General features: G+C 59.6%; 55 protein-coding genes and 1 tRNA gene (2 of these 56 only partly in view). 27 read left to right on the top strand and 29 right to left on the bottom strand.

What is annotated here, in order from left to right; genetic code table 11:
- Window positions 1-534, bottom strand: the start of a protein-coding gene (locus tag K290_RS0119220) for a pyridoxal phosphate-dependent aminotransferase (protein WP_028753450.1). It extends 579 nt beyond the left edge of the window; only the first 534 of its 1113 coding nucleotides appear in the window; its start codon is at window positions 532-534; the stop codon falls past the left edge of the window.
- A gap of 91 nt (window positions 535-625) precedes the next feature.
- Entirely contained in the window at window positions 626-1018 is a 393-nt protein-coding gene (locus K290_RS0119215) for a hypothetical protein (RefSeq protein WP_028753449.1), read from the bottom strand.
- A 225-nt stretch (window positions 1019-1243) separates the two neighbouring features.
- Between K290_RS0119215 and K290_RS0119210 the strand changes: the two genes are divergently transcribed.
- The 3 genes from K290_RS0119210 (at window position 1244) to K290_RS0119190 (ending at window position 3819) form a co-directional block, all read left to right on the top strand.
- Complete coding sequence (locus K290_RS0119210; protein ID WP_028753448.1) at window positions 1244-1690, top strand: baeRF12 domain-containing protein; 447 nt, start codon at window positions 1244-1246, stop codon at window positions 1688-1690.
- Window positions 1691-1946: 256 nt separating this feature from the next.
- On the top strand, window positions 1947-2384 hold the full coding sequence (locus K290_RS0119195; protein WP_028753447.1) for a glyoxalase superfamily protein: 438 nt from the start codon (window positions 1947-1949) through the stop codon (window positions 2382-2384).
- A gap of 67 nt (window positions 2385-2451) precedes the next feature.
- A complete protein-coding gene (locus tag K290_RS0119190) occupies window positions 2452-3819 on the top strand; it encodes an MATE family efflux transporter (RefSeq protein WP_028753446.1) in 1368 nt (455 codons plus the stop codon).
- 49 nt (window positions 3820-3868) lie between these two features.
- On the opposite strand, the gene iolB is transcribed toward K290_RS0119190, so the two are convergent.
- From iolB to K290_RS0119160, 5 genes are all read right to left on the bottom strand, one after another.
- Complete coding sequence (gene iolB, locus K290_RS0119185; RefSeq protein ID WP_028753445.1) at window positions 3869-4666, bottom strand: 5-deoxy-glucuronate isomerase; 798 nt, start codon at window positions 4664-4666, stop codon at window positions 3869-3871.
- A 75-nt stretch (window positions 4667-4741) separates the two neighbouring features.
- On the bottom strand, window positions 4742-5659 hold the full coding sequence (iolE, locus tag K290_RS0119180; protein ID WP_028753444.1) for a myo-inosose-2 dehydratase: 918 nt from the start codon (window positions 5657-5659) through the stop codon (window positions 4742-4744).
- A 67-nt stretch (window positions 5660-5726) separates the two neighbouring features.
- Window positions 5727-7577, bottom strand: coding sequence for a 3D-(3,5/4)-trihydroxycyclohexane-1,2-dione acylhydrolase (decyclizing) (gene iolD / locus K290_RS0119175; protein ID WP_028753443.1), 1851 nt, complete (start codon window positions 7575-7577; stop codon window positions 5727-5729).
- An 88-nt stretch (window positions 7578-7665) separates the two neighbouring features.
- The gene (locus K290_RS0119170; protein WP_028753442.1) at window positions 7666-9603 is read right to left on the bottom strand and encodes a bifunctional 5-dehydro-2-deoxygluconokinase/5-dehydro-2-deoxyphosphogluconate aldolase; all 1938 of its coding nucleotides are present in this window, start codon (window positions 9601-9603) and stop codon (window positions 7666-7668) included.
- Window positions 9604-9791: 188 nt separating this feature from the next.
- Window positions 9792-10667, bottom strand: coding sequence for a MurR/RpiR family transcriptional regulator (locus K290_RS0119160; protein WP_028753441.1), 876 nt, complete (start codon window positions 10665-10667; stop codon window positions 9792-9794).
- A 233-nt stretch (window positions 10668-10900) separates the two neighbouring features.
- Between K290_RS0119160 and K290_RS0119155 the strand changes: the two genes are divergently transcribed.
- From K290_RS0119155 to K290_RS0119135, 5 genes are all read left to right on the top strand, one after another.
- A complete protein-coding gene (locus K290_RS0119155; RefSeq protein ID WP_028753440.1) occupies window positions 10901-12019 on the top strand; it encodes a Gfo/Idh/MocA family protein in 1119 nt (372 codons plus the stop codon).
- Window positions 12020-12166: 147 nt separating this feature from the next.
- Complete coding sequence (locus K290_RS0119150) at window positions 12167-13384, top strand: NAD(P)/FAD-dependent oxidoreductase (protein WP_028753439.1); 1218 nt, start codon at window positions 12167-12169, stop codon at window positions 13382-13384.
- Window positions 13385-13510: 126 nt separating this feature from the next.
- Window positions 13511-13601 (top strand) — tRNA-Ser (locus K290_RS0119145).
- An 864-nt stretch (window positions 13602-14465) separates the two neighbouring features.
- On the top strand, window positions 14466-15527 hold the full coding sequence (locus K290_RS0119140) for a porin (protein ID WP_028753438.1): 1062 nt from the start codon (window positions 14466-14468) through the stop codon (window positions 15525-15527).
- A gap of 474 nt (window positions 15528-16001) precedes the next feature.
- A complete protein-coding gene (locus K290_RS0119135) occupies window positions 16002-17096 on the top strand; it encodes a porin (RefSeq protein WP_028753437.1) in 1095 nt (364 codons plus the stop codon).
- Window positions 17097-17227: 131 nt separating this feature from the next.
- On the opposite strand, the gene K290_RS0119130 is transcribed toward K290_RS0119135, so the two are convergent.
- Both K290_RS0119130 and K290_RS0119125 read right to left on the bottom strand, forming a co-directional pair.
- Window positions 17228-18115 carry an alpha/beta fold hydrolase gene (locus tag K290_RS0119130; protein ID WP_028753436.1) on the bottom strand — a complete coding sequence of 296 codons (888 nt, stop codon included), beginning with the start codon at window positions 18113-18115 and terminating at the stop codon, window positions 17228-17230.
- An 84-nt stretch (window positions 18116-18199) separates the two neighbouring features.
- Window positions 18200-20254, bottom strand: a complete 2055-nt coding sequence (locus tag K290_RS0119125) for a lytic transglycosylase domain-containing protein (protein WP_028753435.1) — start codon at window positions 20252-20254, stop codon at window positions 18200-18202.
- Window positions 20255-20472: 218 nt separating this feature from the next.
- Between K290_RS0119125 and dapA the strand changes: the two genes are divergently transcribed.
- Together dapA and smpB are read left to right on the top strand one after the other, a co-directional pair.
- The gene (gene dapA, locus K290_RS0119120) at window positions 20473-21357 is read left to right on the top strand and encodes a 4-hydroxy-tetrahydrodipicolinate synthase (RefSeq protein WP_028753434.1); all 885 of its coding nucleotides are present in this window, start codon (window positions 20473-20475) and stop codon (window positions 21355-21357) included.
- Between the two features lie 141 nt (window positions 21358-21498).
- The gene (smpB, locus tag K290_RS0119115) at window positions 21499-21978 is read left to right on the top strand and encodes an SsrA-binding protein SmpB (protein WP_028753433.1); all 480 of its coding nucleotides are present in this window, start codon (window positions 21499-21501) and stop codon (window positions 21976-21978) included.
- A gap of 63 nt (window positions 21979-22041) precedes the next feature.
- Here smpB and K290_RS0119110 read toward each other — a convergent pair whose 3' ends face one another.
- Window positions 22042-22623 (bottom strand): LabA-like NYN domain-containing protein, encoded by a 582-nt coding sequence (locus tag K290_RS0119110; RefSeq protein ID WP_028753432.1) that lies wholly within the window; start codon window positions 22621-22623, stop codon window positions 22042-22044.
- A 311-nt stretch (window positions 22624-22934) separates the two neighbouring features.
- On the opposite strand from K290_RS0119110, the gene rpoZ reads away from it, so the two are divergent.
- From rpoZ to recO, 11 genes are all read left to right on the top strand, one after another.
- Entirely contained in the window at window positions 22935-23339 is a 405-nt protein-coding gene (gene rpoZ, locus K290_RS0119105) for a DNA-directed RNA polymerase subunit omega (RefSeq protein ID WP_028753431.1), read from the top strand.
- A 98-nt stretch (window positions 23340-23437) separates the two neighbouring features.
- A complete protein-coding gene (locus K290_RS0119100) occupies window positions 23438-25663 on the top strand; it encodes a RelA/SpoT family protein (RefSeq protein ID WP_028753430.1) in 2226 nt (741 codons plus the stop codon).
- A 177-nt stretch (window positions 25664-25840) separates the two neighbouring features.
- Window positions 25841-25990 (top strand): DUF3563 family protein, encoded by a 150-nt coding sequence (locus K290_RS36300; protein ID WP_065091588.1) that lies wholly within the window; start codon window positions 25841-25843, stop codon window positions 25988-25990.
- A gap of 228 nt (window positions 25991-26218) precedes the next feature.
- Complete coding sequence (locus K290_RS0119090; protein WP_028753429.1) at window positions 26219-26806, top strand: DUF2062 domain-containing protein; 588 nt, start codon at window positions 26219-26221, stop codon at window positions 26804-26806.
- 39 nt (window positions 26807-26845) lie between these two features.
- Window positions 26846-27250 (top strand): holo-ACP synthase, encoded by a 405-nt coding sequence (acpS, locus tag K290_RS0119085; RefSeq protein WP_028753428.1) that lies wholly within the window; start codon window positions 26846-26848, stop codon window positions 27248-27250.
- A 115-nt stretch (window positions 27251-27365) separates the two neighbouring features.
- On the top strand, window positions 27366-28112 hold the full coding sequence (lepB, locus tag K290_RS0119080; RefSeq protein ID WP_028753427.1) for a signal peptidase I: 747 nt from the start codon (window positions 27366-27368) through the stop codon (window positions 28110-28112).
- Complete coding sequence (gene rnc / locus K290_RS0119075) at window positions 28109-28828, top strand: ribonuclease III (RefSeq protein ID WP_028753426.1); 720 nt, start codon at window positions 28109-28111, stop codon at window positions 28826-28828. Before lepB ends, rnc begins: the two co-directional genes overlap by 4 nt.
- Window positions 28829-28856: 28 nt before the next feature.
- Window positions 28857-29798 carry a GTPase Era gene (gene era / locus K290_RS0119070; RefSeq protein ID WP_028753425.1) on the top strand — a complete coding sequence of 314 codons (942 nt, stop codon included), beginning with the start codon at window positions 28857-28859 and terminating at the stop codon, window positions 29796-29798.
- Between the two features lie 82 nt (window positions 29799-29880).
- On the top strand, window positions 29881-30633 hold the full coding sequence (locus K290_RS0119065; protein ID WP_028753424.1) for a Crp/Fnr family transcriptional regulator: 753 nt from the start codon (window positions 29881-29883) through the stop codon (window positions 30631-30633).
- A 200-nt stretch (window positions 30634-30833) separates the two neighbouring features.
- The gene (locus tag K290_RS34515; protein ID WP_245276584.1) at window positions 30834-31373 is read left to right on the top strand and encodes a response regulator; all 540 of its coding nucleotides are present in this window, start codon (window positions 30834-30836) and stop codon (window positions 31371-31373) included.
- A gap of 158 nt (window positions 31374-31531) precedes the next feature.
- Window positions 31532-32308 carry a DNA repair protein RecO gene (gene recO / locus K290_RS0119050; RefSeq protein ID WP_028753423.1) on the top strand — a complete coding sequence of 259 codons (777 nt, stop codon included), beginning with the start codon at window positions 31532-31534 and terminating at the stop codon, window positions 32306-32308.
- Between the two features lie 72 nt (window positions 32309-32380).
- Here recO and K290_RS0119045 read toward each other — a convergent pair whose 3' ends face one another.
- The 5 genes from K290_RS0119045 to K290_RS0119025 all read right to left on the bottom strand — a co-directional run bounded on the left by K290_RS0119045 (window position 32381) and on the right by K290_RS0119025 (window position 40824).
- A complete protein-coding gene (locus tag K290_RS0119045) occupies window positions 32381-33061 on the bottom strand; it encodes a peroxiredoxin-like family protein (RefSeq protein WP_028753422.1) in 681 nt (226 codons plus the stop codon).
- Between the two features lie 56 nt (window positions 33062-33117).
- Window positions 33118-36363, bottom strand: coding sequence for an adenylate/guanylate cyclase domain-containing protein (locus tag K290_RS0119040; protein ID WP_028753421.1), 3246 nt, complete (start codon window positions 36361-36363; stop codon window positions 33118-33120).
- A 124-nt stretch (window positions 36364-36487) separates the two neighbouring features.
- Complete coding sequence (locus tag K290_RS0119035; protein ID WP_028753420.1) at window positions 36488-37336, bottom strand: MOSC domain-containing protein; 849 nt, start codon at window positions 37334-37336, stop codon at window positions 36488-36490.
- A 9-nt stretch (window positions 37337-37345) separates the two neighbouring features.
- Entirely contained in the window at window positions 37346-37999 is a 654-nt protein-coding gene (locus tag K290_RS0119030; RefSeq protein ID WP_028753419.1) for an HD domain-containing protein, read from the bottom strand.
- Between the two features lie 74 nt (window positions 38000-38073).
- The gene (locus K290_RS0119025) at window positions 38074-40824 is read right to left on the bottom strand and encodes a DUF2339 domain-containing protein (RefSeq protein WP_028753418.1); all 2751 of its coding nucleotides are present in this window, start codon (window positions 40822-40824) and stop codon (window positions 38074-38076) included.
- Between the two features lie 301 nt (window positions 40825-41125).
- Between K290_RS0119025 and K290_RS0119020 the strand changes: the two genes are divergently transcribed.
- From K290_RS0119020 to K290_RS0119010, 3 genes are all read left to right on the top strand, one after another.
- Window positions 41126-41455 carry a hypothetical protein gene (locus K290_RS0119020; protein WP_028753417.1) on the top strand — a complete coding sequence of 110 codons (330 nt, stop codon included), beginning with the start codon at window positions 41126-41128 and terminating at the stop codon, window positions 41453-41455.
- Window positions 41456-41599: 144 nt separating this feature from the next.
- On the top strand, window positions 41600-42106 hold the full coding sequence (locus K290_RS0119015) for a superoxide dismutase family protein (RefSeq protein ID WP_028753416.1): 507 nt from the start codon (window positions 41600-41602) through the stop codon (window positions 42104-42106).
- A gap of 97 nt (window positions 42107-42203) precedes the next feature.
- Entirely contained in the window at window positions 42204-42494 is a 291-nt protein-coding gene (locus K290_RS0119010; RefSeq protein WP_028753415.1) for a hypothetical protein, read from the top strand.
- A 58-nt stretch (window positions 42495-42552) separates the two neighbouring features.
- Here the strand turns inward: K290_RS0119010 and K290_RS0119005 are convergent, their stop codons facing one another.
- From K290_RS0119005 to K290_RS0118975, 7 genes are all read right to left on the bottom strand, one after another.
- The gene (locus K290_RS0119005) at window positions 42553-43086 is read right to left on the bottom strand and encodes a tyrosine phosphatase family protein (protein ID WP_028753414.1); all 534 of its coding nucleotides are present in this window, start codon (window positions 43084-43086) and stop codon (window positions 42553-42555) included.
- A complete protein-coding gene (locus tag K290_RS0119000; protein ID WP_028753413.1) occupies window positions 43083-43700 on the bottom strand; it encodes a YfbR-like 5'-deoxynucleotidase in 618 nt (205 codons plus the stop codon). Before K290_RS0119000 ends, K290_RS0119005 begins: the two co-directional genes overlap by 4 nt.
- A complete protein-coding gene (gene ygfZ, locus K290_RS0118995; RefSeq protein WP_028753412.1) occupies window positions 43697-44536 on the bottom strand; it encodes a CAF17-like 4Fe-4S cluster assembly/insertion protein YgfZ in 840 nt (279 codons plus the stop codon). Before ygfZ ends, K290_RS0119000 begins: the two co-directional genes overlap by 4 nt.
- A 173-nt stretch (window positions 44537-44709) precedes the next feature.
- Window positions 44710-45474 carry a hypothetical protein gene (locus K290_RS0118990; protein WP_028753411.1) on the bottom strand — a complete coding sequence of 255 codons (765 nt, stop codon included), beginning with the start codon at window positions 45472-45474 and terminating at the stop codon, window positions 44710-44712.
- 15 nt (window positions 45475-45489) lie between these two features.
- The gene (locus K290_RS0118985) at window positions 45490-45747 is read right to left on the bottom strand and encodes a hypothetical protein (RefSeq protein ID WP_028753410.1); all 258 of its coding nucleotides are present in this window, start codon (window positions 45745-45747) and stop codon (window positions 45490-45492) included.
- A gap of 104 nt (window positions 45748-45851) precedes the next feature.
- Window positions 45852-46289, bottom strand: a complete 438-nt coding sequence (locus K290_RS0118980) for a TIGR02301 family protein (RefSeq protein WP_028753409.1) — start codon at window positions 46287-46289, stop codon at window positions 45852-45854.
- 99 nt (window positions 46290-46388) lie between these two features.
- The gene (locus K290_RS0118975) at window positions 46389-46811 is read right to left on the bottom strand and encodes an NUDIX hydrolase (protein WP_028753408.1); all 423 of its coding nucleotides are present in this window, start codon (window positions 46809-46811) and stop codon (window positions 46389-46391) included.
- 163 nt (window positions 46812-46974) lie between these two features.
- On the opposite strand from K290_RS0118975, the gene K290_RS0118970 reads away from it, so the two are divergent.
- Window positions 46975-47295 (top strand): YnfA family protein, encoded by a 321-nt coding sequence (locus tag K290_RS0118970; RefSeq protein WP_028753407.1) that lies wholly within the window; start codon window positions 46975-46977, stop codon window positions 47293-47295.
- Window positions 47296-47338: 43 nt separating this feature from the next.
- Complete coding sequence (locus K290_RS0118965; protein WP_028753406.1) at window positions 47339-48103, top strand: SOS response-associated peptidase; 765 nt, start codon at window positions 47339-47341, stop codon at window positions 48101-48103.
- Between the two features lie 75 nt (window positions 48104-48178).
- Here the strand turns inward: K290_RS0118965 and K290_RS37960 are convergent, their stop codons facing one another.
- From K290_RS37960 to K290_RS0118935, 6 genes are all read right to left on the bottom strand, one after another.
- The gene (locus K290_RS37960; RefSeq protein ID WP_172831040.1) at window positions 48179-48319 is read right to left on the bottom strand and encodes a hypothetical protein; all 141 of its coding nucleotides are present in this window, start codon (window positions 48317-48319) and stop codon (window positions 48179-48181) included.
- Window positions 48320-48636: 317 nt separating this feature from the next.
- Window positions 48637-49497, bottom strand: coding sequence for a CDP-diacylglycerol--serine O-phosphatidyltransferase (gene pssA, locus K290_RS0118955; RefSeq protein WP_028753405.1), 861 nt, complete (start codon window positions 49495-49497; stop codon window positions 48637-48639).
- A gap of 20 nt (window positions 49498-49517) precedes the next feature.
- A complete protein-coding gene (locus K290_RS0118950; protein WP_028753404.1) occupies window positions 49518-50216 on the bottom strand; it encodes a phosphatidylserine decarboxylase in 699 nt (232 codons plus the stop codon).
- Between the two features lie 311 nt (window positions 50217-50527).
- A complete protein-coding gene (locus K290_RS0118945) occupies window positions 50528-51226 on the bottom strand; it encodes an acid phosphatase (protein ID WP_028753403.1) in 699 nt (232 codons plus the stop codon).
- A 129-nt stretch (window positions 51227-51355) separates the two neighbouring features.
- On the bottom strand, window positions 51356-53242 hold the full coding sequence (locus K290_RS0118940) for an ABCB family ABC transporter ATP-binding protein/permease (RefSeq protein WP_028753402.1): 1887 nt from the start codon (window positions 53240-53242) through the stop codon (window positions 51356-51358).
- 188 nt (window positions 53243-53430) lie between these two features.
- Entirely contained in the window at window positions 53431-55491 is a 2061-nt protein-coding gene (locus tag K290_RS0118935; protein WP_028753401.1) for a LysM peptidoglycan-binding domain-containing protein, read from the bottom strand.
- A gap of 155 nt (window positions 55492-55646) precedes the next feature.
- Between K290_RS0118935 and K290_RS0118930 the strand changes: the two genes are divergently transcribed.
- Entirely contained in the window at window positions 55647-56270 is a 624-nt protein-coding gene (locus K290_RS0118930; protein WP_028753400.1) for an LOG family protein, read from the top strand.
- Between the two features lie 130 nt (window positions 56271-56400).
- Here the strand turns inward: K290_RS0118930 and rarD are convergent, their stop codons facing one another.
- Window positions 56401-56807, bottom strand: the 3' end of a protein-coding gene (rarD, locus tag K290_RS0118925) for an EamA family transporter RarD (protein ID WP_028753399.1). 505 nt of this gene lie beyond the right edge of the window; 407 of the gene's 912 nt are visible here — the last part of the coding sequence; its start codon lies beyond the right edge, outside the window — the gene reads right to left on this strand; it ends in the stop codon at window positions 56401-56403.

Below are 56807 nucleotides of genomic sequence, written 5' to 3'. Positions count from 1 at the left end.
GATCTTCTCGGCATCCCACCAGCTTCCCATCGGGTTGTCGGGGTTGGCGAAATAGACGAGCGGCGCGTTTTCGCGCTTTACCGCCGCAAGCAGGCCGTCGAGATCCTCGCGATCGTCGACATAGGGCACCGTCACCAGACGGCCGCCGAAGCCGGCCACATGGAAATTGAAGGTCGGATAGCCGCCGAGCGAGGTTACGACGGGCGCCCCCGGCTCGACCACCATGCGCACGATGAGACCGAGCAGACTGTCGATGCCCTCGCCGACGGCGATATTTGCGGGCTGGACGCCGAGGTGGGTAGCGAGCGCTCCTTTCAGGGCGAAATTTTCCGGATCATTGTATTTCCAGATATCGCCGGCCTGCTCTCGCATGGCCTCTATGACGGAAAGGGCGGGGCCGAAGCCATTTTCATTGGCGCCGATGCGTGCCTGGACGGTCAGGCCGCGCTGACGTTCGAGGGCTTCCGGGCCGACGAAAGGCACGGTGGAGGGAAGGGCGCTGATCAGCGGGGTAAAGCGCGAAAAGGCGGACATTCTGGCTCATTTTCCCGAATTCTGTTGCAAGGCGCAGCACCATAGGCGCTTGGTGAGCCGTTGCAAGAGCGGAAAAGCCCGATCCTTATGCCTATTGCCGCCGGCCTCGCGCGGCCATCGCTTCGGCATTGCCGATCATGAAATCGGCGCGCACGACGCGTCTCAAGGTTTCCGGCTCGATGAGGTTGATGAAGCGAACGTTGACGCGATTGTCCATGCGGTTGATTTCGGCGCAGCCGATGCGATAAGCGAGGCCGAGTATGTTCAGATAATAGTGTGTTGGCAGGCCAACGGTGGTGCCGACGATGAAGCTGGCGCCGCCTTGTGAAATGTCGATGATCTCGGCGCTGCGGATCGAAATGCCCGTCAGACATGGGCGCACGGCAATGATGCGGGCCGGTCGCTGAACGAAGAAGCGTTCCCACCTGTGCTCGTAGACTTCGGATTTGACTTTCGCCAGATGCGTTGCGCGAAGCATTGTCATTCCCCGTTGGAGGCTGCCGAATTCATCTCGGTTATCGCATCAACCTTGCACGGAGATTTTGCCTAAGCGTCAACCGAGCCAATCGAATTTTAACGAATCGGCGGTTTTTGAGCCAGTTAGGCGATATCGCCAGCCCTACGGGTGTTTTTTGAACCCTTCGCGTCATGAGACGTTCTTTTTCGTCAGCGGTTTTTTGACCGCACCATGAACTTGAGGACAGGCGTGATGGTCGATATCAAAATTTCCCGAGGAACATGGGTTGTCGTTTGCGACGGTGCCAAGGCGCTGATTCTGAAGAGTTCGGATAGCGGCCCGCATCCGGATTTGCGAACATGCGAAACCATGCAGCAGCCGCATGCGCCCGATCGGGAAATCGGCGCAGACAAACCGGGCCGCACGCACCAGGCGGAAGGGTTCGGAGGCAGCGCCGTCGAAGAAACGGATTGGCACGAGCAGGCGGCCGCAGAATTTTTGAAAAGTGTCGCAGCCAAGGTCGATGCGCTCGTGCAGAAAAAAGGCATCAATCGTCTCATTCTCGTTGCGCCGCCGCGCGCACTTGGCGTCCTGCGGCCCCATCTCGGGCCTCATTCGCAAGCAGTGATCGTGGCCGAGGTCGCCAAGGACCTGACGAATTTTCCCATCGATCAGATCGAGCATCATCTCGTCGCTTGAAGATGGAAGGGGGCGCAATATCGCCCTCTCTCACCGACCGCCTGAACAGCGTCGTCTCTGTAGCAATGCCTCATCTTGACATCTGCATCCGCTTCGATCATACGAAAATCCGGTTCGAGGCGCCGGCCGCTCGCGGATGAAAATCCATGGTGAAGCCCTCGCGAATATGGTCACAGCCATCTGGCGCATGCTGACTGGCGGTAATGCGAGCTCCGATCTGCAGTCGTAAACGCATGCCTTCCGAAAGGCTGACTCCGTGACGACGATCTATCCATCCATCGATGAATTGAAAGCGCAGGCCAAACGTCTGCGCCAAGCCATGGCCGAGCGCGGTGGCGAAATGGCCCACAGCGCGGCCCTTGAATTGGTCGCCAGGCAATATGGGCTACGCGACTGGAACACGCTATCGGCACTCGCCGCGAAACCGAACGCGGCGCCGACGGCGCCGGTCGCCGTCGGGACAGCGGTTCGCGGCCGGTATCTGAACCAGCCCTTCACCGGCAAGGTTCTGGCGCTCTCCGAACAGTCCGGCGGGCTCCATAGGATCACCATCCATTTCGACGCTCCGGTGGATGTCGTGACCTTCGAGAGCTTCTCGGCCTTTCGCCAGCGCATCAACGCCCAGATCGACGCCAACGGCATTTCGCCGCGCAAGACCTCGGACGGCGTGCCGCATCTCGTGCTGGACATCTAGCATTCACCCTTTCATCAATCGATCGCGGCCGTCCTTTGGCCGCGCGCGATGCTGCGTGGATTTCGCTATGACGGATCATTCCGAAAACAACATGTTCCTGACCGGCTGGCTGCCGGGTGTCTTTGCCCGCACGGCCGCACCGATCATCATGATCACAACCATCAACGGCCTGTTTGCCGTCGTCGATGCCTATTTCCTCGGCGTCTTCGTAGGTGCCGATGCCCTCTCTGCGGTCAACCTTATCTTTCCGGCGCTGATGCTGTTGATCGCGCTGCAATCGCTGGTCTCCAACGGCATGGCAAGCATCCTGGCGCGCCGTCTGGGGGCGGGAGATCGAACGGGGGCAAGGCAGGTTTTCAGCGCCGCCCATGGCCTGGCCCTTGCGGTGGTCATCCTGGTCAACGCGCTCTATTGGACGGTCGGGCGGCAGGTCATCGTAGCAGGGGCGGCTGATAATGCCGATGTTGCCGCAAATGCCGGCGCTTTCATGGGCATCATGGTGGGATTTGCTCCGGTAAGTTTCCTATTGTCGGTGCATATCGACGCACTGCGTTGCGAGGGCAAGATCGGCTTCATGACGCTGGTGACGCTTGCCTCTACCCTGCTCAATATCCTTGCCAACTGGCTGCTGATGGCGGTGATGCACTGGGGCGTCATCGGCTCGGCCACAGGTTCGATCGCGGCGCAATTCATCTGCCTGACGGTCATCCTGTTCTACCGCTGGCGGCAGCCAGGCGCACTCAGGCCGTCGACATCCTTTCCGGTCGCCGAATGGCGTGGGATCGTCGCCTTCGGGGCGCCGATGAGCCTCGGTTTCATCGGCATATCCCTGAGCTCTGCGGCGATCCTCTTCAACCTGGCGATCTGGCGCCAGGGAGACTATGTCGCGACAATCGGCGCTTACGGAATCATCACGCGGGTGATGACCTTCGCCTATCTGCCGCTCCTCGGTCTCAGCATCACCCTGCAGACGATATCCGGCCACAATCACGGCGCGGCACTTCCCGCCCGCGTCGGCCGGAGTCTGCAAATCGCGATGGTGTCGGCGCTGATTTATTGCAGCGTAGTGGAATTGGTTGTCGAATTGGTGGCGGGCAGGCTCGGCGGCATTTTCGTCGGCGATTCCGTCATCGTTGCGGAGGTAGGGCGGATATTGCCCTGGACGGTCGGCGCCTATTTCCTCTTCGGGCAGATGATCGTGCTGTCATCCTATTTCCAGTCGATCGGCGATGCAAAGCGGGGCGCGATCTTCGGCCTGGCGCGACCCTATCTCTTTACCCTGCCTCTGACATTCGTTCTCCCCTTCGCGTTCGGCGAAACCGGAATCTGGATGGTGCCCGTTTTCGCCGAGACGGGAATGCTCCTGCTCGCCTGGTTGGTATTGTCGCGCAATGCCAAGGATCGCGGCTGGCGATACGGTCTGCTACCGGCATAAGCTTAAAGGCCGCGCCATCGAGGCGCGGCCTTACCATGCCCTGGGGAGTTTATGCCTTTAGAAGCCACTCATGTTCCGGCGCGTTGTGGAATTTCCAGATGCGCTTCGGACCGGCCATGACGTTGAGATAATAGAGGTCGTAGCCATGGCAGGCGGCGCAAGGGTGATATCCCTTCGGCACCAGCGTCACATCGCCATCTTCCAGAACCATGACCTCATCCAGCGAGCGATCATCGGTATAGACCCGCTGGAATCCAAAGCCCTGCGGCGGGTTGAGGCGGTGATAATAGGTCTCCTCGAGGAAGCTTTCGTTCGGCAAATTGTCCTGATCATGCTTGTGCGGCGGATAGGACGAGGTATGGCCGCCCGGCGTGATGACTTCGACAACCAGCAGCGAATGCGCCGCGCCGTCATCCTCCGGCATGATGTTGTTGACATAGCGGACATTGGTGCCCTTGCCGCGCGTCAGCGCCGGGTGGGTGCCCGGCGGAATGGCGCGAGCCTCATAGGAACCGCCGCCCGGCGCCGAGCAGACGGCGAGTTCGAGGTCGGTCTCAGCGACGACGGACCAGTTGGAGCCGGCCGGTATATAAAGCGCGTGGGGCGCGCCTTCGAAGGGGTTCATGCGACCGCCTAGCGAACCGAAATCCTTCGCGCCTGCCTTGGCGCTCGCCTTGCCGCTGACCCAGACGAGGCAGACCTCGCGATCGCCTGTCTCGGCCGAAGCCGTCTCGCCGGGCTTCAGCCGATAAAGGTCGAAGCCGACATAGGTCCAGCCGGCATTTTCGGGCGTGACATGGGTGACACGACCATGAGAGCCATCAGGTTTGACCTTGAGATTTGGCATGGGTGTTCTTCCTCCGTTACTCGAGAAAACGGCCCTCGCCAGCCTTAGATTGGGGCGAGGGCTTCTTGTTTCCCGTTACCCCTTGGGAAAGCCTTCGGTTTCCACCGTATAACCCGCTGCGGTCATGACGCGCATCAATTCGGCATGGCCGATCTCGGCCATCTTCTGCGGCGGAGCCTTGCGCGGATCCTGTTCGGCTTCGACCACGAACCAGCCTTCATAGCCGTAGTCCGCAAAACGCTTGACGATGGCGCCGAAATCGAGCGAGCCGTCGCCCGGCACCGTGAACGCGCCGAGTGCCACCGCGTCGAGGAAGGACTGCCGGCTGCGATCCAGCGCATCCACGACAGGCTTGCGGATATCCTTGACGTGAACGTGGTTGATGCGGGCGTGGTGGTTGTCGATGGCGCGCAGCACGTCGCCGCCGGCAAAGGCCAGGTGACCGGCATCGAGCAGCAGCGGAATGCCTTCGCCGGAATTGCGCATGAAGGCATCGAGTTCCGGTTCGGTTTCGACGACTGCGGCCATGTGGTGGTGGTAGGAGAGCGGCATGCCCTGCTCGGCGCACCATTCGCCGAACTCGGTCACGCGGCGGGCATAGGCCTTCATCTCGTCATCCGAAAGGCGCGGCTTGGTGGCGAGCGGCTTGGAGCGGTCGCCCTGGATGGAGCGGCCGACTTCGCCGTAGACGATGCAGGGTGCATTGACCGCTTTGAACAGTGCGATCATCGGAGCGATGCGGTCCTTGTTTGCGGCCAACTCCTCGTTGACGAGCGTGCCCGAGAACCAACCGCCGCAAAGCGTCACGTCGGCGGCGCGCAGGATCGGCAGCATTTCGTCAGGGTTGCTGGGGAAACGCCGGCCCTGTTCCATGCCGGTGAAGCCCGCACCACGCGATTGCCGCAGGCATTCTTCGAGGGATACGTCGTCGCTGAGCTCCGGAAGGTCGTCGTTCCACCAGGCGATGGGCGACATGCCGAGTTTGGCCTTCATCAATGGTCTCCTTGAAAGCAGTGTTGGAGGAGCTGAAACGCTCCTCCAGAAAAATGACGGAAATCGATCAGCCGATACGCTGGCCGGCGCGGGCTTTTTCATAACCCGCACGGGCCTGATTGACCTCGGCGCGCGGGCTGACCTCGGGAACGGCGACATCCCACCAATGCCCGCCTTCGTCTGTTGTGATCAGCGGATCGGTATCGATGACGATGACCGAGGTGCGGTCGTTCTTTTTCGATGCTTCGATCGCCTCTTCCAACTCGGCGATCGAGGCGACTTTGACCGCAATGGCGCCCATGCTCTCGGCATGTGCCCGGAAATCGATCTCGGGCATGATCTCGTGACGCGAATCCTTGAGCAGATTGTTGAAGTTGGCGCCGCCGGTCGCCATCTGCAGCCGGTTGATGCAGCCGTACCCTCTGTTGTCGAGGAGGACGACCGTCAGTTTCAGGCCGAGCATGACCGAGGTCGCCAGCTCCGAATTCAGCATCATGTAGGAGCCGTCGCCGACCAGGACGATGACGTCCTTGTCCGGGCGTGCCATCTTCGCGCCAAGGCCGCCGGCGATCTCATAGCCCATGCAGGAGAAGCCGTATTCCATATGGTAGCTGCCGGGTGCGGTCGCCGGCCACAGCTTGTGCATCTCGCCCGGCAGGCCGCCGGCTGCGCAGAGCACGATGCTTTTCTCGCCGCCGATCGTGCGGGTGACGGCGCCGATCACCTGGGCGTCGGAGGGCAGGGCGACATTCGTCGTCGCCATCGCCTTGGCGGCGGCCTCCAGCCAGATCTTCTTTTCCCGTGTTGCTTTCTCGGCAAGCGCCGCCGGAGCTTTCCAGCCGGAAAGGCCGGCGGACAGGGCCTTCAGCCCCTCGCGCGCATCTGTCACCAAGGGGTGACCATTGTGCTTCAGCGCATCATAGGCCGCGATGTTGACGCCCACCATCGTCAGTTTTTCGTTCTTGAACAGCGCCCAGGAACCGGTGGTGAAATCCTGGCAGCGTGTGCCGACGGCGATCACCAGGTCGGTTTCTTCCGCAATCGCGTTTGCGGCCGATGTGCCGGTGACGCCGACCGAGCCAAGCGCCAACGGATGCGTTTCGTCGATCGCCGATTTACCAGCCTGTGTCACGACGACGGGAATGGCATGTGCTTCCGCGAAAGCAGCAAGCTCCTTCGTCGCCTGTGAGTAAAGCACGCCGCCACCGGCGACGATCACCGGCTTTTCGGATTTACGAATCAAGGCGATGGCATTCGCCAGTTCGTCCGCATCTGGCTGCGGGCGGCGCGGCGTCCAGACACGTTCCTCGAAGAAGCTTTCCGGATAGTCGAAGGCCTCAGCCTGTACATCCTGGCAGAGCGACAGCGTCACCGGGCCGCAATCGAGCGGATCGGTCAGCACCTGCATGGCGCGCGTCAGCGCCGTGATGATCTGCTCTGGCCGGGTGATGCGATCGAAATAGCGCGAAACCGGACGGAAGGCATCGTTGGCCGACACCGTGCCGTCGCCAAAATCCTCGATCTGCTGCAGCACCGGATCGGGCGCGCGGTTGGCGAAGACATCGCCGGGGAGGAAAAGCACGGGGATACGGTTGACATGCGCCACGCCGGCGGCAGTCACCATGTTCAGTGCGCCGGGACCGATCGATGTCGTGCAGGCCATGAAGCGCTGGCGGAAGCTCGTCTTCGCATAGGCAATGGCGGCATGCGCCATGCCCTGCTCGTTATGGGCACGGTAGGTCGGCAACTCCTCACGCACCTGGTAGAGCGCTTCCCCCATGCCGGCCACGTTGCCATGGCCGAAGATCGCCCAGACGCCGCCGAAGATCGGCTGCTTCTGGCCATCGATCACTGTCATCTGCTTTTTGAGGAAATGCGCGACGGCCTGAGCCATCGTCAATCGGATCGTCTTGCCCATGGGGCGCCTCCCAAATGCATTTTAGTCTATTGTTTGCGCGTCGCTTGACCCCGAAAAGCGGTATTTGCCTTTCGGAGCGATGCGCCAGCTATTCCAGGCCGCGGGTTTTCAGCCACGCCTGGGTCAATTGCCGGAAGCGGCCGGCCATATCGGCGATCGCTTCCTCGTCGTTCATGCCGCCCGACATCCACGCACGGGCCGCATCGGAGAAGATGGTCCGCCCGACGGCGAAACCCTTGACCGAGGGCGCGGCGAGCGTCGCTTCGAAGCTGCGGATCAATTCCTCCGCCGGCGCCTCCAGGCCAAGCAACACGATACCTCTGCACAATGGATCATTTTTGGCGATCACGGCATCGATTTTTTTCCAGGCCGCGGTCGATTCCTGCGGTTCTAGCTTCCACCAGTCCGGCTTTATGCCGATCGCGTAGAGCTCTTCCATTGCCGTCGGGATCGTATCGTCGGTCAGCGGTCCGTTCTTGCCGGCGATGATTTCGACCAGCAGCTCGCGGCCGACCTTGCGCGCCGCTTCGAACAGAGTGCGCAGCTTTTCCTGTTGCTCCGCCTTCAATTCCGCGGGATCGTCGGGATGGTAGAAGCAGAGGCACTTGATGCAATGATTGAGCGGCCATTCGACGAGTTGCGAGCCGATGTCCTGGCTGAATTCGAATTTCAGCGGCTTCGAGCCCGGCAATTCGACGGGGCGGCCGATCCAGGTGAAGTTCTTTGTGGCGGCGTCGAAGAATGCGTCGCGACCGAAGCGCTCGTCGATCAGCATGCCGTAGCCGGCGCGCCCATCCGCAACCCGCGCCGCCGCCTCGACCGCAAGCCGTTTGAAGGCAACGATCCTGTCGTGACCAATACCCAGTTCGTCGGCGACGCTGACGAGCTGCGAGCGATGATCGATGGCAAGCGCCATCAGCAACGGAATCTCGTCACTGCGGCGCGTCGTCGCCCAATGAATATGGCTGATCGCCTCGTCCTTGCGCAACGCCCGGTGCTTGCTGCCCGTCTTCAGGAAGAAATCGAGTTCGGCCCAGGTCGGATATTCCGGCGAGCAGAGGAGGCGCGAGACCGCAAAGGCGCCGCAGGCATTGGCCCAGGTGGCGCAGGTCTTCAGCGGTTCGTCGCGCAGGAAGCCGCGCAGGAAACCGGACATGAAGGCATCGCCGGCGCCGAGCACGTTGAACACTTCGATCGGAAAACCCTGCCCGACAATGCCGGCCTCAAGGTCGTTGGAGATTGGTCCATCATAGACGATGCAGCCCATGGCGCCGCGCTTCAGCACGATGGTTGCCGGAGAGAGGCGTCGGATTTCCTTCAATGCGCCGAGCACGTCGTCGGCGCCCGAGGCAATCATGATTTCCTCTTCAGTGCCGACGATCAGGTCGCAATCCGGCAGCGTCTCCTTCATCTTCGAGGAAACGCGATCCGATTTCACATAACGTTCGAATCCCTCGGCATGGCCGGCAAGGCCCCAGAGATTCGGCCGGTAATCGATATCGAAGATCACCTTGCGGCCGTTCGCCTTGGCGATGCGGATCGCCTTGCGCTGTGCGGCTTCCGTATTCGGCTTGGAAAAATGCGTGCCGGAGACGAGGACTGCGCGGGAGGACTTGATGAAATTCTCATCGATGTCACCCTCGTCGAGCGCCATGTCGGCGCAGTCGGAGCGATAAAAGATCATCGGCGACACGCCCTCGGCCTCGACCGCAAGCAATACCAGGGCCGTCAGCCTTTCCTTGTCGGTGGCGATCCCTGCTGTCGCCACACCTTCGCGTGCCGTCTGTTCACGGATGAAACGGCCCATCTGTTCGTCGCCGACGCGGGTGATCAAGCCGGATTTCAAGCCGAGGCGCGCTGTGCCGATAGCGATATTGGCAGGGCAGCCGCCGACGGATTTCGCAAAGGATGCAATATCCTCCAGCCGCGAGCCGATCTGCTGTCCGTAAAGATCGACGGAGGAGCGGCCGATGGTGATCACGTCGAGTATTGGCTCCGGCTGGGCGCCAGGATTGTCTTGTGCCATTATGTCCTCCCGTCCAGGCATGATCCCGATAACTCTTCAGTTTCCGATGGGGTCACGCGTCATTGAAAGTGCCGGTCCGTCCGTCTTCGTTTTCGTCCGGGCTCTGGTAGATCTTGCGGCCATCTCCTGCAGCCGCGTTCATGGATATAATGAAACATTGGTTCCGTAATTTTGTCAATTCGGAATGTTTATTCCATTTTGGATTTGTGGAATTTTGCGACCGCTTCTTTCCTTCGCCGTTCGGCTATAGCGACGGGGAAGGCCATGATCAGCGCCATGGATGCCGACAGCGAGCGGAAGCCGGCAAAATCGGCCTCCGCCACCTCGAACCAATGGGTGGCGCAGCCCGTAAGCGGGGAAAAGGCCGAATCGGTAATGGCGATGACCGGCACGTTGCGTCCGGCGAGATCCTGCGCCTGGGCCAGGCTGTCGGCAGCGTAAGGGGAGAAGCTCGCAGCTATCGCCGCGTCCCTTTCCGTGGCAAAGCGGGCAAGCTCGCCATCGATGCCGTTCGGCGAAGCAACGATCTGATGGCGGATGTTCAGTTTGGAAAAGGCGTAAGTCATGTGCGCCGTCAACGGGTATGAACGGCGCTTGGCGATAAGATAGATCGTCTCGGCCGCGGCGAGCACATCGACCGCCTTGGCAAAGGTATCCGTCTCGATGGTCGCGGCAAGCTTGTTGATCGACTGACTGGCGGCAGAAAGGAAGCCCGAGAGAATGCCGGCCTCTTCATCCTCGATGCCGGATTGTTCGAGCGTGATCAGCCGCTCTTCGTAGCTCAGCGTCCGGTCGCGGAGCCGCTCGCGGAAAATGCTCTGCAGGTCGGAGAAGCCGCCATATCCGAGATGATGGGCAAGACGTACCAGCGTCGAAGGCTGGACATCGGCTGCCGTGGCGATGCTTGCCGTGGTGCCGAAGGCGATTTCGTCGGGATTGCCGAGTGCAAAGGCCGCGACCTGTGCCAGACGTTTAGGCATGGAATTCTTGCGCTCGATGATAATGCTGCGAAGGCTTTCAAAATCCCGCGGCACCTTGGTTCGCGTTTCGATTTCGTTATCCATGCCTGCGCCCTTCTCGACGGTATCTCCGTCAATGAAACAAATATTCCATATTTCCCACCATAACGGATTTTGAATAAATCGGCACGATTATTTTTAAGCGCCTGAATTTACTTCCATAAATATCATTTCACGGATGATATGCCATAATCGATCGGTGCGCCGGCTTGTCAAAACGGTCCAAATATTCCAAAAATCGCCCATGCTTCAGGAGGAAGCTGGTGGAGGAAATGGATATGAAGTCGCTTGGCGTCGGACTGATCGGAACCGGCTATATGGGCAAATGCCATGCGCTGGCGTGGAACGCGGTCAAGACCGTCTTCGGCGATGTCGAACGCCCGCGCCTCGTTCATCTTGCGGAAGCCAATGGCGAGCTGGCGAAAGCGCGTGGTGACGAATTCGGTTTCGAAAAGGCGACCGCCGACTGGCGTGAACTGATCGCCGATCCCGAAGTCGATGTCGTCTCCGTCACCACGCCAAATCAATTCCATCCGGAAATGGCAATCGCGGCGCTGGAGGCCGGCAAACATGTCTGGTGCGAAAAGCCGATGGCGCCGGTCTATGCCGATGCCGAACGCATGCTGCGCGCCGCCAAGGCTTCGGGCAAAGTCGCCATCCTCGGCTACAATTATATCCAGAACCCGGTGATGCGGCATATCAAGACGCTGATCGGCGAAGGCGCGATCGGCGAGGTCAATCATGTCCGCGTCGAAATGGACGAAGACTTCATGGCCGATCCCGAGGGCTTCTTCTATTGGAAAAGCGAGCTTGCGAGCGGTTATGGCGCGCTCGACGATTTCGCCGTGCATCCGCTGTCGCTGCTCTGGTTTTTGTTCGGCCATGTCGAAGCTGTTATCACCGATATGGGAAGGCCCTATGCCGAACGGCCCTTGAAGGACGGCGGGCGGCGCGCGGTCGAGAATCACGACTTGGCCAATGTGCTGATGCGGCTCGGTGGCGGCATCTCCGCCGTGCTGATGGCGAATCGCTCCGCCTGGGGCCGCAAGGGCCGCATCGCGCTGCAGATCTTCGGCTCGAAAGGATCGATCGTTTACGATCAGGAGCGCATGAACGAATTCGAGCTTTATCAGGCGGATGGCAGGCAAAGCGAACAGGGCTTCCGCAGAATTCTCGCCGCGCCGGCTCACCGGCCCTACGACCGGTTCATCCCTGCGCCAGGCCATGGACTGGGCTTCAACGATCTGAAGATCATCGAATGCCGGGAGCTGATCCGCGCCATTTCCGGCGATGCGGCATCCGTCGTAAGCTTTGTGGATGGCCTGCGCATCGAAAAATCGGTGCATGCCATGGCGCAATCGTTCCATGAGCGTCGCTGGGTCGAGATACCGGCCTGAGCTTCTGCCCTAATTTCCTCCCGATCTCAGGCGCAAGGTCAGCTATGATTGACGCTTGCCAGGGGAGACGTTACCCCTGAAATCCCTGGGAGCGCCGTCCTATATCAGGATAACGAGCCGCTATAACTATATAATGGAGTAAGGATCGTGACGGGCAGATTGGTCATTGTCGGGGCAGGACAGGCCGGTTTCGCGCTTGCCGCCAAAGTGCGGACGCTCGGAGATTCGAGGCCGATCACCATTATTGGCGCGGAGGAAAACCTTCCCTATCAGCGACCGCCGCTGACCAAGAAATATCTCCTCGGCGAGATGGCCTTCGACCGGCTGCTGTTTCGCCCTGAGCATTGGTATGCCGACAACAATGTCGAAATCCGTCTCTCCACCTGGGTCGAGCAGATCGACCGGGCCGCAAAACAGGTGATGATGCAGGACGGTTCGGCGCTGGGATATGAGACGCTGGCGCTGGCGACCGGCGCCATGCCGCGCCGGCTGCCGCCCTCGGTCGGTGGCGCGCTCGAAGGTGTCTATCTCGCCCGCGACAAACGCGATGCCGATCAGCTCGCGAGCGAAATGCGCGCGGGCCGCCGTGTTCTCATCATTGGCGGTGGCTATATCGGTCTCGAAGCGGCGGCGGTTGCCCGCCACCGCGGCCTCGAGGTCACCCTGATCGAAATGGCCGACAGAATCCTGCAACGGGTCGCCGCCCGAGAGACGGCCGACATCATGCGGGCGATTCACCGCCAACATGATGTCGTCATCCGCGAAAAGACCGGGCTCAAGCAACTGATAGGCAAGAACGGCCATGTCGTTGCCGCCGAGCTGTCTGATGGCTCCACGATAGACGTCGATTTCGTTATCGTCGGCATCGGCGTCGCCCCAAATGACCGGCTGGCCAAGGAGGCGGGACTGGGAGTTGGCAACGGCATCGTCGTCGATTCGTTTGCCCGAACCTCCGACCCCTCGATCTTCGCTGTGGGCGATTGCGCCGAATTGCCTTGGAATGGCGGCCGCATCCGTCTCGAATCGGTACAAAACGCCGTCGACCAGGCCGAAGCCGCAGCCGGAATCATTGCCGGCGGCAATGAGCCTTATGATCCGAAACCATGGTTCTGGTCGGATCAATATGACGTGAAATTGCAGATCGCCGGCTTCAACCTCGGCTATGACGAGACCCTTCTGCGCGCCGGTGGCCGCGAAGGGTCGGCTTCGGTCTGGTATTTCCAGGACGGCCGCTTCATCGCCGTCGATGCCATCAACGATGCAAAGGCCTATGTGACAGGCAAGAAGCTGCTGGAAACCGGCATCAACCCGGAAAAGGCGATTCTGGCCGATTCGGCTGCGGACCTTAAGCAGTTGCTGCGTTGAGAGGGAAGTGCACGCCGGCTCGGGTTCGCCCTGAACGACGTGCAGACCGCCGAATGCAGGGAGAACGTGCATGGAGGCGAAAAAGCGCTTGCGTCGATAAATGATTGGCCGTATCAGGGCCGCACCGGAGAGGTGGCCGAGTGGTCGAAGGCGCTCCCCTGCTAAGGGAGTATACGTCAAAAGCGTATCGTGGGTTCGAATCCCATCTTCTCCGCCATCCCGCTTTTTGTCCATACCGAAGACATAGGTAACAGTTTGTCCCTAAGACATGGGTGACAATCTCGTGCCGAACGGGTTGTCGATGGTTTGCAAGCTCTTTGCTCCAGCTCAACATATCCCAGATCATACGGCATGAATGCACCGGCTGGCCGGCCTGATTCGTCTGCGCCTCTGGCCCTTGGTCCTTGTAATGGCTGAAGACTCCCGCGCGAGATGCTGAATTGGTGGCCCTCACCGCTCACGCTTTGGCCTTCCAGAAGGCGGGCGCCAAATCGCAGACATTTTGCCAGTACCGAAGTCTCCCTCCACGGCGCTGCCGGCAATTGATTCTTTTCTGTCATTCCGCTGCAATCTTGCTGGCGAATAATCGGCAATATCGATTCTCGATCGAATCGACCGCAATAGAATCACAGCCTCGCGGCGCTGCGGTAAGGTGGTGAACGTGGATTTGCTTGTTCGGCAGTGTTGACGGTTATCCCGGCAGATGTCGAAAATGGCGAGCTTGACGTCACGGCAGCCCTGATTTGCCCTGGATCGGCCATTGTGACAGCCGGTCTCCTTCCCACGTCATCATTTAAAAGCGGCCTGTAAGTGCTAGTACCGTAAGGGCTTTCTTAACAAACTATAAACAAATGCAGGCCCCGCATCGTGGACTTGTGTCCTTTCGGCAACAGGAATTGCGGAAGGCTCACGCAAATCCCCGTTTCCGATAAGATGTAGATTGCGTGACAGTTCGCGTCTTGTATTTTCAATTTCGGAAGCGAGGGCGATTGATCGTCCACTTCTTGAAACACGAGGATGGGGCAGGGAATGCCTTCGGGTAGTTCTCATTCTCGATTGAAACTTTGACTGGAGGTCAATAATGAACATCAAGAGCCTTCTTCTCGGCTCCGCTGCTGCGCTTGTAGCAGTTTCCGGTGCTCACGCGGCTGACGCTGTTGTCGCCGCTGAGCCGGAGCCGCTCGAATACGTTCGCATCTGCGACGCATACGGTGCGGGCTACTTCTTCATTCCGGGCACCGAAACCTGCCTCAAGATCGGCGGCAAGGTTCGTTCGGAAGGTGAATGGTACGACGCTTACAACCCGAACAACGTTCGTGGCACGCTCTGGCACACCCGTGCTGAGTTGAACGTCGAAACCGCGACCGATACCGAATACGGTCCGCTGAAGACGAACACCATCCTGCGTTGGGATTGGCAGGAAGGCGGCTCCACGAGCACGAACCTTCTTTGGGCATACATCAGCCTCGGCGGCTTCAGCGTTGGTAAGCAGGACTCCTGGTTCAACCAGTTCACTGGTTATGCTGGCGACGTCATCAACGACGACGTGGTCTATGACGGCCCGTACGAACTCAACCAGATCACCTACAACTACGACGCCGGCAACGGCTTCACGGCTGTGATCTCGTTGGAAGACAGCAATTCTGGCGTTGGCGCACATGGCTCTAACGGCGAAGACAGCTCGGATCACTATGCTCCGGACGTCGTTGCCGGTGCTGGCTACAAGGCTGGCGCATGGTCCTTCAAGGTCGTCGGTGGTTATGACTCCATCGTCGAAGAAGGCGCTATCAAGGCTCGTATCGACGCTGACTTTGGCGTTCTCTCTGCCTTCGTCATGGGCGGCTGGAACACGGACGGCGACAAGCTGAACAAGTACGCTGGCTCGAACGGTGGCGGCGACGCTGCTGGTATCGGCTGGGGCGATTGGGCAGTTTGGGGTGGCGTTGGCGTTCCGATCAACGAAAAGCTGAAGTGGAACCTGCAGCTCGCTTACACCGACTCGAAGATCTTCGCCGCTACGACGAACCTCAAGTTCAACCCGGTCAAGAACCTGCTCATCGAGCCGGAAGTTTCCTACACCAACTGGGATTCGATCAACGAAGACCAGTGGGCTGGTATCCTCCGCTTCGAGCGCACTTTCTAATCTGATTTGACCTCGGTCAGAATCTGATTGTCACATTGGTGACGAAAAGCCCGGCTTTCGAGCCGGGCTTTTTGCATTTCGGGACAGCCGATCTCCGGTGCATCGAACAACGAGGAATTATATTTCGAATATCCTAAAATTATAATGTGCTGAACCTAATATAGATTTACGATCTGAGTTCTTGCGCAGAGTAATGCCAAGTAGAGTTCGATTTTTGACCGCGGCAACTGTGTGACAGTTTTGCGACGTGATTTTTGTGCAACGCGAGATTCGAAACGAGCGTCACATATGATTATAGTTTGTCTCTGATATTGCTCTGAAAAATTCGATCTGTAGGTTCCCAAATCGGAAGCAAGACTTCTCGTCTTGGTTCTCCCAGATCAGGGGTCAACTTTGAACACGGGGTGGGGTAGGGCCCGTCGATTTCTCGGCGCGAATTCTCATACCTAATCGATATTTAGAACTGGAGTTATTATGAACATCAAGAGCCTTCTTCTCGGCTCCGCTGCTGCGCTGGCAGCAGTTTCCGGTGCTCATGCAGCCGATGCCGTCGTCGCCGCTGAGCCGGAGCCGCTTGAATACGTCCGCATTTGCGACGCTTATGGCGCTGGCTACTTCTTCATTCCGGGCACCGAAACCTGCCTCAAGATCGGCGGCATGGTCCGTACCGAAGGCGGCTGGTACAATGCCTACAATCCGGGTCCGGGCGGCGACCGCGGCACCTACTGGCACACCCGCGCTCAGCTCAGCGTCGACACTGCAACGGACACCGAATACGGTCCGCTGAAGACCAACACCGTCTACCGTTTCGACTGGAACGACGGCAACGCAACGACCACCAAGCTGCTCTGGGCTAACATCAGCCTCGGCGGTTTCCTGGTTGGTAAGCAGGACTCGCAGTACAACCTGTTCGCAGGATACGCCGGCGACGTCATCAACGACGACGTGGTCTATGACGGCCCGTACGAACTCAACCAGATCACCTACAACTACGATGCAGGCAACGGCTTCACGGCTGTCGTCTCGCTCGAAGACTCCAACTCCGGTTCGGATACGTCTTCCTACGGCGGCGCTTGGGTTCAGTCCAAGGCTGACCACTATGCACCGAACGCCGTTGCCGGCGTTGGCTATAAGGCTGGCAACTTCGGCTTCAAGATCGTCGGCGGTTACGACTCGATCGTCGAAGAAGGCGCTATCAAGGCTCGCGTCGACGCTGACTTCGGCGCGTTCACGGCCTTCTTGATGGGCGGCTGGAACACCGACGGCGACAAGCTCAACCAGTACGCCGGTTCGAACCTGAACGCATCTGCTTGCCCGGTTGGCCGTGGCGATCTCTGCGGCTGGGGTGACTGGGCTGTTTGGGGTGGCGTTGGCTACAAGATCAGCGACAAGCTGAAGTGGAACGTGCAGCTCGCCTACACCGACTCCAAGATATTCGAAGCCACGACGAACCTGAAGTTCAACCCGGTTAAGAACCTGCTCATCGAGCCGGAAGTTACCTACACCAACTTCGATTCTGTAAACCAGGATCAGTGGGCTGGTATCCTCCGCTTCCAGCGCAGCTTCTAATTCGGTTTTCAAAGCCGAATTGGCAAAACTTACACTCTGATCTGACCTCCGATCAGAAAGGGATTGGCCCGGTTTTCCCAACCGGGCCTTTTCTTTTTGCGCTGTGCATGTCGATGGTGCCGCGCGGGAGCTTAGATGGCTGCGAGAAAATGCCGAATCGCGAGCGGAATATCCCCAAGATGCAAAATCGGAGCATGTCCTTGCCCGATAGCAATCTTTGTCGTCATGCCGGGATGGCGCCGTGCCATCTCCTCTAGGCTGGCTGTCGTCAGCAGTTTGGAATTCTCCCCTCGAACCACCATCAACGGGATATTTCGAAACGCCTCGAACTGTGGCCAGAGATCCGGCAGCGGCGTTTCGAAATCGAGCGACTTCATCTGTGCGGCGATAACAGGATCGAAATCCGCGACGACTTTGCCATCAGTGAGCGTATAGATCGCCCGAGCCATCTCGCGCCAATCGTCGTCCGTGAGCGCCGTGAAAGCGCGACTATGATTCTCCTGCAGAATCTCGACAGCTTCGTCCCAATTGGCTGGTTTCCTGCCGCGGTTCAGATAATCGCGAATATCGACAAGCCCTTCCTTTTCCAGAACGGGACCGATGTCGTTGAGAATGACGGCCTTGAGAATATCGGGATGGCTAGCGGCCAGCAGATGCAGAACGAGACCGCCACGCGACGTGCCGATAAAGACGGCATTCGGTATATTCAGCGCAGCGCAGGTTGTGAGCACGTCCTGGGCCTCGACGGCGAGATTGTAGTGGCTTTTCTCATCATCCCAGGCCGATAGGCCGCGCCCGCGGAAATCGAGCGTAATCACCCTGCGCGGCGCCACCGGATCACGCGACAGAAGCAGCGCCAAATCATGAAAATCCCGGGAGTTGCGGGTCAGACCCGGCAAACAGACTACCGGCGGCAGGCCCGAGATTGAATCGTCGCCGTAATCGCGTGCGTAGAGCCTTAGCCCGTCCGGCGCCGAAATCGTTCTGCTGACAAAGCCGCTTTCATTGTCATTGTGCATGGATAGCCCTCGTGAATGGCGTTTCACGAGGGATGTAACGCGATTTTTTTGTCTTGAACAATCGCGCTTGTGCGGGCAGGGAGCTCAGCCGCGTCCGTAGATCAGATCGTGCTCGATATCGGTCTTCTGGCCCAGCCGGGCCTTGTAGACCTGATAATTCTCCATGACACGCTGGACATAGTTGCGCGTTTCGGGGAAGGGAATGCGCTCGATCCAATCGACGACATCGTCGATCGATTTGCCACGCGGGTCGCCGTAGCGGCTGATCCACTCCGGAACCTTGTTCGGACCTGCATTGTAGGCGATGAAGGTCAGAATGTAGGAGCCGCCGAAGGCGTCGATCTGCTCGCCGAGGTAATGGGCGCCCAGCGTCGCGTTGTAGCCGGCATCCTGCGTCAGCTTGTCCGCGGAATAGGCAATGCCATGACGGCTGGCGACTGCCTTGGCGGTTTTCGGCAGAAGCTGCAGCAGACCGCGCGCATTGGCAGACGAGATCGCTGCCGGGTTGAAGGCGCTCTCCTGCCGGGCAATGGCGTAGGCGAGCGCCTTGCCGGAACCGGAGATATTGGCGTTGTCCGGAATGACGCCGATCGGGAAGGCAAGCGCTGCGACATCGACGCCCCGGCCATAGGCGATCTTGCCGACCTGCAAAGAAAGCTGGTGATTGCCGGAGCGCTCGGCCTGCGCCGCCAGCATGGCGATCTCGCCGGGGCTCTGCAATTGTTTCGCCAGTGCTCGATAAAGGGCGTCAGCCCGCCAGCCGTGACCTGCCGCTTCGAGATGTGCGATAGCCTGGACCGCTTCGCGGGATTGGAAGCGTTCCCGGTCTTCGGTCGTTGGCGATGGATAGGTGACGTTCAGCGTGCGGCGGCCCAATTTTTCGGCCGCGAGCTGGCCATAGAAGGTGCTCGGATAGGAGGCTGCCTTGGCATAGAAATCCGTCGCCTTGCCGGGGGCGCCGGCTTCGGCGGAGCGGCCGAGCCAATACCAGGCGCGCGACAGTGAGATCGGACCGTTCGACACCTGCAGAATTTTACGGAAATGCGTTGCGGCCGTCGCTCCGTCCTGCAGCCCTCGCAGCGCATACCAGCCGGCATGGAATTCCGCCTCGCCGATATCCTGCGCGCTCTCGGCGACGCTGGCGTCGACGATGCGATAAGCAGTTTTGAATTCGCCTTGATCCACGAGGCCGCGGCTGACGATGCGCTGCTCGTCCCACCATTGGCTGGCATTAACGAGTACGCTGCGGTCGCGCGGTATCTGCATCAGGAGATTGGCGGCATCGTCATATTTATCCTGACGACGCAGGTTCTCGACCCGCATGAACAGATAGGCGGGGTCGTTTCGCCATTGCGAATCGATATTGGCAAGCAAAGTTCCGGCATTGGCGGAATGATTGTTGACGGCTGCCCAGGCCTTGTAGAGCGATTGCGCCCGGCAGAGGTCGCCGAAACGCTTCGCCTGCGCGGTGCGGCCGCGATAAAGCAAATAGTCCATCCGCGCCTTATGATCGGCAGGCGACAGCAGGCTGGAGAATTCGGCAAGGATCTTGTCTTCGAAGGACTTATCGAGTCCTTCGTTACGCCAGATCTTGCGGATAAGCTTGGCAGCTTGCGCCGATGCACCGCGCGAAACCAGGGCGCGTGACAGGATGACCGCGCCTTCCGGCGTTTCTGGCTGCGTATTGCCAAAGGCGGCAAGCACTTGATCGGCGGGCGGATTTTCAGCGTAAAGCGCGCGTTCGGAATTACCGCGCAGGCTGGAAAGACCCGGCCAACCGGCGAGTTCACGCGCCGCCGCGGCGATTTCGCCGGACGGAACGCCAGGCTGGCTAGAGGTGGCGATTGCCCAGGTCAGAATGTGGCGATCGAGCGTGCCCTGGCTCATGCCATTGCGGATGGCGAGCGCCTGCATCGGATTCTTACTGGAAAGGGCATCCAGGCCGGCTTTCAAATCGCCGCTGACGGGGGCTATGGCCGAGCCGCGCGGGATCGATCCGGTATTCAACGGATCCGGTATGGTCATCGCCACATCGGTCGTTTCGGGGATGGTCGTCTGTTCGCCGGGAAGCTGTGAGGCCAAAGCACTCCACGCGACCGCCACGCCCATAGCGGTCAAGATCATCATAGGTCTTTTCATCCGGCTACTCACAACAAAAACCAGGCCCCCTCCATTTGCCGAAGTTTATATTAACGAAACCTTACTGTTGACCCGAATTTCAATCAATTATGATATCGGAAACTGCCCTTTACCATCGAAAGCGCGCTTGTCGCCGTCAAGTGGGCGCTTTATGGTGCGCGGATTCATAACCATGGATTGCGGCTGAAGCATGAAAGCGGCGCCGCGAGGAGACTTGCATGTTCCAGGGGTCCATTCCCGCACTCGTTACGCCCTTCACAGACGCCGGCAAGGTGGACGAAGCGTCCTTCGCTTCCCATGTCGATTGGCAGATCAAAGAGGGCAGCAGCGGGCTCGTTCCCGTCGGCACGACGGGTGAATCGCCGACCCTGTCGCATGATGAGCACAAGCGCGTCGTCGAGATTTGCATCGAGGTGGCAGGCAAGCGCGTCCCTGTCATGGCCGGCGCCGGTTCCAACAATACCCGCGAAGCGATCGAGCTTGCCCAGCATGCCGAGAAAGTCGGCGCCAATGCGGTTCTGGTCGTTACGCCTTACTACAACAAGCCGACGCAGAAGGGGCTTTATGCACATTTTTCGGCCGTGGCCGAGGCGGTGAAGCTGCCGATCTATATCTATAATATTCCCGGCCGTTCGGTCGTCGATATGACGCCGGAGACGATGGGCGCGCTTGCCAATGCGCATGCCAATATCGTCGGCGTCAAGGATGCAACCGGCAAGATCGAACGCGTTTCCGAACAGCGCATCACCTGCGGCCGTGACTTCCGCCAGCTTTCCGGCGAGGATGCGACGGCCCTTGGCTTCAACGCCCATGGCGGCGTCGGCTGTATCTCGGTGACCGCCAATGTCGCGCCGCGCCTTTGTGCCGACTTCCAGGCGGCAACGCTTGCCGGCGATTATGCCAAGGCACTGGACTATCAGGATCGCCTGATGCCGCTGCACAAGGCGATTTTCATGGAGCCCGGCGTCTGCGGCGCGAAATACGGTCTTTCCCGCCTTGGCCGGATGAGCCGCAATGTGCGCTCGCCGCTGCTCTCGACACTGGAGCCTAGCACCGAGGCGGCGATCGACGCTGCCATGCGTCATGCCGGTCTGTTGGACTGACGGCAACACCAGCGCGCTCACGAAATGCCCCTGTCGAGACCGCTCTCTTCACAAGGAGGGCGGTCTCGCTTATTTAAGGTTTGAAACCTTGTCGGGCCGGTGACCGCTGCCGGAATTGACGTACGAAAAAGAAGAAGAATCATGGCACCCAAAGGCAGCCAACGCGTGGTGAAGAAGATTGTTGCGGAAAACCGCAAGGCACGCTTCAACTACGAGATCATCGATACCTATGAGGCAGGGCTCGTGCTGAAAGGCACGGAGGTCAAATCGCTGCGCGAAGGCAAGGCCAACATCGCCGAATCCTATGCCTCCGATGAGGACGGCGAGATCTGGCTGATCAATTCCTATCTGCCGGAATATCTGCAGGCGAACCGCTTCAATCATGAGCCGCGCCGCCGCCGCAAGCTTTTGCTCTCCGGCCGCGAGATCGGCCGGCTGCGCTCCGCCGTCAATCGCGAGGGCATGACGCTGATCCCGCTGAAGATTTATTTCAACGATAGCGGCCGCGCCAAGCTGGAGCTGGCTCTCGCCAAGGGCAAGAAGATCCACGACAAGCGCGAGTCCGAGAAGGAACGCGATTGGAACCGGCAGAAGAACCGGCTGCTCAAGGATAATGGGTGAGATAAGCGAATGCGAAGCTTTATCTCGTCCGCACCGGCGAGATGAAGCTCCGCACTTCTTCGATTATTCGTCGACTTCGACGGCAGGCGCTGGTTCAACCGGGCGCTGCGGGCGCTCGGAAGGGTCTCGGCCGATTTCGGCCTTCAGCGATACAAGGTCGATGAAGTGATCCGCCTGGCGACGCAAGTCGTCGGCGATCATCGGCGGTTGTGTAGCCATCGTGGAGATGACGGAAACTTTGCGGCCGCGGCGCTGCAATGCTTCCACCAGGGTGGTGAAATCGCCGTCGCCGGAAAAGATGACCAGATGATCGACGGTTTCTGACTGCTCCATGGCGTCAATTGCCAGCTCGATGTCCATGTTGCCCTTGATCTTGCGGCGGCCCATGGAGTCGGTGAATTCCTTCGCCGGCTTGGTAATGACCTTGTAGCCGTTGTAGTCGAGCCAATCGATGAGCGGGCGGATCGAGGAATACTCTTGGTCCTCGATAAGTGCGGTATAGTAATAAGCCCGAAGCAGATATCCCCGCTTCTGGAAGGCCTTTAGCAGCTTGCGATAATCGATATCAAAACCAAGACTTTTCGACGCAGCGTAAAGATTGGCGCCGTCTATAAAAAGTGCAATTTTTTCGCGTGGGTCGAACATCGCTTACATATCCATTGTTACCAAAACGCAATTACTTTTATCCAAAATGCAGTCAAAACAATGTCTTGTATGACGCCCAAGAATAATTCGTATTACTTTATGAATTATTCATATAAACGAGATTTAGGGCACGATTTATGATATTCCAAGCAACCAAAGGTTGAATACGTAATTTGTCTAATGAATTTTAGCGCATTGTGGAGGGATTGGGAGCCCTGAAGCAGGAAAAACTTGAATTTGCCATCGTTTGCTTGTATCGGGCGTGCTACTCCGAGACATGATGACGACATCACGACCGCAAAGGACAGGCAATGGCCCGTGTCACAGTAGAAGATTGCATTGATAAAGTAGAAAACCGGTTCGAACTCGTGCTGCTTGCCAGCCATCGTGCTCGCCTGATTTCGCAGGGTTCCTCGATCACCATCGACCGTGACAACGACAAGAACCCCGTCGTCGCGTTGCGCGAAATCGCCGACGAGACGCTGTCTCCCGACGATCTGAAGGAAGATCTGATCCACTCGCTGCAGAAGCACGTCGAGGTCGATGAGCCCGAGCCCGATCCGGCAAGCCTCCTGGCTGCCGGCGGCACCGCTTCGGCTTCGGGCGATGAGGAAGAAGATCAGCCGGAAGCCGTTACCTTCGACCAGATGTCGGAAGAAGAGCTTCTCGCCGGTATCGAAGGTCTTGTTCCGCCAGAAAAAAGCGACGATTACTGATCGTCGCGCTTGATGCTCTAACCAAGAGCGATATGATGAAGTAATGCGTGCGCCGGTCGTAGACTGGCGCGCTTTTATTTTGCGGGAGTAGCTTGGGAATGATGCGGCAATACGAGCTTGTCGAGCGTGTGCAGAAATACAAGCCCGATGCCAATGAAGCGCTTCTCAACAAAGCCTATGTTTATGCGATGCAGAAGCATGGGCAGCAGAAGCGTGCCAGCGGCGACCCCTATATTTCCCATCCTCTCGAAGTTGCCGCCATTCTGACAGACATGCGTTTGGATGAATCGACGATCGCCGTCGCCCTCCTGCACGATACGATCGAAGATACGACCGCGACGCGGGCTGAAATCGATGAGTTATTCGGCGAGGATATCGGCCGCCTCGTCGAAGGCCTGACCAAGATCAAGAAGCTCGATCTCGTCACCAAGAAGGCAAAGCAGGCAGAGAATCTCCGCAAGCTGCTGCTGGCCATTTCCGACGATGTCCGTGTGCTCTTGGTCAAACTGGCCGACCGCCTGCATAATATGCGCACGCTCGACCATATGTCGCCGGAGAAGCGTGCCCGCATTTCCGAAGAGACGATGGATATTTATGCGCCGCTTGCCGGCCGCATGGGTATGCAGGACATGCGTGAAGAGCTGGAGGAGCTTTCCTTCCGCCACATCAATCCGGAAGCGCATGACACAGTCACCAAGCGCCTTGAAGAACTGTCACGGCGCAACGAAGGCCTGGTGAAGAAGATCGAGACGGAATTGCGCGACCTGCTGGTCGCCAATGGCCTCGCCAACGCCATGGTCAAGGGCAGGCAGAAGAAGCCCTATTCGGTCTTCCGCAAGATGCAGTCGAAGTCGCTTTCCTTCGAGCAGCTCTCCGACGTCTACGGTTTCCGCCTGCTCGTCGATGACGTTCCTTCGTGCTATCGCGCGCTCGGCATCGTGCACACGCGGTGGCGCGTCGTGCCAGGTCGGTTCAAGGACTATATTTCCACGCCGAAGCAGAACGATTATCGTTCGCTGCACACCACCATTGTCGGCCCGTCCAGCCAGCGCATCGAGCTGCAGATCCGCACAAAGCGCATGCATGAGATCGCCGAGTTCGGCATTGCTGCCCATACGCTGTATAAGGACGGCACCAACAACAATGGTGATGGTGAATTGCTGTCGCGCGAAAGCAATGCCTATTCCTGGCTGCGCCACACCATCGAGGCGCTGGCGGAAGGCGACAGCCCCGAAGAATTCCTCGAACATACCAAGCTGGAACTGTTTCAGGATCAGGTCTTCTGCTTCACGCCGAAGGGCAAGTTGATCGCCCTGCCGCGCGGCGCGACCCCGATCGATTTTGCCTATGCCGTACACACCAATATCGGCGATACTACCGTTGGCGCCAAGATCAACGGCCGCATCATGCCGTTGGTGACGCGTCTCTCCAATGGCGACGAAGTCGAGATCATCCGCTCCGGCGTACAGGTGCCACCGGCGGCCTGGGAAGAGATCGTCGTAACCGGCAAGGCGCGCGCCGCCATCCGCCGCGCAACCCGCCTCGCCATTCGCAAGCAATATGCCGGCCTCGGCCATCGCATTCTGGAGCGCACCTTCGAGCGCGCCGGTAAGGTCTTTTCGCGCGAAGCGCTGAAGCCCGCGCTGCATCGCCTCGGCCAGAAGGATGTCGAGGACGCGATTGCTGCCGTCGGGCGAGGGGAGATGTCGTCGCTCGACGTGCTGCGGGCCGTCTATCCCGACCACCAGGATGAGCGCGTCACGATCAAGCCCGCCGGCGACGAAGGCTGGTTCAACGTCCGTAGCGCCGCGGGTATGATCTTCAAGATCCCCGGCAAGACCAAGGCGGATCTCGCCGCCAGCGTCGAGGGTGTGGATGCCCTGCCGATCCGCGGCCTGGCGGCGGATGTCGAGGTGCATTTCGCTCCGACCGGTGCCGTTCCCGGCGATCGCATCGTCGGGATCATGGAAAAGGGCAAGGGCATCACCATCTATCCCATCCAGTCGCCGGTCCTGCAGCGTTTCGACGACCAGCCGGAACGCTGGATCGACGTGCGCTGGGATCTGGATGAGGCCAACAAGTCCCGCTTCACCGCCCGCATCCTGATCAACGCTTTGAACGAGCCCGGCACGCTCGCCAAGGTCGCGCAGACGGTCGCCGATATCGACGTCAACATCCGTCTCCTCAATACGGTGCGCGTTGCCGCCGACTTTACGGAGATGGCGCTGGATGTCGAAGTCTGGGATTTGCGCCAGCTCAACCAGCTCCTGGTGCAGCTCAAGGAACTCGATTGCATCGCTACCGTGAAGCGGCTTTACGAATAATTAGCTTTTGCAGCGAGATTGCATAGTTTGTGATTATTTTATGATCATAATTGCCCGAGTTGAGGTCAAGGCATGCGCCATTTGCATGGCTGCTTCTATTTTCGAGCTGTGGTAATTAACCTTTGTCACGCCTATCTTCTGGTCATCGAAGAAACGAAACAGAGATGAGAGAAGACAATGTTTGGTCCTATCAAGAAAGTCGCCCGCGCCTTTCGGGTTCCGAGTGCTGAAGAACGTGAAATGGCCTATCTGAATGGCTCGCATGACCGTTTTGATCTTGAATATCGTCAGCGTCAGGTCGATCGCGGCCTGTTCCGTCAGCGTTAATCACTGACAATACTTCCAAAATGGGAAGGGGCGTGCCTATTGCCGCGCCCTAAGAGTATTCCGCCTAAGGCAGACAGGATGTTCCGAGTCCAATAAAGCCAGAGCGCCTGTTCCTGTTCGTTGAACATGTGGCACTCTGGAGAGCATCGGCCTCGCGGTCGGATAATCGATGCATGATATGCTTCGCCGCCCTTGTCATGACGGCCCTCCCTGCACTAGATAAGCCGCATGTTATTTCGCCGCCGAAAACCACTGACCTTGAGGGAAAAATTGCGGGAGCACCTTTGGCCCCGCAAGGGTTTCGTTCGTTCGTTCCAATATTTTGGAAAACGCCTGGTGCGTCTTGCCGCTTCGCCGCATTCGGTGGCAGCGGGCTTTGCCGCTGGCATCGTCGTGTCCTGGACACCCTTCATCGGCGTGCATTTCATCATGGCGATCATCATCGCCTATGTCATAGGCGGCAACGTGATCGCGGCCGCGCTCGGCTGCCTGGCCGCGGGCAATCCCATCACCTATCCTTTCATCTGGGGTCTCACCTGGGAAATCGGTCATCTGATCCTGGCGCGCGACAGCAGCGGCCAGAGTGGTGGCATCGATCTGCCGGCGCTTTGGCATAAGGGCGATCTCCTGCAGCTTTGGGACCCTATCCTGAAGCCGATGCTGATCGGCGGCATTCCGCCGGCAATCGTCACGGGCGTCGTGGTCTATGCATTGACCTACTACGGGGTGAAGAGTTTCAAGAGTCGCCGCAAGGCCCGGCTTATGGAGCGGGCACGCGAACGGCTGGCCCTTGCCGAAAACGCATCGAGCGTTTGACGGACGCAACGTCGTAGCGGCCGGCTGGAGGGCTTTCTCATGATCATCGGGATAGGCAGCGACCTCATCGACATCCGTCGTATCGAAAAGTCGATCGAACGCTTCGGCACACGGTTCACCGAACGCTGTTTCACCGATATCGAGCGCGCAAAATCCGAAGGGCGCAAGAACAAGGCTGCGTCATACGCCAAGCGCTTCGCCGCCAAGGAAGCCTGCTCGAAGGCGCTGGGCACCGGTCTGGCGCAAGGCGTTTTCTGGCGCGATATGGGCGTCGTCAATCTGCCAAGCGGCAAGCCGACCATGCAGTTGACGGGCGGCGCCGCCAAAAGACTGGCCGCAATGCTGCCGGAAAATCATCGCGCCGCCATTCATTTGACGATAACCGATGATTTTCCTCTCGCTCAAGCCTTTGTGATCATCGAAGCGCTGCCGATTGCGGGCTGAATGACGACCATGTGTCGCTTTTAATACCTGCACCATTGCCGCCGTGGTATGAAGCGGATAGAGAGTGCCTGAAAGTGAAGTGCGCCGGTGGGGTGCGAAAAAGGAATAAGACTGCGTGTCCGAGAAAGCCGAAAAACAGCAGAATGTCCTGTGGGAAAACATAAAGGTCATCGTACAGGCTCTGGTCCTGGCCATGATCATCCGCACGGTACTATTTCAACCCTTCACCATTCCGTCCGGCTCGATGATGCCCACGCTTCTTGTTGGCGACTATATCTTCGTCAATAAGTTCGCTTACGGTTATTCCAAATATTCTCTGCCTTTCTCGCCGGATCTGTTCAGCGGCCGCATCTTCGGCAGCGAACCGAAGCGGGGCGATGTCGTGGTCTTCCGTTTCCCGCCGAATCCGGATGTCGATTATATCAAGCGCGTCATCGGCCTGCCGGGTGACCGTATTCAAGTGAAGAACGATATTCTCTACATCAACGGTCAGGCTGTTCCGCGTGAGCCGCACGGAACCTTCGCCTCGGATTACAGCCAGGAGCCGGGCGACGATATCCCGGTTTACAGCGAGCGCCTGCCGGATACCGGCAAGGTCTACGATACACTGGACCTGTCGCAGACGTCGCGCGGCGACAACACGCAGGAATATGTCGTGCCTCCGGGCAGCTATTTCATGATGGGTGACAACCGCGACAATTCCGACGACAGCCGTTTCGACGTGGGTTATGTGCCGGCTGAGAACCTGATCGGTCGTGCCAGCGTCATCTTCTTCTCGCTCGGTCACGACACCTCGTTCCGCGAAATTTGGAAATGGCCGACCAACATGCGTTGGGACCGCCTCTTCAAGGTTGTCGAATGACGAAGACGCAGACGCTCCCGCAGGCGGATCGTGTCAGGCTTGAAGCCGCAATAGGCCACGAATTCGCCGAGAAGGGGCGCCTCGAATGGGCTCTGACGCATGCCAGCGCCCGCACCCACAAAGCCGGCAATTACGAGCGGCTGGAATTTCTCGGCGACCGGGTTCTCGGCCTGTGCATCGCCGAACTTCTTTTTCGAACCTTCGGCGCGGCGACCGAGGGCGAACTGTCGGTGCGCCTCAATCAGCTTGTCAGTGCCGAGACCTGCGCCGAAGTTGCCGACGAGATGCAATTGCATCTCTTCATCCGCACGGGCGCCGATGTGAAGAAGCTCACCGGCAAGCGCATGCTGAACGTGCGCGCCGATGTGGTGGAAAGCCTGATCGCGGCCCTTTATCTTGATGGCGGCCTCGAAGTGGCGCGCAAATTCATTCTGCGTTATTGGGAGCGCCGCGCCATCCGTCCCGATGGCGCAAGACGCGATGCCAAGACGGAATTGCAGGAGTGGGCGCACGCGAAATTCGGCGTCACGCCCGTTTACAGGGTTGATGACCGAAGCGGACCGGATCATGATCCCCGTTTCACGGTAACGGTAGAAGTGACGGGAACCGCGCCCGAGACTGGTATAGAGCGCTCCAAGCGCGCCGCCGAGCAGGTGGCTGCGACACGGATTTTGGAGCGCGAAGGTATATGGCAGCCCCAGCCTGTTCAGAAATGAAAATGACTGCCTAGAAATGACGGAAAAAATGACCAATCAGGAAGATCTGGCCGGCGAAGGCGCGGCTGAAAATATCGGCCCCACGCATTCGGGTTTCGTAGCCCTTATCGGCCCGACCAATGCGGGCAAGTCGACGCTCGTCAACCGGCTCGTCGGCGCCAAGGTATCGATCGTCAGCCACAAGGTGCAGACGACGCGCGCCATCGTGCGCGGTATCGCCATCCATCACAATGCGCAGATCGTCTTCATGGATACCCCCGGCATTTTCAAGCCGCGCCGGCGCCTCGACCGGGCCATGGTGACATCAGCCTGGGGCGGGGCCAAGGATGCGGATCTCATCATGCTTCTGATCGACAGTGAGCGCGGAATACGCGGCGATGCCGAAGCCATTCTCGAAGGGCTGAAGGAGGTTTCCCAGCCGAAAATCCTCGTGTTGAACAAGATCGATCGCGTTCGCCGCGAGGACCTGCTGGCGCTTGCCGCCGCTGCGAACGAGAAGATTACCTTCGAGCAGACCTTCATGATTTCAGCCGAAAACGGTTCGGGCTGCGGCGATGTCATGGATTATCTCGCAAAGACCCTGCCGGAAGGTCCGTGGTATTATCCCGAAGACCAGATTTCCGATCTGCCGATGCGTCAGCTCGCCGCCGAAATAACCCGCGAAAAGCTGTTTCTGCGGCTGCATCAGGAACTTCCCTATTCCTCGCATGTCGAAACGGAAAAATGGGAAGAGCGCAAGGACGGTTCGGTTCGCATCGAGCAAGTGATCTATGTCGAGCGCGAAAGTCAGAAGAAGATCGCCCTTGGCAAATCGGGCGAGACGATCAAATCGATCTCGACGGCCTCGCGCAAGGAGCTGTCCGAAATTCTCGAACAGCCGGTGCACCTTTTCCTGTTCGTCAAGGTGCGTGAGAATTGGGGTGACGATCCGGAACGCTTCCGCGAAATGGGGCTGGAGTTTCCGCGCTGACGGAACAATTTCCCGTTGAGTGTCTTACCTCACGACAGACGTCGGACAGATCGCTTCCACCGGCGCGATCGAAGGGGCGCGAATGGTCAAGACCACGACGATCCACAGGGAGAAGACGCCGTGCCAACTCTGTCCGCTGCGGCGATTGCCGCACTTCCGCGAGTTCAGTCGCGAGGAACTGAGTTTCGTCGCGGATTTCAAGAAGGGCGAACTTGTCGTCGACCCCGGTGCGACGATCTTTCTGGAAGGTGCCCACAGCGCTCACCTGTTCACGATTCTTTCCGGCTGGGGCTTTCGCTATAAGACCCTCGAAGATGGGCGTCGGCAGATTCTCAACTATGTGATGCCCGGCGACCTTGTTGGCCTGCAGGGCTCGATCATGGGCGAGATGCAGCATTCGACCGAGGCGTTGTCGCCGGTCTCTCTTTGCGTTTTCGAGCGTACGGAGCTGATGGCGCTCTATAATAAGCACCCGTCGCTCGCCTTCGATCTCACTTGGATCGCCGCACGGGAAGAACGCATTTTGGACGAGCATCTATTAAGCATCGGGCGCCGCTCCGCGCTGGAAAGAGCCGCCTATCTGCTCGCCTACCTGCATCAGCGGGCCAAGGCCCTGCATCTCTTCGATGGCAGCAATGTCATCCCCATTACGCAGCAGCACATTGCCGATACGCTCGGCCTTTCTATCGTTCATACGAACAAGACGTTGAAAAAGCTATCTGAACGCGGATTGATCCGGTGGCAGGAGCGCGGCTGCGACGTGTTGAACAGCAAGGGCCTTGCCGCTCTCGCCGAATGGGACGGGTTGGATGGAGGCAGGCGGCCATTCATCTGACATGGCGGCATTGATGTGGCTGCTACATGTCTTTTTTAAATGGTTATGGCGAGTGTATCAGCATAGACTACATTTTCGTCACTTTTCGACCAGTTTCACCTTTTACTAACCGCGGCGGCAAATGCGATTGGAGCATGATGACGAGCCCATAGTCCCGCGGGACAAAAAGTGCGAAGCGGGTCAGGGCAAGGTCATGTCACATGAGATCTAGCCAATACGGATGGGGGAATGCCATCCATTCAACACGGGCCGATGATCGGCGCCGGAGGGATAGATGCGGGAATGTTTACGGGGCTCGGCGCGGCTTGGCGCACGCACGCGGGGATGGCGCTGATATGACGGCTCAGCGTGTTCTCATTTTGGAAGACAATCTGATCATTGCCATGGAGGCGGAGGAAATCCTGCGTCTCATCGGGGTCAAGGAGGTGGAAATCGCCTCGAACCTGGAGCAGGCGGTTAACGCCATTCATACGGATCGTTATGATTTCGCAATGCTGGACGTCAATCTGGGGGAGTCGATGAGTTTCGGCTTTGCCCGGTTGCTGGCAGAGCGTGGCATCGCCTTCGGCTTTGTCAGCGGCTATCCCGATACGCTCGATTTTCCAGCGGACCTACGGCATGTGCCGTTGCTCAACAAGCCTTTCGACGAGGCGGCGATGTGGGCATTCGTCGACAGGTTGATATCGGTAAGCGACCCATCGGGCAGCCCGCCCCAAAGCCTGCCGGGCAAAAGTGTGTAGCGGTTTTGCGATAACGACAGGCGCAAGATTTGCTACCTGAAGCGCGCTGAGCGAATCTGAGAGATCGCAACACGCTTTAGGCGGATCGTCTGATATGTGACAGCGCCTTCCGTTTGTCCTAAACTCGAATCACGACATTCTGCGGGACAAACCGGCCGATGCAGTGGCAGGATCAGGCAATCATCTTAGGCGTCAAGCGCCTCGGCGAGACCAGTGTCATTGCCGAGGTGATGACGCGTGATCGTGGCCGGCACATGGGATTGGTGCGCTCCGGCCGGTCGCGCGCCATGCAGCCCGTGTTGCAGGCGGGCAATCTGGTCGAAGTGACCTGGCGTGCGCGGCTGCATGAACATCTCGGCGAATTCCGAATGGAGCCGGTGCGGTTGCGAGCGGCAAGGCTGATGGAGACGGCGACCGCTGTCTATGGCGTGCAGGCCATGGGCGCACTACTGCGTCTGCTGCCCGAGCGCGACCCGCATCCGCATCTTTATGATGCGCTGAATGTCATTCTCGAGAACCTGCAGAACCCTATGGACGCCGGCGAACTTTTCGTCCGCTTCGAATTGGCGGTGCTCAACGATCTCGGTTTCGGCCTCGATCTGACCGAGTGCGCGGCGACGGGTGTGCGCGACGATCTCGCCTTCGTTTCGCCGAAGACCGGGCGAGCCGTCTGCCGTGCCGCGGGCCTTCCTTGGGCCGACAAGATGCTGGCGCTGCCGCCCTTCCTTGCCGCTGGCGCCATCGAAGCGGCGGATGGCGAAAGCCTCGCTTCCGCCTTCCGCCTGACCGGCTTCTTCCTGCATCGACATGTCTACGAACCGCGCGGCATAGAAATCGCCGCGGCGCGCGACGGTTTCATCCAGGCAGCATTGAAAGCGCTGAACGCGGCGTTGGAAACGCCGCAGGAGCGGTCGGCCGTCGCCGCCAAAAGATAGAGCATGATCCCGAAAGTGCGCAGCGGACGGGATCATGCCAGGGTGTGATTCGGAGCTGAAAGTCCGCTCGCGTCAAACAGCCATGTTCGACGCGGCCGACATTACCTCCCGCGGAGCGGGAATGCCGAACATATGGCGGCCGGCCTCTTCGACTTCCGTGAAAGACCACCGGATGACGCCATCCCGATCGAGCAGGAATTCGCCGACAAGCTGGCCTTCGCCGGTGGCGATCATCCGCTTGTCATCCTCGGTGAATTCATAGCCGTCCGCCTTGTCGAGGAATTCCGTAGCCGCGATCGGGTTCATGGGCTCCGGAAGCTCGCCCGGCATATCGATGCGCATCGACATCACGGCATCCATGCTGACCTTGTGCGGCCAGTTATTCTCCGCTTCGGTGAACTGAATATTCGGCAGACCGAAGGCCTTGTGCGATACCCGCTCCGGGTCCGATGCCGCCAGCAGATTGGGAAGCGGATGATATCGGAAGTAGAGACGGGCGCGCTCGATCGGCGTATTGACGACGGTCAGGCTGTCTATGCCTTTTTCCTGTAATGCATCGGTGAGCTCGGCCATGGCGGCGATCTGCCGGCGACAGAAGGGACAATGCAGTCCGCGGAACAACCCGACAAACACCGGCCTCTGGCCGCGAAAATCGTCGATGGCGACCTTGCCCTGGCGAGTGATCGCATCCAGCACGACATTCGGTGCCCGATCTCCCGGCTGCAATGGTCTTTCAGCGTGATTCTCCTGCATCTTCCTTCCTCCCTCTATGTGAATAGATTCTCCTAGTGGATCTCCGGCGAGGCCAGTCAGTCGAGAAACGGCAATACGATGAGCGTACCTGGATCGAGGTTGTGGCGAATGCATACATCCTGCGCCAGCGTGAAATACCGTTCCGCCTCGTCCATGTCGTCATGCTCAAGGCTCAGTGTCGCTAGGCCATCATAGCACGGAAAGAGCAGCTGCGGCTCGTCAATTTCCTTTGCTACCTCAAGGGCTTCCTCGTAATACTTACGGGCTAGCTTCGGCTGCCCGTGGCATTGATGAATCTGGCCGAGCACGATCAGAGGCACGGAAAGATGGTCGCGCTGATCGAGAGCCTGGTCGATTTCCACCGCCTTCTCCGCTGCCGGCACACCCTCGGCGGCGCAGCGATCGGTGAAGGTGCAGCAGGAAACGGCGAGATTGGCGAGAAGGCGCGCCTGGAAGCCGAGATCCCCGATACGAGTCGCGACCTCCAGTCCGCGCCGGCAGATCTTGATGGCGTGGGCAGGATCCACAATGGTGTAAAGCACGCCGAGATTGGAATAGGCGCGACAGGCGGCGCTTTGCAGATCGGCCTTTTCGGCAACCGTCAGGCTGCGCTCCACCTCCTCTATGGCATCGCGGCGGCGGCCGAGCCGCGCAAGTGCTGCGCCCTTGGTGTTCAGCGCCTCCGCCATCGCGCGCGCCGCCTCTCGTCCGGCCTCCGTCGTCCCGTCGATGGGGAGCGTTTGCAGCCGTTGCAGGGCCTGCGTCGCCCATTCGGCGGCAGCGGCCTGATCGCCCATGCGGAAGGCCAGATGGCCGCGTTCCTGCAGAAGATGCGCGTGTTCGACCGGCGCATCGATCGTCGCGATCATGGCTTCGGCCTCGGCGCAATGCGCCTCCGCCTGATCGCGGCGCCCCGCCTCAAGATTCAGTCGGCCGATTTTGCGCAATATCCTCGCTGCGGCGAGCCGATCGTCTCCAGTGCGATGGATTGTCAGTGCTCGCTGATAGTGGTTCAAGGCAGTCTCGCGGTGACCGGCAGGGCCGCAGAGATCGGCGAGACGCTCCAGGAGCGCCAATTGCTCCGGTCCTACCTCCGGCTCGTTTGCGAAGGTGGCAAGTGCCTGGCGGTAGAGGCGCATCGCATCGTCATTGGCGTAGGTCTTGCGCGCCAGATCACCGGCGGCCATCAGATAGCCGGCGCCCTTCGCCTTTTCGGTGGTCAGGCTGAAGTGATGGCCGAGTTGCGCCAGATGCTCGGGCCGGTCGGGCGCTGCGCCATATTGGCGTTCCAGCACTCGGCCGATCCGATGATGAAGCTCCATGCGCCGTTGCAGCAGGAGATTGTGGTAGATGACATCGTGCAGCAGGGACTGGCTGAAGCGATAGGTGGGAGAAGCACCGGCATCGGGTCCGCGCAATTCCTCGATGATATTGGCATCGCAGAGATAATCCAATCCCGCATCCATGGCAGCCGGATCGGTGGCGACGGTGCGGAGCAGGGCGGTATCGAACTTCGGACCGACCACCGCCGCCTCCTGCGCCAACCGTCTGATCTCCTGCGGCAGACGGTCGACACGAGCAAGCAACAGGGCCTGCAGATTGACCGGAATATCGACATCCGTGTCTTCCGCCGCAACTTGCCAACGCTCGCCGTCATTGTGCAGCCTGCCCATGTCGATCAATCCCCGAAGGATTTCTTCGATGAAGAGCGGATTGCCGCTGGCGCGATCGAGAATGCGCTTGCGCATCGCGACCGGCAGCTTGCTATGACTCTCGCCAAAAAAAGCGGCGAGCAGCTTCTGCCCGTCGGCTGCATTGAGCGGGCCAAGGCGCTGAACGGTGACGCTGACGCGATTGGAGTCCAGCGGATCGATCTGCGATGTCGGCCGGTATATCGCAAGTAGCATTAGTCGGCTGCGTTCCAGCCGATCCATCATGAAACGAAGCACTTCCAGCGAGGCGGCATCTGCCCAATGCAGGTCCTCGATGACAAGCAGCAGGGGACCCTGCGCCAGCCGCCGCTCAAAGATTGTGCGGACTGCATAGAAGATCTGCCGCCGCAATTGCTCCGGCTCTATGTGCCGCAGCGCGCCGTTGGGATCGCCGAGGCCAAGGACATGCAGAAAGAGCGGCAAAAGACCGTCGAGGTCCTCCTGCGTGAGATCGAGAGCGCGGAATCCCGTCGCCAGCAATTGCCGCGTCCTGTCGAGATTGTCCCGCTCACCGATGCCGTAGGCGCTGCGCACGACCGCGGCAAGCGTGCCATAGGACTGTTCGCCGAGGGGCGAGCAGGTCGCTTTGCGGATAGCGAGACCCTGAAAGCGAGCGGCATTGCCGGCGATGTCGATGAATTCGTTGACCAGCCGCGATTTGCCAATCCCCGCTTCGCCGATGAGGCGGACAAGTTGTGCCGCACCGCCGCAGGCAAGGTCGAGGCAGGTCAGCAGCCGTGACAATTCCGTGTCCCGTCCGATCATGGGCGCCTGGAGACCGAAACTTTCGAGGCCGCGTGCCGTATGCGGCGCTTCCAGCGGGCCGGTCAGACGATGGACATGCACATTGCCGCTTTTGCCGCGCAATGTTTGGGCACCGAGACTGTCGAAGGCGAAGGCATGGCGGGTGAGGCGATAGGTCAGCGGCCCGACGAGGATATCGTTTTCGCCGGCCATGGATTGGAGGCGTTGGGCGGTGTTCACCGTGTCACCAGTGACGGAATAGGATTTGGTGCTGACGGCGCCGAAGCCGCCGGTGACGACGGGGCCGCTGTTGATGCCGATATGCAGACGCAGCGGCACGCCGGCGCGCGTTTGCCAGCGTTCGCCCACCTGGGTCGCCCGATCGATCATGTTGAGTGCGGCATTGAGTGCCCTTACCGGATCGTCTTCATGAGCGACGGGTGCGCCGAATAGCGCCAGCAGCGCATCGCCGACGAACTTGTCGACGAAGCCGCCATAGGCCTCGACCGCCTGCGTCATCTCTTCGAACAATTCGTTCTGCAGAACCCGCATGACTTCCGGGTCGATCTGCTCGCTGAGGGTCGTGAAGCCGCAGAGGTCCGCAAAAAGCACGGTGACCGGCCGCCGGTCGGCATCATCCTCGGATTTTGCCGGTACCGCCTCGATGATCGGCTTGGCAACGGGTTGGGCTTTGTCCGAAACCGCACCGCCGCATCGGGGGCAGAAGGCAAAATCAGGCTGGCAGGGATAGCCGCACGCAGCACAGGTAACAGGTTGCTTTGCGCCGCATCGCGGACAGAAAGCAAAGCCGCTCTGAATATCGAAACCGCAGCCCGCACATTCCATCGGACGCACCTCGAAAAAGCCCGGTGCGCAACGGCTCCTTCAGCCGCAACCAACGGGCTCCACTATGGCGACAACATGAACCTGCTGCCTCAAGCCCGCAAGCACTAAACAAGTAGTAGAACGACTATCGCCGCTTGAATGCCCAGCCCTCCGGCCGTTCCTCGACCACGGTCACCGTATCGCCGATCTTCACCGAGCCTTCGCCACGCGGCGCGGCATTCCAGCCGAAGAGCGGACCGGGGACGCGGCGGTCGGCAGACATGCGGACGCGGCCCATGGCAGGCATCGGGTTCGGAACGTCGCGCGAGCCGGTCTTCTGGTCCTGCGTCGTCATGATGCAGCGGGCACAGGGCTTGACGAGATCCAGGCGAATGCCACCGATCTCGATTGCGGCCCAGCGGTCCTCCGGCCACTCCTCATCAATATCGATCACGATATTCGGGCGGAAACGGTCCATGCCGACCGCGCCCTCGCCATGGCTGGCAAGATTGGCGTTGAGCGCCTTCAGCGAGCCGGTCGTGGTGACGAGAATAGGGTATCCGTCGACAAAGGTGACCGGCGTTTCGCTGCCGGCCCATTCGGGATTGGCGATGCGCTTGGCGAGCCTGTCGAAGAAGACCATTTTGACGTCGCGCCCGAGCCAAGCAGACAGTGCCTTATTGGTTTCTTCATCCGCAACGGAGGCGCTGACCGCCGATTTCCAGACGACGACATCCATGCGGTTGTCAGGGTGCGGCGGCGGCGCGATGATGTCGGCCTTGCCGTCCATTTTCAAACGCAGATAGGAGGGACCGGGCTGGATGTCGATGCGGGCCAGATCCTGCATTTCGCGCTGCGTGATGAAATCGCCTGATGGTTCGACCAGCATGGCGCGACGATCGCCGATCAGGCCGAAAGCGTCGATCGAAGCAGATGGAATGGCAATGCCGCGCGCGCTCTTGAGTGGATAGATGAAGAGATCGCTGACCTGCATGAATAGCCCTCAGATTTCGTCGATGAACATTGCCAGCACCGTCTTCAACCGTTCATGCCGCTCGCCGGCAAACCTCCGGCCGGTTTCGGTCTGGAATCCATCCGCAAGTTTGAACAGCTTTGTCTCGAAATGGTCAATGGCAAAGCGCTTGTCGTCCAGCGGCCGCTCCGTGGCGAGCGGGTCGAAAGGATCATAGAGACCGGAGCCCAGGCGGCCCGCAATATAGAAGCAACGGGCAGCGCCGACCATGCCGATCGCATCCAGCCGATCAGCATCCTGCAGCATTTTTGCCTCCAGCGTTTCCGGCGGAATGTTGGCGGAAAAGCTGTGCGTGATGATTGCATGCGCTACGGCAGCGATATCCTCGCGGGCCCATCCAAGCTCCCTGAGGATACCCGAGGCTTTCTCGGCTGCGAGCCTCGATGCCTGTGCGCGATGCGGCGAATTCTTCTCCACCGACACGCAGTCATGCAGCAGCACGGCGGCGGCCAGAATGCGGGCATGGCCGCCTTCTTCGGCCTGAATGGACATGGCGTTTTTGAAGACGCGCAGGATGTGGGCGACGTCGTGCGAGCCGTCGTCGCCATCGGCCGCATAGGGAATAAGCTGCGCAGCCAGCGTCTCGAACGGGGCAAAGGCCCGCGCCATTCTGTTGATATCCATCTTCGGCCCCATGTTCGGAATGATGTGTCGAAACGATCTTGTGCGTTCCTACCGGGCGCAGGGATTCGCCGCAATCATTCCGTCGCTTTTCTGCCTGTCAGGACCTTTTGGTAGAACAGGCCGATGCCGATCAGCACCGCGCCGAGGCCGATGAAAGACAATGCCCGCAGGAAGCCTTCGAGATTTGCCATGTCGATCAGAAAGACTTTCACGACAGCGACGAACACCAGCGCGGCCGAGGCGATACGCAGGCTGCGAGCGTCAAGGCGCGCGCCAAGCCAGAGAAGGGCGATACCGATCAGCAGCCAGACGACCGAATAGGAATAGACCTCCCCCTGGATGAAACCGTTCCAGAACGGGATGTATTCGCCCTGCCAGAAACGGCGCACCGATAGCGTCGCCCAGGCAAAGGCCATGACCGCGCCGGCGACCGCCAACATCGTCACATAGGGCAGGGGCCGCTTACCCCGGGCATAGGCCGCCAAGCCGCCGTAGGCGATCGCGGGTAGGAGATAGCCGAGCAGCAGCAGGTTGAAGAAAGGAATCCGGCCCGTGCTTTCGCCGGTCAGGAAGGGGTTGAGCCCCAGCAGATGCAGCGTCAGGATCGAAATGATGGAGAGGACGCCGAGCGCCATTCCGCCATAACGAAACACAAGGCTCGATGCGCTGAGATCAAGCGCCATCAGCGTCGCGGAGGCGCCGATCGCCAGCAATGTGTAGATCGATTGTTCGGCGAGCGTCGGAACGTTTGCATTCAAGACGCCGCCGTTCATCGCATGGCGCACCAAGATCGCGATGGTCAGCAACGCCAGGAAGCTCGCAAGCGCCTGCAGAGCGTTGCGCAGCCTGAGGTCCGGCGAATGGCGGACCTCGAAGGCGGCCCAGACGGCGAGTGCCGCCGGGATGCCGTAACCGGCAAGCAGCATGTTGAAGACGGGAGTCGTGCCGAGTTCACCCGGATCGACGATGGTCGGTTGCCAGGCGATGCGCCCGAGCGTGAGGATCAGCGCCGCGACCATCGTCCATGGCAGGGCCGGCCAGGAGCGGGCACGCCCGGCCAGCAGAAAGGCCATGCCAAGCACGGGCAGCAGCACCGTCGGAACGGCGTCATGGGCAAGCGCATGCAGGGCGAAGACCAGGCCGGCGAAGGAGCCCGCCGCGAGGATATTAGTCGGCAAGATCATATCTTCGGGCGATCGGCGGTGCTGCAATTCGGCGAGCGCCATCAGTACAGCGGCAAGCACGATGCCATAGAGCCCGTGCAGCCAGTCGCGCGTCCAGTCGCCGAAGGTGACATAGCTGATCACCGCGATCGCCAGCGGCGTGGCGACCATGAGTACGCTCCACAGCGCCGCAAAAGGCTTCTCGCTTTCGCCAAAACGCTTGAGAAAGAAGAAGCCGACAATAACGAAGACAGCGCCGAGCCCGAGACTGTCATAGACGACGAGCCGGGACAACGCCGGAACGATCTGCACAACATTCAGCTCTACACCGATCTCCGGCTGCATCAGAGCGAGGAACATGCCGAAGCCGGCGGCTAAGGCCGACAGGATTGCCGCCCAGGCCGCATAGACGCGGCTGGCTCCGAAGGCAGCGATAGTTGCAACGATCACGGCGAAGAGAAGGGAAGCGTCCGGCAGCGGGTATGCGTATAAAAGGCTATAAGCCAGAAGAGACAAGGCCACCACGGCGCTGCCTATGGATGCCGTCAGCGTCATTCCAAGCGGGCCACGTGCTAGGAATGTCGCCCAATGGCTGGTCGGAGATGAAGCCGAGAGTTCTTCGGTTTCGGCCGAACCTATGTCTTCCTCAATCGTCGCAGCGACTTCATAGGGTCCCGGCCAAATGAAAATCGTGCCGGCCATCATTGCCAGCATGGTCAAAGTAACCGGCGCCAAGTCGACCACGTCGCTGTTGAAAATATAAAGCAGCGGCCAGATGCTGAGGAGGGCATTGGCGAAGGACGGCACGATGTGCCAACGGCGCAGCCGCGACGCGGCGATGGTGGCGAGCCAGGTGAAGACGAGGTAGCCGAAGAACGTCCAGGGGTTCGGCGCCGTCGGCGCGACGAGCGCTGGCGTGATCATGGAAGCCAGGAGCCCGAGACCTGCAAGCGCTTGGCCATGCAGCAGCGACAAGCCCAGCGTGGCGAGCGAAATCAGCCCCAGAAGGAAGAAGGCGACGGCCGGCCCGATGAAGCCGTAAATCCCGTGGGCGGCATAGGTCGAGCCGAACAGCGCGACGACACCCGCCGCCGTCAGCACGCCGGGGATCATCGCGTTCTGGAAGGTATTGGCCAGCACCGGCTCGGATCGGCGCCGGATGATTTCGCCGGCAGCGACGAGGACCAGGCCGAAGATCGCGGCAAGCACCAGCCGCACGGCGGGACTGAGCAGGCCGCTTTCGATCGAATATTTGACCAGGAAGATGCCGCCGAGCGCGAGCGCGATGCCGCCTACCCAGACGGCCCAACGCGCGCCGATGGTGCTCTCCAGGCTTTCCTCTTCGCGCACAGGGGCGAGTGCGATCACATCCTCGGTTTGCTCCACGCCGTCGCGTGCAGCGGCAGCGATATCTTCCGCTTCCATCGTTGGTTCTGCGACAGCTTCGGTCAATAGTTCCGTTGCGTTTTCGGACGGTTGGGTGGCGTCTTGAACAGGCTCTGCCGCTGTTGCTGATTCGCTCACGCCGACCGCGAGCACCTGGCCGGCAAGCGCGTTTTGCAACTCCAGAACGCGGCTTTCCAGCCGTTGTAGCCGTTGGTTGTAGTTGCGCAGGATCAAAATGCCCACGACCACAATCACGATCAGCAGCAGTTCCGTCATGTCCCCTCCATGGGCTTCTGCCGTCACCTTATATGAAATAAGCTGGACAGTAAGGGGAAGGCGATCGATTTCATCTATGATTTCAGCGGATTACGCGCGAAAAAAGCGGTACACGCGACGTTGCCGCCCTTTTGATTCTATTAGGATATTACGATTCATAACTTGCGAACTATTGTTAATACTCATTAACAATTCGTCTTTACCCGCACGGCAAATCAGCCTATGAACGCCTGTAGTTAACCAGAACGTATTGCGTACAAACGACGTCGCATGAGGCGGCTCCTGACCCTAGGAGGTTTGTATGTCCCATGTATCTCCCACATCCAATAGTACCTATCCCTATCGCGGTACGCTTTCGCGACTCGACGCGAATGGCGACGGTGTTTTGAGTCAGGAAGAGCGCGAAGCCGGCGAGCGTCCAGGCATTCTCGAAAGTGACGCGGTCGATAACGGCAGCGCGAACGGCGCAATGAGCAGCTTTATGGCAAAGCTCATGCAAATGCCGACCGGTGGCAAGGCGGCGACCAAAATGCCTGAAGCCACCAGTGCTTTCGACATCGATATGTTGACGCCGATGGACGCCTACAACAGCACTTACGGCCAGTACGACGCCGACAGCATGGCGGCCTGAGCGGCTTTCTTTCCCAAATCACCGAACGGCCCGCCGGACAAATAGCGGGTCGTTTTCGCGGCCGAGGCCTGCTCATTTCCCTTCTCGCGGGAACACCCGCTCCGGTGATGCGTTGCATCCACGACTCAAACGGGAGAATGTTCCATGAGGACGATCCTTATTGCTGCGGCTCTGGCCTTGACGGCAGTTCTGCCCGCGACTGCACAGGATAAGCAGACGGCAATTGCCAATTTTGTCGGCCTCGACGGCAAACAGGCGGGGCGGGCGGTCCTGACTGAAGGGAAAGCGGGCGTGCTGATAGAACTCGACGTCTCCGGCCTGCCGGCCAATCGCTGGGTTGCCTTCCATATCCACGAGAACAATCATTGCGACCACATGCATGGTTTCGAATCCGCGGGCGGTCATTTCAATCCCGCCAATGCCGAGCACGGACTGCTGGCGGCCAATGGCCCGCATGCCGGCGACATGCCCAATCAATATGTCGATCAGGACGGCAAGCTGAGGGCGCAAGTCTTTAACAGCATGGTGTTGCTCGACGGCAAAAACGGCATTCGCGGCCGAACGTTAATGATCCATGCCGAGTCGGATGATTACCGCAGCCAACCGGTCGGCGGCGCTGGCAAACGGCTGGCCTGTGCGATCATCGAATAGCCCCGGACAGCGTGATACGCCCTGTCCCGTCGGCGTTTCAACGAGCGTACTGTGTCCCACCGAAAACGACCGACGGCGTTTACTTAAGGAGATTTGGATGAGTGGTATTTCTTCAGTTGGAAGCAGCGCGAGCGCTGCCTCGTACAGTCCCCTTGATAAAAATGACGACGGCGTTGTGGATGCCCGGGAGTTGCAGGAAGCAGCACAACCCAGTCTTCTGCCTGCAAGCATTCTTACTGACGAAGACAGCGACGGTACGGTCAGCAGCGGCAAGACCGAGCTGAACGCGTTGGAAATCTTCATCCGCGAGATGGAAGCCTCGATGAATGTCTGCCAGAATACCTGCGGTCAATACGATACCGATGCGCCGGATAGCGTTGCCGCTTAGTCGGTCACCTTCGGATGGACTGGAAATGGACGGAGACCGCGCAAGCGCAGTCTCCGTTTTACATAACCCCGATGTCCGCTGACAGCGACAGGACGAAGGGCGCATTGCCGTCCGCATCGGCACCGCGGCCGATCGCCTTGACAGCGTCGACGAGCCGGCCTTTGCGGTCAAGCATCTGGTCGCCGATCATGATCAGCCGCGCATTCGGCGTTGCATAGGGCGAGGCGGTGCGCAGGCGCTGGACAAGCGCCAGATCGTCCGTTTCGGGATGGACGGCAAGCGCTGTGATCAGCGCCGCCGCCGGTGAGCGTGACACGCCCATCCAGCAATGGATCAGCAGCGGTGCGGTGCGGTCCCAGCTTCTGGCAAAATCGATGATGTCGCGGACATGCGTCTCCTGCGGAGCCACAAGATCGCCGGTGCCGGCAAAGCTGATGTCGTTCATGCCAAGCAGCAGGTGCCGTTCCGCCTTGATCACAGCCGGCCGGTGAAACGTGTGTTCCTTCGCCATCAGGCTGATCATTTCGGATGCGCCGTGACGAACGGCCATCTCCGCGATGCGTACCAGCGGCGATACGATGATCGCGGTCATGCGTTGGTTCCTATAGTGGCGCGTTCGGCCTCGATCGCCTCGAAGCGAGCGAGGAAAAGCCGTTGCGCTTCGATCGCCGGCATCGGTTCGATAGGCAACATCTCCCGCGTAATGCTGCGCGGTTGGCCGAAAAACTTGCGCGCTTCCTGCGGCGTGAAACCGGCGAGCAACGTCGCCTCGAAATAGGCGGAGACCGTATCGGCCCTCTTGATCTTTTCCTTCAGCTCCGGGCTGCAATGCGGCGGCAGGGCAAAACGTCTGTAAATCGCGGCTTCCAGGCGCTTCTCCACCGCCTTATAGTCGCCGCCGACCACGGATTTGAATGGCGAGATCATATCGCCGATGACATATTCCGGAGCGTCATGCAGCAGCGCCGCCAATAGCTCGTCCGGCGAAGCTTTGTTGAGATGACGGAAGATCGCCTCCACCACCAGACTGTGTTGCGCCACCGAAAAGGCATGATCCCCGGAGGTCTGGCCGTTCCAGCGTGCCACGCGGGCAAGCCCGTGGGCGATATCGCCGATCTCGACGTCGAGCGGCGAGGGATCGAGCAGATCCAGCCTGCGGCCGGACAACATGCGCTGCCAGGCGCGCGCGGTATTGCCCGCTGTCATGCCGAAGCCTCACCGGTCTCAGTGGGGAAGGAGAGGCCGGACCAGGTGGGTAGCGCAAGAGAAACTTCGCAATCTCCCGCCAGGATCGGCGTGCCGGCCGCCATGGCTTCGCTGGCACGGTCGATGCGGACAATGGCGAGACCCTTGGCGCCGTCAGTGGAACCGAGTGCACCGATCGGCTTGCCGCCGACGGTCAATTCGGTGCCGATGGCCGGCAGATCGGCGGTCCCGGACACGATCACCACCCGCCGGCGCGCCGTGCCGCGATGTTGCATGCGGGAAACCACTTCCTGCCCGACATAGCAGCCCTTGCGGAAGCCAAGGCCACCATTGATATCCATTAGCACGTCATGGGGAAAAGCGTCCTGCAGGGTGAAATCCCGGCCGGAAACGGCAATGCCGTTGGCAATACGCAGTGTCCGGTAGGGCCCCTCGGCATCATTGCCGTGTAGGCCGGGCGTGCGCGTCAGCGTGATTCCCGCCTTGGCGAAACGACTATCCCTCCGGCTTTCGGCCGTATTCTCGCCCCAGGCGACGGTGACGCCCTCCGTCTCGATTGCAGCAAACTCGACCGGTGCGCGCAACCGATACATGGTGAGACGCTTCAGAAGGCCGTCTTTCTGCGTCGCGTCGGTCTCCAACAGAAAGCCGGAACCGTCCCGCCAGATCATGAAGTCGAACAGGATCTTGCCCTGCGGTGTCAGCAGCGCGCCGGGACGGGCCTCGTCCGCGCCCAGCGAGGCAAGATCGGTAGTAATGAGATTGTGCAGGAAAGCTTCCGCCTCCGCGCCGCTGACGCGGAGAAAGGAGCGATCTCTGAGGAATACGGCTGGCATTGTGGACCCGCTAGAGCGGTTCAGCGTTTCACGGAATCGCTTTCCCGCTCTATCCCTTTGTTTTTTCGCATTCCAGACGGAAAACCGCTTCGCACTTTTCCTGGAATTGCTCTAGTTCGCCTGTCGCTCAGAGGTAAGGCCTCAAGCCGGGAACCGCAAGTTCTGCGTCCGGATCATTCGCCCGAAGTGAAGAATTTCCACCTGCCGTCGGGCGTGATGCCGACGCGATAGAAATTGTAGCCGCCGAATTCCAGCATATCGGAGAAATCGCCGGCGGTAACGATGCGCATCAAATCGACCTTTTCCGGTGCCGTCAGGGACTTGATGTCTTTTTCGGCGAAATAAGGCCAGACATACATTTCATCCGGCGTGCCCGCGCCGGTATGGGCAAAGCCGGTCGACATGATGTCGAGCAGAATGGAGAGGATTTCGATGCCGTCGGGGTCTCCGGAAAGGTCGTGCAGCGTCTTGATCGGGTCTTCGGTCGGATCATCCGCCGTCACCTGTGTCTGCTTGAGACCGCCGCCGACATTCATCAGCGGACGCAGACGCTCGAGATCACCGGAGGCAGCCGCCTCGACGATCGCTTCACGCAGCTTGCGCACCGGCTCGGGAGCCTTGCTGATATCGAACAGGATTTCCGCCGGTTTGCCGCCATTCGAGGTATTACCGGATGCGTTGCCGCTGCTCGGTCCGGCCTGATTGTTGACCAGCGGATCGGGCATGGGAATCGTCTTTGAAGGCGCCTCTAGCGCCTCCTCGACCGGCTTGTCATTGCGCTGCGTGGAGTTCCGGGGGGCACTCTGCTGGGCGGCGGACGGATTGAGCTGAGAAAAGGCCAGGGCCGGCAAAGGGAGGGCGAGGCTGCCGAAAAACAGGGTCGCTGCGGCTAGCGAGGCAATGGAACGTCGAAACTCATTGCCCGGTACGGTGTGCATAGGGATCTCTGGCTGTTATTGCAGGGTGCGGTTCGGAGAGAATTCACCAGCAAGCATGCGGTCCCTAAGTGATTCGAGCAAGGCTTCCGCGCCCTGTTCTCCTTGAATGCGAATAGTCTCGCGGATGGCATGGGCAATAGCGGCGTCAGCGATGATTTCCGGCTCGATTCCGTCAGCCATTCCGTCGGCCCAGGCTTCGTTCTGGTACTCCAGCGCTGCCTGCCTTTTTTCGTGGACAATCATGTCGTCGATGTCGTTCAGGCTTGGTTCCATTGTTTCGTTCCTCGAGACGTCCATGTCCTTACCGCTTGATTAACGACTTTATCAGCCTTTTCCTAAAACGACACGGCTCGGCACGAAAAGGGGTTAATAAATCGTCAATTCCCAAAGCGAGCGGTTATTTCTGTGGCAAGTGTTGCACCTTCGTTACGGTAGCGCTCCTCAGCGACGATGGCCTGCGGCGTGCAATCCGTGTAAACCGATGCGAAGGATCTATATCCTCGGTTGAACGAGGCGGTCAGCTTTTCCTTGCGTTTCGGCTCGTCTTTCGTCTCTGTGTCGAGTAATTGCTGCATATCGGCTCGCCAGGAATCTTCTTTTCCGGTGTTGCAGAGATTGCGCAGATAATGGATCGAGCCAAGAATTTCGGCGAGCCGCGACAGTTGATCGTCATAGGGAGTCGGCCGCTCGGCATCATCCCCGTCGCGAGGCGCCTGCACCTCCGGAGCAGTCGCCGCGGGCTGCGCAAAGGCCGGAAATGCAGCCGAAAGCGCGGCGCAGATCGCAAGCAGGTTTATGAGGCGACGGTGAATCATACGCCTACTTGATATGGCAAGCTTGTCGGTAACAAGGCGAAAACCTCGCTTTCCACCCTCTTATTGCTTTGCATCGTTAACGCGGGAGCGGCGAAAGCCTCATCGGGCGCGGGCAGCGGTCAGCCGCTCGGCGCATTCGAGCACGCTCGCCGGAACGGGCAGGCCGCGGATCTCTTCCAGCAAATACCAGCCGAGCGCTGCGGCATCGTCGGCAGCCTCAGCGATCACATCCGCGTCGGCATCGACCAGAAAAACCGACAGAACGAAATGGCTGACGAGCGTCCCGTCTGCTGCATGGCTCCTGAGGTCGTAAGTCTCAAACAAACGGGGGTTTCGAGCCGTTATCCCGGTCTCTTCCCTGAATTCCCGCAATGCCGTTTCCGCCGGGGTTTCACCATCTTCAGCCCGCCCGCCGGGGAAGGCATACATATCTGCAGATGGCGGATTGCGTCGCAGCACCAGCAGGAAGCGGCCGTCACGTTCGAGGATGGCGGAAGAAGCGGGGCGAGGGATGGATATCATTGGGCCAGGTCGGGTTCGGATGGAGATATCGGGCGACGAATAGGCGTGCTGGAGCTTTCAACTTCATAAGATACGGCCCTTGTTGTGCCAGAGGGAAGCCCTTTTACTCGCAAATGAGAATGGCGGCGATTCGGGTCCGCCAGCCGGGCTGCCGCAAATCATGATGACCTATGGACTTTACGCGCTCGCCGCGCTGGCCGAAATTGCCGGCTGTTTCGCCTTCTGGGCATGGCTGCGGCTGGCAAAGCCGATCTGGTGGCTTGCTCCAGGCCTTGTGTCGCTGGCACTCTTTGCCTGGCTGCTGACGCTGGTGCCGAGCGATGCGGCGGGACGCACCTTCGCCGCCTATGGCGGCGTCTACATTGTCGCCTCCATTCTCTGGCTATGGCTGGTCGAAGGACGGGCGCCGGATCGTTGGGATATCTCTGGCGCGGCCGTTTGCCTTGCGGGCGCAACCATCATTCTCTTCGGCCCTCGCAACTGACCTTCTCCTTGACCCGCGGCCTTACGGGTGCAACACAAGCTGCATGTGCGGTCGATTTGCATTGACGGAAACGGAGAGGAAGGTGCGGGAATTGCTCGGCTATCTCGAGCATGAAGACTTTCCCGCGCGCTTCAACATTGCCCCGACGCAACCAATTCTCGTCGTCGTTTCGGGCGATCGGCAGGAGCGGGGCAGTAACTTGCCGGATCGTCGCGCGCTGCTAGTTCGCTGGGGCTTTACGCCGGCCTGGGTGAAGGATCCCAAGGAATTTCCGCTGTTGATCAATGCCCGGGCGGAAACCGTGATCGGCAAGGCCTCGTTCCGGGCGGCCATGCGTCATCGGCGTATTCTGATTCCGGCATCCGGCTTTTACGAATGGCATCGCCCGTCGAAGGAGAGCGGCGAGAAATCGCAGGCCTATTGGATCCGTCCGCGCCACGGCGGCGTCATCGCCTTTGCCGGCCTGATGGAGACCTGGTCGTCGGCCGATGGTTCCGAAGTCGATACCGCCGCGATCCTGACGACGTCGGCGAACCGAACGATGCGTCCTATTCATGACCGGATGCCCGTTGTCATCAAGCCGGAGGATTTTGCACACTGGCTGGATTGCAAGACTCAGGAGCCGCGTGAGGTCCTGGATCTGATGGGTCCGGTTCAGGAAGATTTTTTTGAGGCGATTCCGGTTTCGGAGCGCGTCAACAAGGTCGCCAATATGGGGCCAGAGCTGCAGGTGGCGATTACAATCGAACCTCCGGCCAAGCCGTCGAAGAAGCCGGATCCCAGCGATGGCCAGTTGAGCCTCCTCTGAACGGCATTCATTCGGATCGGCGCTGCCATAAACCCCGATGTTCAATCAGCGGGGTTATCGGCAGATGCTGCAAGCTTAAGCGATCTTCTTCTTCAGCGGCTTGGTTTTCAGCATCAGATGTGCTGCCAAGACGGCTTTGAGGCCAAGAGGACGATAAAGCAGGGTCGGGTCGATCTTTGCTTGTGGTTGTACAGTTTCGTCTTTTTTCTTGGTCATGTGTTACTCCTCAACGTGTTCCCTAGGGTGTTTTTGATTCACGGCCCCGTCTCGTTGTTTTGTCATAAAACATGACAAATCAAAGGCATTTGCCGATCAGCTTTTGTAAACACCGACCATATTTCGCGAGGCTTACGCGAAATTTAACGCAAACTATATCTAATTTAGTTGTTTATTTTTCGTTAATTAGTTGCGTTCGCGCAGCCGTATCTGATTGCAGAGGCGATAGGGGCCACATGACCATTTGTCGCGGCAGCCGTCTTCGATTTCTGGCGGCAATCCATGATCGTCGCCTTCGAATCGTGCTTGATTTTGGGCTAGATATGCCGGCCGATGTCGTCGTTTGAATCGTCGACGTCAGGATCGGCGGGGCCGTTGATGGTGAAGGTGCCATATTTGCGCGTCCAGGAACGGGCGCCCAAGGGCAACGACAGGAGATAGGCAACGACGGTGACCACCATGACATGCCAAGTATAGCTCATCAGCAGCGCCACATAGACGACGAGGGCAAGCATGATCGGCAGCACCAGGTCGCGGCGGATGCGGCTGCTTTCCGTTTTTCCGGACCAGACGGGCAGGCGGCTGACCAGCAGGAAGCCGATCAGCACGGTGTAGGCCGCACCCCAATAGGCAAAGGTCTTGGTGGGCGTTAGGCCCAGGAAGCCGAGATAGACAGGCAGCAACACCAGCATCGCCCCGGCCGGCGCCGGGACGCCGACAAAATATTCCGATTGCCACGACGCCTTGTTCTCGCGCTCCGCCATGACATTGAAGCGCGCGAGCCGCAGACCGGCCGCAATGGTATAGATCAGCGCTGCGATCCAGCCGAGCGAGCGTGCCTGGTCGAGCAGGAAAACATAGACGACAAGCGCCGGCGCGACGCCGAAATTGACGATGTCGGCAAGCGAATCCATTTGCGCGCCGAACTTGGAGGTGGCCTTCATCAGCCGCGCCACGCGTCCGTCGATGCCGTCGAGGAAAGCGGCCACCAGCACGGCCACCACCGCGAGTTCGTAGCGGTTTTCGAAGGCGAGGCGGATGCCGGTCAGACCGGCGCAGATCGCCAACACGGTGATCATATTCGGTACCATCAGCCGCAGCGGAATTTCCCGCAGGCGCGGCCCACGCGCCTCGTCGTTGGGACCATGTGGCTCGAAGGGCGGAAAAGGCGTCTTCATCTCGCTCGTTTTCTCCGGGCTCAGCTACGGTGGCTAACGATGGGGCCCTTCAGCGAGCCGAACTCGGCAATGACGGTTTCGCCGGCGATCGCCCTTTGGCCGACCGCGACGCGCGCCGCTGCTTCCGCCGGCAGGAAGACATCGAGGCGCGAACCGAAGCGGATCAGGCCAATGCGCTCGCCGGCGTCGATCGGCTCGTTCTCGTTGACAAAGCAGAGAATACGACGGGCAACCAGGCCGGCAATCTGCACGACGCCGATCTCGCCATGCTTCGTCTCGATGACGAGGCCGTTGCGTTCGTTCTGCTCGCTTGCCTTGTCCAATTCGGCATTGAGGAAGCTGCCTTGGCGATAGGCGATATTGGTGATGCGGCCGCGCATTGGCGAACGGTTCACGTGGCAATCAAAGACGTTCATGAAAATCGAGACGCGCAGCATCGGCTCGTGGCCGAGATTGAGCTCGGCGGGCGGCGTCACCATCTGCACGCCGGAGACCCTGCCATCGGCAGGTGATACGACGAGATCGTCGTCTTGCGGCGTCATTCGTTCGGGATCGCGGAAGAAATAGCCGCACCAGAGCGTGAAGATCAAGCCGATCCAAAAAAGCGGCTTGAATGTCCAGCCAAGAACCAGCGACGCAACAAAAAAACCCGCAACAAAGGGATAACCTTCCTTGTGCACCGGGACGATGACGTTGCGTACACTGTTCAACAAGCTCATCTACGGCCTACTCCGTTAAGGCATCCTCACCAAAAACCGGGGTCCGGTTGTCGGACGAGATCATGCCAGTCCAAAGAATGAAAGCAAGATAAGCGGTCTTGCTCTGAATACTCGCTGAGCGTGACTACAGGCAAACTCTGTCATGGGCAATGCTTTCGCACGCTCGCCCCCAACGCAATCCGCGCGGGGCCAAGATGCCAACGATCCGTAGCGTTGAAAAGCGTCGTCTGTGGAAACTCGCACCGGGGGTAACGAAAAGGCCGCCGACGGGAAGCGGCGGCCGTTCATGACCTTCGATGATAGGGCGGAATTTAGAGGCCGAGAGCAGCGCGCAGCTCGGCCTTGGCGCCTTCATATTCGCCCTTGTAGTCGTCATGCGTCATGATGGTTTCGGCGATGACGGTGCCGGCGATGCGGCCGGCTTCGATGTCGGAGGCGTAGTGGATGCCGCCGACGACGCGGTTATGGCCGTATTCCCAGGCGCGGGCCATGATGGCGGCGCGCTTCTCCGGCACCATATTCGCCAGCACAATGCCCATGAGCGTGCCGACCGTAGTGTGACCGGACGGGTACGAGCCGGACTTGGACAAGGGAACGATCGGCTTTACGAGATCGCTGTAGAGGTGCGGACGCGGACGCTTCCAGACATCCTTGGCCGGATCGACGACGGCGCCTTCGGTCTCGACGACGCGATCGAAGAATGCCGAGAACTTCGGCAGGTTTTCCTTGGTGAATTTCGGATTGTCGATAACGTCGGAGAAGCGCCAGACGTTCTCTTCGGCGTCGGCAACGGCACGAGCTGCCATTTCCGGTGTGCGGGTAACCTGAATCGTCAGGATTTCGCCGAGTTCGGCCTTCATCTGCGCCGAATCATTGGCAGGTGGCGGCGGCAGCAGGTTGAGGAGGTTGATCTCCTTGGCATCGGCAAACGGCCTGGCATCACCGGCAAAAACCGGCGAGGCAACGCCGACGACGAGCAACAGCGCCAAGGCTTTGGTAAAATTACGCATTTGGGACTCCCTTGATTTGAGAACCCGTACCTATCAAGCTGTCATCTCAATCGCGTGACAAGCGAAGTCCGCACGTCGACGCGCCGCAATCGCCCACAACGATTATGCAAGTCTCGCCGTAGCCGCTCTTCAGTTCGCCGGCGCCAGCCGGTTGACGACGCCGAGTTCGTCGCTTTCGCGCACCTGCTTCAGATGTTCTTCCGCCTGTGTTGCCTCGCGCTGGCGATTCCACATCGAAGCATAGAGGCCATTCTGCTCCAGGAGGGCGGCATGCGTGCCGCGCTCGGCGATCTCGCCGCTTTTCAAGACGATGATCTCATCAGCGCCGATGACGGTGGAGAGCCGGTGGGCGATGACCAGCGTCGTGCGGTTCTTGGAGACGACATCCAGTGCCGCCTGAATTTCCCGCTCGGTCGTCGTGTCCAGCGCCGAGGTCGCCTCATCGAGAATAAGAACGGGCGGCGCCTTGAGGATGGTGCGGGCAATGGCGACGCGCTGCTTTTCGCCGCCGGACAGTTTCAGGCCCCGCTCGCCGACCTTTGTGTCAAAGCCCTCAGGCAGATTTCGGATGAAGTCGCCGATCTGCGCGATCTCTGCCGCGGTCGTGACCTCGTTTTCGCTTGCACCGGGCCGGCCGTAGCGGATGTTATAGGCGATGGTGTCGTTGAAGAGCACCGTGTCCTGCGGCACCATGCCGATCACCTTGCGCAGGCTCTTCTGTGTCACCATGCGCAGATCCTGACCGTCGATGGTAATCGTGCCGCTCTGTACGTCGTAAAAGCGGTAGAGAAGTCGCGAAAGCGTCGATTTTCCGGCTCCCGAAGGCCCGACGACGGCGACCGTCTTACCCGCCGGCACCTCGAAGGAAATGCCCTTCAGGATCGGCCGGGCAGAATCATAGGCGAAATGCACATCCTTGAAGGAGATGGCGCCGTTGCCGATGGCCAATTCCCTGGCGTCGGGAGCGTCCGTCACTTCCGGTTTGACTTCCAGCAGATCGAACATCTCCTCGATGTCGGTCAGGCCCTGGCGGATTTCGCGATAGACGAAGCCGATGAAGTTCAGCGGCACCGAAAGCTGCAGCAGCATCGAGTTGATGAACACGAAGTCGCCGACCGTCTGATGTCCATTGAGCACGGCCCAGCCGGAAAATACCAGCATGACCGTGGTGCCGAGGCCGAAGATCAAGCCTTGGCCGAAGTTCAGCCAGCCGAGCGACGTCCAGACATCGGTGGCGGCCTTCTCATAGCGCGACATCGACTGATCGAAGCGCCGGGCCTCCATTTCCTCATTGCCGAAATATTTGACCGTTTCGAAGTTCAGAAGCGAATCGATCGCCTTGGTGTTGGCGTCGGTGTCGCTCTCGTTCATCGAACGGCGAATGGAGATGCGCCAGTCGCTCGCTCGAACGGTGAACCAGATATAGAGCCAGACCGTGATGGCCGTGATGGCGAGATAGGAAAAGCCGTAACCGCGCCAGAAGATGACCGCCGTCAGCAGGAACTCGACGAAGGTCGGAACGGTGTTGAGAATGGTGAAGCGGACGATCGTCTCGATGCCCTTGGTGCCGCGTTCGATGATGCGCGACAGGCCGCCGGTCTTGCGCTCGAGATGAAAGCGCAACGATAGCTCGTGCATGTGCACGAAAGTCCGGAAAGCGAGCTGGCGCACGGCATATTGGCCGACGCTGGCAAAGAGCGAGTCGCGCAACTGGTTGAGGCCGAGCTGGATGAGGCGCGTGACGTTGGTGGCAACGATCAGCGCGATGGCGCCCACCATGAAGGCTGGCAGGATGCCCTGCATGTCCAGCTTGCCGTTGAGGGCATCGACGGACCATTTGAAGAAATAGGGGACCAGCAGCAGGAAAAATTTTGAGATAAACAGATAGACGGTCGCCCAGACGACCCGCATCTTCAGGTCCATCCGTCCCGCCGGCCACATGTACGGCCAGAGGTTGACGATCGTATTCAACGGATTGCTGGAATCCGCCGATATGGTCTTCTTGCGGTCTGCCATGTCCGTCTCCGGCGAGTATTCGAGCCAGCCGGGCAACCGCGCGCGCTCGCACAGCCTGGCTGGAAAGCCCTCTCAGATGATGAGCAGGGCAATTGGGGGTCGGCGGGAGGCTTATACTATTTTTGTGTCGGGTAAAAGCAGAGGCCAGGCGTGGATTGCAGCTGGCCTCTGACGTTCCAGCTCAGGCCTTAAAGATGATTGCCTGAAAGGCGCTTGCGGTGCAGTTCTTCGGCATTGGGCAACGCATCCTTTGGTAGGCCGAAGACCTGACCGGGCAGGATCCGGTCCGGATTGTTGATCTTGTCCTCATTGGCGAGATAGATCGTCGTGTAGCGCACGCCGGCACCATAGGTGCGGCGGGAGATCTGCCAGAGCGTATCGCCGCGGCGGATGATGACCGCATTGCTGTTCTGCGAGAGCGGTGCCTGCTGCAGAGTCTTCGGACCGCTGCCGCTGGAGGAGGTTTCGGCGTTCGCGGGCGCCGGGGCCGCATTTTCGGGCTTGGTGACGGCGACGATCATCTTTTCGAGATTGGGCAGCGCATCGCCGACCGACTTCGGATCCTTTGGCAAGGCTTGCAGCACTTTGAGCGCCTCGGCGGCGGCATTCGCGGCATCGGCTGCGGCTTGCTTCAGCGCCGCACCGGCATCGATCGCCGGGCGGAATTCTGCGAGTGACTTCAAGGCAATTTCGGTTCCCGAACGGGCGGCGGCGAGTTGTTCTGCATTCGGCTGCTTGCCATTCGCAAAAAGGCCCTTCAGCAGGGCGAAAGCCTTGGCGGTATTTTCCTTCAGCTTGCCCAGTTCACCTTCGTCGAGCGGCACCATGGTCGTGGCTGGCGCATTGCTGCTGCTGCCGGAAGCCGCAGGTGTTTGCGCCGCGACCGTCACCTGGTTGCCCTCAGGGCGGGTGAAATTGACGCTGGTGCGAACCGTGACCTTGCCGGCACCGTCGAGAACGTCGACACGGATCTTGTGGTCGCCGATCGTCAGCGGCATTGTGCCGTCGACGACGAAGTGCCCGTCGGCTCCGGCGGCGATCTCGCCGATCAGCTTGTCGTCGGCATAGGCGCGAACCTTGGCATTCGGCTTTGTCGTTCCGGCAACGAAGATATGATTGTTCTCGATCTCGACTGCATTGACCATGACATCGGGCTGGCTGCCCGTCGCCGTTGCAGGCGCGGTCCCAGCGTCGCTAGTCGGAGTGGCGGAGGCAACGGCAGTGTTATCCTGCAGTTTGGCGCCGGTTGCGTCGTTGGCGGTCGCGCCGCCTGTGCCGTTCGCGGGTGTATTGGCTGCCGTCTGCTCGTCTGACGCGACGCGCCCTTGCTTGGCTGACGGCGCCGTGATGATGCGGCTTGCCGCGCCGGGCTTGGAAACCATGGCGAGAAGCTGGCTCTTGTCATCCTTCGGAACGGAGACGGTGGCAACTTCCTCTGAAGTGACGGCCTTGCCGTCCTTGCCGGTTGCACGGAGTACCAGTTCATGATCGCCGGGCGGTAGCGGGTTGTCGAGCACTGCTGCGAAGTCGCCGCTCGGCCCGACTTCGGTCGTCGTCACCACCTTGTCGCCATCGACGATCTCCAGCTTGGAATTGGGCTCCGCCGAGCCCGCGATGACGGTGGAACCGTCGGGCTCGACACGCAGCACGTCGAAGGACGGCGTGACCGGCCCCGCCGCTTGCGTCTGAGGCGCGCTCTCGCCGGTGAGCACCGCCCGCGCCTTGTCGATCGCGGCGGTGGCATCGGCGATGTTTTCCGGAAGCGATTGGATGATGGCGAGTGCCTTGCCGGCGCCGTCATGTGCCTTGTTGACGAGAGCGGTCGTCGTGGCGTCGGCGCCTTGGGGAGCAGCAAAATCGACGATCGCCTGCAGCGCGGTGATCACCTTCGCCTTCGCCGCGGTGAAGACGTCCTCCGTCGGCCCCTTGCCGTCTTTGAAGAGCGCCTTGAGATCGACAAGCGACGTAACGGCCGTGCCGCTGAGATCGGTAAGCTTCTTCGTAACATCGGCCGCGTTGGTTGCGGTCGCGACCGCACCTTCAGTGACTTCACCGACCTTCTTCACAGAATCGCCGGTTTTCGGGCCATTCTCCGTAATGGTGTTCTTCACCGCGTCGCTCGCCTGATTGATGGCATCGCCGATCGACTTCTTATCGCCGTTGATACGCGGCATCACAAAGAAGACCATCAGGATAGTCGCAACTACCAGCACCAACAGAGCCAGCAAGCCGGCACGGTTCTTCATCATCATTCATCTCCAAGCGGCGGAGTCGTCTCCACTCTTGAAATTGCTAACGATTTCGCCTGCTTTTACAAGCTTTCTCAGCCATTTCCGCATGCTCGGGCACAAGTTTTCTTTTGAAATTTCTTGACTGAGCATTTGCAGCATAGTTGTTTGCATTCATGACTGACGATTCTGTGCCAATTCGATCCATCTGTGTCTATTGCGGCTCCAGGCCAGGGCGCGATCCTTCCCACATAGCTGCGGGCCGAGAGCTTGGTAAGAACATCGCCGAGAGCGGGTTACGCCTTGTCTATGGCGGCGGAACGAAGGGCATCATGGGCGCTGTGGCGAGCGGCGTCCTGTCGCATGGTGGTCAGGTCACCGGCATCATTCCGGAGTTCCTCGTCGATATGGAAGCGACGCGCCATTCCCTCGGTCAATTGGACGAGCTGATCATAACCCCGGACATGCATACGCGCAAACACACCATGTTCGAGCGCGCCGACGCTTTCGTGGCGTTGCCGGGCGGCATCGGCACGCTGGAAGAAATCGTCGAGATCATGACCTGGGGCCAGCTCGGCCGCCACGAAAAGCCGATGGTCTTTGCCAATATCAATGGTTTCTGGGATCCAATGATGGAGCTGATCCGCCATATGACGGAAGAAGGCTTCGTCCATACCGCCCATCGCGTGCAGCCGCTGGTGATCGGCAAGATCGCCGACATCATTCCGGCAATCCGCGAGCACGCCGCCGAAACCGTTGGTTCACGCGACGGCGAAGAGGATGTCATCGCAAAGCTCTGATTAGAGATTTGCTAACCATGTTCGGTGGTTAGAGCGGGAAAGCGTTTCATGGAATCGCTTTCCCGCTCTAATCTTTTGTTTTTACGCAATTCCGGACCGAAAACCGCTTGGCACTTTTCCTGGAATTGTTCTAGCGCGATCGGCTCTGACGCAGCATCGACCAGCTATAAAGCGCCAGTCCCGCCCAGATCAGCGAGAAGGCAATCATCTGCGTCGTGCCGAAAGGTTCCTTGAACAGGAAGACGGCGATGAGGAAGACCATGGTCGGCACGATATACTGCATGATGCCGATGGTGGAGAGCTTGAGAAGCTTCGCTCCATTGGCGAAGATCATCAGCGGCAGGGCGGTCACCAGCCCGCAACCGAGCAGAAGTGCGGTATCCGAGAGGCCGGTCTGATAGAAGTGACCTTCGCCCCGCGCCTCAAGATAGAGAATGTAAAGCGTTGCGGGAATGCAGAGCAGCAGCACCTCGAGGAAGAAGCCCTGGTTGGGTCCGACCGGGAGCGTCTTGCGGAAAAAGGCGTAGAAGCCCCAGG

The organism is Rhizobium leucaenae USDA 9039 (assembly GCF_000426285.1).
In the GTDB taxonomy this organism is placed as follows: domain Bacteria; phylum Pseudomonadota; class Alphaproteobacteria; order Rhizobiales; family Rhizobiaceae; genus Rhizobium; species Rhizobium leucaenae.
The sequence above is the reverse complement of the archived record's forward strand: the minus strand, read 5'-3'. Positions and strand labels throughout refer to the sequence as shown.

Coding starts and splice junctions, on each gene's coding strand:
- K290_RS0119215 (WP_028753449.1), bottom strand. CDS start 1,018: ATGACAATGCTTCGCGCAACGCATCTGGCGAAAGTCAAATCCGAAGTC.
- K290_RS0119210 (WP_028753448.1), top strand. CDS start 1,244: ATGGTCGATATCAAAATTTCCCGAGGAACATGGGTTGTCGTTTGCGAC.
- K290_RS0119190 (WP_028753446.1), top strand. CDS start 2,452: ATGACGGATCATTCCGAAAACAACATGTTCCTGACCGGCTGGCTGCCG.
- iolB (WP_028753445.1), bottom strand. CDS start 4,666: ATGCCAAATCTCAAGGTCAAACCTGATGGCTCTCATGGTCGTGTCACC.
- iolE (WP_028753444.1), bottom strand. CDS start 5,659: ATGAAGGCCAAACTCGGCATGTCGCCCATCGCCTGGTGGAACGACGAC.
- iolD (WP_028753443.1), bottom strand. CDS start 7,577: ATGGGCAAGACGATCCGATTGACGATGGCTCAGGCCGTCGCGCATTTC.
- K290_RS0119170 (WP_028753442.1), bottom strand. CDS start 9,603: ATGGCACAAGACAATCCTGGCGCCCAGCCGGAGCCAATACTCGACGTG.
- K290_RS0119160 (WP_028753441.1), bottom strand. CDS start 10,667: ATGGATAACGAAATCGAAACGCGAACCAAGGTGCCGCGGGATTTTGAA.
- K290_RS0119155 (WP_028753440.1), top strand. CDS start 10,901: ATGAAGTCGCTTGGCGTCGGACTGATCGGAACCGGCTATATGGGCAAA.
- K290_RS0119140 (WP_028753438.1), top strand. CDS start 14,466: ATGAACATCAAGAGCCTTCTTCTCGGCTCCGCTGCTGCGCTTGTAGCA.
- K290_RS0119135 (WP_028753437.1), top strand. CDS start 16,002: ATGAACATCAAGAGCCTTCTTCTCGGCTCCGCTGCTGCGCTGGCAGCA.
- K290_RS0119130 (WP_028753436.1), bottom strand. CDS start 18,115: ATGCACAATGACAATGAAAGCGGCTTTGTCAGCAGAACGATTTCGGCG.
- K290_RS0119125 (WP_028753435.1), bottom strand. CDS start 20,254: ATGAAAAGACCTATGATGATCTTGACCGCTATGGGCGTGGCGGTCGCG.
- dapA (WP_028753434.1), top strand. CDS start 20,473: ATGTTCCAGGGGTCCATTCCCGCACTCGTTACGCCCTTCACAGACGCC.
- smpB (WP_028753433.1), top strand. CDS start 21,499: ATGGCACCCAAAGGCAGCCAACGCGTGGTGAAGAAGATTGTTGCGGAA.
- K290_RS0119110 (WP_028753432.1), bottom strand. CDS start 22,623: ATGTTCGACCCACGCGAAAAAATTGCACTTTTTATAGACGGCGCCAAT.
- rpoZ (WP_028753431.1), top strand. CDS start 22,935: ATGGCCCGTGTCACAGTAGAAGATTGCATTGATAAAGTAGAAAACCGG.
- K290_RS0119100 (WP_028753430.1), top strand. CDS start 23,438: ATGATGCGGCAATACGAGCTTGTCGAGCGTGTGCAGAAATACAAGCCC.
- K290_RS36300 (WP_065091588.1), top strand. CDS start 25,841: ATGTTTGGTCCTATCAAGAAAGTCGCCCGCGCCTTTCGGGTTCCGAGT.
- K290_RS0119090 (WP_028753429.1), top strand. CDS start 26,219: ATGTTATTTCGCCGCCGAAAACCACTGACCTTGAGGGAAAAATTGCGG.
- acpS (WP_028753428.1), top strand. CDS start 26,846: ATGATCATCGGGATAGGCAGCGACCTCATCGACATCCGTCGTATCGAA.
- rnc (WP_028753426.1), top strand. CDS start 28,109: ATGACGAAGACGCAGACGCTCCCGCAGGCGGATCGTGTCAGGCTTGAA.
- era (WP_028753425.1), top strand. CDS start 28,857: ATGACCAATCAGGAAGATCTGGCCGGCGAAGGCGCGGCTGAAAATATC.
- K290_RS0119065 (WP_028753424.1), top strand. CDS start 29,881: ATGGTCAAGACCACGACGATCCACAGGGAGAAGACGCCGTGCCAACTC.
- K290_RS34515 (WP_245276584.1), top strand. CDS start 30,834: ATGAGATCTAGCCAATACGGATGGGGGAATGCCATCCATTCAACACGG.
- recO (WP_028753423.1), top strand. CDS start 31,532: ATGCAGTGGCAGGATCAGGCAATCATCTTAGGCGTCAAGCGCCTCGGC.
- K290_RS0119045 (WP_028753422.1), bottom strand. CDS start 33,061: ATGCAGGAGAATCACGCTGAAAGACCATTGCAGCCGGGAGATCGGGCA.
- K290_RS0119040 (WP_028753421.1), bottom strand. CDS start 36,363: ATGGAATGTGCGGGCTGCGGTTTCGATATTCAGAGCGGCTTTGCTTTC.
- K290_RS0119035 (WP_028753420.1), bottom strand. CDS start 37,336: ATGCAGGTCAGCGATCTCTTCATCTATCCACTCAAGAGCGCGCGCGGC.
- K290_RS0119030 (WP_028753419.1), bottom strand. CDS start 37,999: ATGGATATCAACAGAATGGCGCGGGCCTTTGCCCCGTTCGAGACGCTG.
- K290_RS0119025 (WP_028753418.1), bottom strand. CDS start 40,824: ATGACGGAACTGCTGCTGATCGTGATTGTGGTCGTGGGCATTTTGATC.
- K290_RS0119020 (WP_028753417.1), top strand. CDS start 41,126: ATGTCCCATGTATCTCCCACATCCAATAGTACCTATCCCTATCGCGGT.
- K290_RS0119015 (WP_028753416.1), top strand. CDS start 41,600: ATGAGGACGATCCTTATTGCTGCGGCTCTGGCCTTGACGGCAGTTCTG.
- K290_RS0119010 (WP_028753415.1), top strand. CDS start 42,204: ATGAGTGGTATTTCTTCAGTTGGAAGCAGCGCGAGCGCTGCCTCGTAC.
- K290_RS0119005 (WP_028753414.1), bottom strand. CDS start 43,086: ATGACCGCGATCATCGTATCGCCGCTGGTACGCATCGCGGAGATGGCC.
- K290_RS0119000 (WP_028753413.1), bottom strand. CDS start 43,700: ATGACAGCGGGCAATACCGCGCGCGCCTGGCAGCGCATGTTGTCCGGC.
- ygfZ (WP_028753412.1), bottom strand. CDS start 44,536: ATGCCAGCCGTATTCCTCAGAGATCGCTCCTTTCTCCGCGTCAGCGGC.
- K290_RS0118990 (WP_028753411.1), bottom strand. CDS start 45,474: ATGCACACCGTACCGGGCAATGAGTTTCGACGTTCCATTGCCTCGCTA.
- K290_RS0118985 (WP_028753410.1), bottom strand. CDS start 45,747: ATGGAACCAAGCCTGAACGACATCGACGACATGATTGTCCACGAAAAA.
- K290_RS0118980 (WP_028753409.1), bottom strand. CDS start 46,289: ATGATTCACCGTCGCCTCATAAACCTGCTTGCGATCTGCGCCGCGCTT.
- K290_RS0118975 (WP_028753408.1), bottom strand. CDS start 46,811: ATGATATCCATCCCTCGCCCCGCTTCTTCCGCCATCCTCGAACGTGAC.
- K290_RS0118970 (WP_028753407.1), top strand. CDS start 46,975: ATGACCTATGGACTTTACGCGCTCGCCGCGCTGGCCGAAATTGCCGGC.
- K290_RS0118965 (WP_028753406.1), top strand. CDS start 47,339: ATGTGCGGTCGATTTGCATTGACGGAAACGGAGAGGAAGGTGCGGGAA.
- K290_RS37960 (WP_172831040.1), bottom strand. CDS start 48,319: ATGACCAAGAAAAAAGACGAAACTGTACAACCACAAGCAAAGATCGAC.
- pssA (WP_028753405.1), bottom strand. CDS start 49,497: ATGAAGACGCCTTTTCCGCCCTTCGAGCCACATGGTCCCAACGACGAG.
- K290_RS0118950 (WP_028753404.1), bottom strand. CDS start 50,216: ATGAGCTTGTTGAACAGTGTACGCAACGTCATCGTCCCGGTGCACAAG.
- K290_RS0118945 (WP_028753403.1), bottom strand. CDS start 51,226: ATGCGTAATTTTACCAAAGCCTTGGCGCTGTTGCTCGTCGTCGGCGTT.
- K290_RS0118940 (WP_028753402.1), bottom strand. CDS start 53,242: ATGGCAGACCGCAAGAAGACCATATCGGCGGATTCCAGCAATCCGTTG.
- K290_RS0118935 (WP_028753401.1), bottom strand. CDS start 55,491: ATGATGAAGAACCGTGCCGGCTTGCTGGCTCTGTTGGTGCTGGTAGTT.
- K290_RS0118930 (WP_028753400.1), top strand. CDS start 55,647: ATGACTGACGATTCTGTGCCAATTCGATCCATCTGTGTCTATTGCGGC.